This is a genomic window from Acinetobacter sp. CE-15, from assembly GCF_051059255.1.
GTDB lineage: Bacteria > Pseudomonadota > Gammaproteobacteria > Pseudomonadales > Moraxellaceae > Acinetobacter > Acinetobacter guillouiae.
The window spans coordinates 1,498,841-1,556,511 of the sequence record NZ_CP192737.1; the positions used below are offsets into that span (position 1 = coordinate 1,498,841).

Sequence of the window (57,671 nt, forward strand, 5' to 3'; positions counted from 1 at the left end):
TTTAATTAAGATCAGACACGATTATTTAAATGGGTGAATTTCTCTTTTGAGACGGATATTTGATCAGATTTAAACGGATATAATTAGATAAATTGAGTCCTGAGGATTACAAGACTCAAATGCAATTTAATCAAATTTTATAACTTTTACAGCGATTGGTAATCAAGGTTAATTCTATTTATAAACTAATTAGAAGTTAGTTTCATTAATAGGACACCAAATACTATTGAGGCCGCAGCAAGTAGACGCCAAATTCCCATCGGCTCATTGAGAAAAAATATTCCAATAAGAAAAGCACCGATCGCACCTATACCTACCCATATTGTATATGCAGTCCCTAAAGGCAAAGTTTTCATGGCAACTGCCAGTAATCCAAAACTTAAGATCATAAAAAAAATTGTAATAATACTTGGAGTGAGTTTCGTAAAACCGTCAGACATTTTCATTGAATATGCCCAAACAATCTCAAAAATACCAGCTAAAAATAAATAAACCCAAGCCATTGTTTTGACCTCATGATTAAAATTTTTAGGTCGTCCTAAAGCTTATAAAAGTAGAAAACGGGTCGTCCCTCTTTCTTTTACCACATTGTAATATTCAAATAAAAATTAACAAATCTTTATTTAGAAGTCAAGCCACTCATTTTGCAAAATCTATACTAAAATTTGATGATATTATAAAATACAAGTTTTAAATAAATTAGAGCTGTAAGAAAATTTTTGAAAAAATATAATTTTTGTACTTCAGTAAAGAAAGTATATCTTTGATAATTAAATATATAATAAATAGAAATATTGTGCAAAGAAGTTTTTGTGAGTGTTGGATTGATTTATGTCAATACATAGCTAAAAGTCTTGGTTGAAATGTAGTGTAAGATTTTGAAATTCAATGTATAAATTTACATTTAAATTATAATAAAAAGCTAAATAAATATGTGTTGGCATAGTCAAGAGTTTTATCACTTATAAAGCAAGGGAATTTAAATAAATGCATTTGGTGCGCTGTGTAAGCCATACGCACCAAACTGCTAAATTTACATATTGAAGGCTGATAAAATTTTGAATACTTTATACGGCATAAACGCCAAAATATTTAATCGATTGTTTAGCAGTATTTTAAAGTAAAAATTTGAAAAATATAGGTTTTTATTTGGGTTTGCATAACAGGTCCTTTAGATTAATGATTAGAAAAATTGCTTATAAGTGATTAAGTTGGCTTTCTTCCATTTCATTTTTTATCCAATTCAAAAAAATGAGTTTTCTTGGGTCATCTGAAATTTTTGTATGTGATAACAAATAATATGAGGAGTTATCTTTAATTGCTGGTGTTAGTTTTTGAAAAGCTCCTCTATCTAACTCCTTTTCAATCATATAAATAGAAATTATAGTTGCTCCTAATCCTGCTAAACATGCTTCTAAACATAAATAAAAATGCTCTAATTTAACTTGAGGAGTGTTTTTTAAAAAATCTTTAAATTCATTTATTTTTTTTAAGCTATTTAAAAAGTTTGGTCTTGAAGAAGAAACTAATAGTTCTTCTGTTGTTGAATCAGGGTTCTGGACTATTACCATATATTCATCAGCTATTTTTTCACTAAAAACATGTTCTCCCCAGTTGAAATCATTTCTTCGAATAGCTATATCAATATTATTTATTTCAAAATCAACTATACCTCCACCAGTAAGTAAGACAACGTTAAAATCATGCCCCATTTCTTTAAACTTCGATAAACGAGGGATTAACCATTTCATTGAAATAGTAGGTTCACAAGATAATACTAATGGTTTATTTTCAAAATTGTTTATGTTTAATTCAGTCAAACATTCATCTAATTGAGCAAAAACTTTTTGGCAACAATTGAAGAGTATCTCACCCTCATGAGTGATAAGTAAAGATTTATTACGTCTCTCAAATAAGTTAATATTTAAAGACTCTTCAATATTATAAATTTGTTTACTAACAGCACTTTGAGTAACAAATAATTTTTTTGCTGCTAAAGTAACACTACCATATTTAGCAACAAAATAAAAAAATTTTAGTGAATTCAAAGATATTTTTTCAATCATTCCAAAATCTCATATGTTCGCAGTCTTTTTTATTGATTTTTATTTTTTTATCTTCCTTCAAAATAAAGCTACGTTAAGCAAAAGTAATTTTATCTTATGGAAAACACATTAAAAATCAAATCATTTGAAAAAGAATATATAGAAAAACAAGTATACTCAAAAGAAATCACGAGTAAAGATTATTTTTTTAAGGATTTGAATACATTTCAAAAAAGACTTAAGGAAAGTTTATGTAACTATGGTAAAGAGCAAAATGAAGTTGCCAATATACATAATTGGGGTGACTTTGAAATGAGTTTATTCATGTCAAATAAAAAAAGGCTCAGAACAAAAAAATATGTATTCTTTATCAAGATAATTGAAAAAAATTATCGAATGAATAGGTACTTAACTTATGTTCATATGACTGGATATAATCCTTTGAAAAGTAATGGTAATTATAAAAATGCTATAGGTTTAATAAATATATTGGCAGTTAATTTGGAAAAGGCGTAATGATTATGGGAGAGTTTATTGCTGTAATCTTAATAACGCTGTTAGCCGTTGTGAGCCCTGGAGCTGACTTTGCAATAGTTACGAAGAATAGTTACTTATATGGAAGAAAAATCGGTGTTTTAACCTCATTAGGAATATCCCTTGGTGTGCTGATTCATGTAACTTACACCTTAGTTGCTATTACATTTGTAATGACTTATACACCACAAATTTTAAATTTCATTAAATATATTGGGGCGATTTATCTAATGTATATAGGTTATAAAACATTTATGCAAAATCCTATATTAGATACAGGTGCAACTTCAGTGATATCTCCACTTCAAGCTATAAGATATGGGTTTTTTACAAATGCTTTAAATCCCAAAACAACGCTATTTGTTATTAGTACTTATACGCAAATTGTAAGTGCTATTACACCTAAAACTATTCTTTTAGGATATGGATTATTTATGTCATTAGCTCATCTTATATGGTTTTCACTGGTTTCATTACTTTTCTCATCGATTATCTTGAGACAAAAAATGTTAAATAAACAAGTAAAAATTAACAGAGTTATTGGTTCTTTGTTATTTTTACTTGGTACCGCTCTACTTTTTGCTAAGTTTTAATAATAATTTTAAATTATAAAATAGCTTTTGTTGATGTGGGTATGTGTTCTTATTTTATAATAGGGACACATTTTTTTGAAGAATTTAATATCATAATACGGGTAACTGTGAATATAGCTATATAAAACTAATTTTTTATAAAGTATTGATACGTAGTATTTCTTTAATGAGAAAATGAGTATGTAAGTAATATTAATAATTTTTATAGTAATTTAAGTTTGATATGGTAGGTTGTAAATATTTTTTGAGTTTATTAACTGGAATATAAGTTAAATTAATTTTTAGCCAATTATGGGGTATTTAAAATAAAAAAATTCAAATATGCCTTTTTGGATTTGGTTTGAATAGGTAATGAATAGCACTATCAAATACTAAATCTTCATCCAAATTTATTCATAGTTTGTCAAACTTGCTAAAAATTTTCTTAAGAAATGCAATTTGATAAAGCTGATGTAATTTTTTTATAGAAGCGTTTATCTATTTCTTTGGCTTTAATTTAAACAATATACTTTAACATTAAACAAAGTTCGAAATAATGATACATAATTTTACTTTGGATTTTCGTATATCTATCTGTCACAATACCAAAAATCTGTAATTATTGTGATTCATAAAATGGTCATATACGATTTCTTAATAAATTTGTAAAGGTAAATCTCGTTTTTGCTGTTCACAATTTTCAAGAAAACATTCTTTTACCTAAAGTTGTACAGATTATCAATTTTCTTTTGTATTCACATGATCTAACGTAAGTAACCAGTTGCGAAATGTAACAATAGCTGGTAAATGCGCTTTATGCACGGGATAGGCGAAGTAATAGCTACGTCCACTATAATAAGGAAAGCTAAAAGGGATTATTAATTTGCCATTTTGAATTTCATCTTCTACTAAACATCGGGGTACTAGACCTACGCCAATACCAGTTGTAATAGCTTGAATTAAATGAGAGGTCAATTCGAAAGTAGGACCTAAATATGAATTACGTAAATTTACATGACAAGCTTTAAGCCATTTTGCCCAAATGTTTGGTTGAGACGCAACTCTTAATAATAATAAACCATCTAAATCTACTGCCGAATGAATAGGATGTTGTTTTAAAAGAATCGGGCTAATAACAAGTACTAGTTCTTCATCAAGTAAATGATGTGATATTAAATTAGGTAATTCCTTATTACTTACACCAATTACAGCATCAATACCAGATGCTTCTAGGTCGAAACTCCCAATTTTTGAATGCATATGAATTATTACATTGGGGTTTGTAGCGTAAAATAAATGTAGTTTTGGCATTAGCCAATGTGCACTAAAAGTAGGAAGTACCGCGAGGTTAAAATTCCCACCACCTGAGCGATAAATGATCGCTTGTAATGTGGCGTTTTGTATTAATGAAATAGCGTAACTAATCTCACGCATATATATTTTACCAGCATCTGTTAATTCTATTCGACGGCCCGTTCTTAAGAAAAGTTTTACAGCAAGAAGATCTTCAAGTGCTTGTACTTGCCGACTAATTGCACTTTGGGTTAATAAAAGCTCTTCTGCTGCTCTGGTATAGCTCTGATGTCTTGCAGAGGCTTCAAAAGCTAAAAGTAAGGATATGGAAGGGGTTAAAGTACGTGGATTCATTCATAAAACTCATGTTTTTACATCAAATAATATGCTTTTATTTTAAGCCTTACAATATCAAAATAATATACATGGAAATAAAAAGGAGCATCAGAAAGCTTTACATAGATGATTAATTAGCTATGGATAATGGCTATTATTTCACTTTATAAACAATAAGGAATGAGTGAAAAAATGAATGAAAAAATGAGTGAATTATTTCAATCTGATCTGCCTTGCGCATCGGCTCAGGAAGAGTTTGATAGATGTACTTTTGATGTTCCATTTGGCGCTGTTGATACACATGCGCATGTTATTTCTGGTAGTGAGCTTCATCCATTTGCTGTTGATCGTAGTTATACGCCGCCTCCAGCACCAGAAGATAAATATTTAGAAATGCTGGATGCACTCCAAATGACTTATGGTGTTTTAGTACAAGTCAGTGTTTATGGGACTGATAACAGTTGCATGTTAGAGGTACTAAAAAGACATCCAAATAAACTAAGAGGAATCGCAGTAGTTTCTCCTGATATTACGGATAAAGAGCTCGAAGCATTACATCAAATCGGCATTCGTGGATTACGTATCAATGTATTGTTTGGTGGTGGAGTTGGATTTTCGGTTATGGAGAGACTTGCAGATCGTATTAAGGATCTTGGTTGGCATATGCAATTCTTATTAGATGCACGTAATTTACCAGAACTTATGCCAAGAATGATCAAATTACCTGTTAGAGGAGTAATTGATCATATGGGACACCTTCCAGTTGCAACCGGAATTGATGACAAAGGCTTTTTGGCTTTAAGACGCCTGGTAACCGATCATGATTATTGGGTCAAACTTTCTGGTGCTTATCGTATAAGTGAGAAAACTGAAAGCTACGATGATGTTATGCCATTTGCTCAAACATTAATTAATGATGCACCCGAACATATGCTGTGGGGAAGTGATTGGCCGCATGTTGCCCAAAATCAGACTCCAAATACAGGAAAACTGCTTAATTTACTTGCAGATTGGGCCCCAAACTCAGAAATACGTGATCGTATTTTAGTTTCAAATCCTGCTCTGCTTTATGGTTTTCCAAGAAATTAAAAGAGCTTAGCTAAATGAAAAATATTAATTCGGACAAAGTTAAATGGAATTTTTAAGTAGGGAGACTACAAAATGAGTTGGTATCGTCAATTGAGCGTGACAGAGCGTCGTACTTTTTTTGCCGCTTTTGGAGGATGGGCCTTAGATGCTTTTGACTTCATGATTTTTACATTTGTTATTGCTACGATAAGCACACTATTTCATATAGAGAAAGGTGAGGCAGGTTTGTTGGCTACGGTTACATTGTTATTCTCTGCTATTGGTGGATGGATTGCAGGAATTTTAGCTGATCGTTTCGGACGTGTGCGTGTCCTGCAGGGAACTATTTTATGGTTTTCTGTTTGTACCCTATTAATTGGTTTCGCCCAAAATTATGAACAAATCCTTGTTTTACGTGCATTGCAAGGACTTGGATTTGGCGGAGAATGGGCTGTAGGTTCGGTCCTTATGGGAGAAATGGTTCGTACAGAGTACCGTGGTCGAGTTGTCGGGACTGTACAAAGTGGTTGGGCTGTAGGTTGGGGGATTGCTGCGATTGCTTACACTGCTGCGTTTACATTTCTTCCAGAAGAATACGCATGGCGCATTCTTTTTTGGATAGGCATTCTGCCTGCAGCGCTGGTCTTATATATTCGTAAAAATGTTCCTGAACCTGAACTGTATTTACAAACACGTAAACAAGAAAAACTAGAAAAAAATACTACTCCAATATGGGCTATTTTTTCACCTGCTTTAATAAAAACTACAATACTGAGTTCTTTGCTTTGTATTGGTGTTCAGGGTGGATATTATGCTGTTACAACATGGCTCCCTACGTTTTTAAAAACAGAGCGACATCTATCTGTAATCGGAACTGGAGGGTATTTGTTAGTAATTATTTTAGGTTCATTCGTTGGATATATTTTAGGAGCATATTTGACTGATCGTCTTGGGCGAAGAGCAAACCTACTCATTTTTGCTGTGCTCTCGTGTATAGCTGTTTATTCATATACCCAAATTCAACTCACAAATACCCAAATGTTAATTCTCGGGTTTCCCTTGGGTTTAGCAGCATCTGGAATATATAGTGGTGTAGGTGCGTTTTTAACAGAATTATTTCCTTCAGCTATAAGAGCGACAGGTCAAGGATTTGCTTATAATTTTGGACGAGGGGTTGGTGCACTATTTCCTAGTTTCGTTGGTTATTTAGCTGCAGCTAAAGGCCTTGGAGCTGCAATTGGTATTTTTGCTGGTGGCGCTTTTTTCTTAGTTTTGATTACTGCGTTTTTATTACCTGAGACCAAAGGAAAAGAAATTTCTTAATCTTTTGTATTGGTTTAAATGCATAAACTATTGCTAAGGAGCTATCCATGATTCCGCGCCTCAATCGTTCTTCACAAATTAACAGCCTCTACTTAAAGTTTGCAACCGAATTGCGACTACGTGGGTTTGAGGGGGAGATTAGTGAAAGTTATTCTGATAGAACTGTACTGGCTACAGATAATTCGATTTATCAGATATTACCATCGCTAGTCACTTTCCCAAAAAATCAAGATGATTTGATCCGGATCTGTCGGTTAGTATCATTACCAGACTTTTCAACTATAAAACTGTTTCCAAGAGGCGGGGGAACAGGAACAAATGGGCAATCTCTTGGGAGTGGTGTAATCGTTGATATTTCGCGCCATATGAACCAAATTTTAGAGATTAATGTAGATGAACGTTGGGCAAGAGTTCAATGTGGTGTAGTTAAAGATCAGTTGGAAGTTGCGTTAAAACAATATGGTCTTTTTTTTGCACCAGAATTGTCAACTTCAAATCGCGCAACAATAGGAGGCATGATTAATACTGATGCGAGTGGGCAGGGATCTTACGTTTACGGTAAAACGAGCGACCATGTATTAGAGTTGGTTTCTGTATTTTCTGATGGAACGGTTTGGTCTTCTAAAGCTATTGATGATGAAACATTAGAGGAAATTCTAGTACAACCAAATTTAGTTGGCCAAATACATCAAGTAGTTAATAATATCCAAGTAAAAGATGGAGAAATGATTGAACAGCATTTTCCGAAATTAAATCGTAGTTTGACCGGTTATGATTTAGCGCATATCCGAGATAATAGTGGAAAGTTTAATTTAAATAGTATTTTGTGTGGATCTGAGGGGAGTTTGGGTTTTATTACCGAGGCTAAACTTAATTTATTACAAATTCCTAAATTTACAGCTCTGCTGATCGTCAGTTATTCAAATTTTAACGATACTTTACGTGATGCTCTTCGTTTAATTAAGCTCAATGCAACTTCAATTGAAACTATTGATGCAATGGTTTTAAAATTAGCTCGAGAGGATAATGCATGGTTATCTATAAAGAGTTTTTTCCCAGATCCCTTAATTCCATTGGAAGGTGTGAATTTAGTTGAATTCACTTCAGAAACAGAAGAGGAATTGGATAAACTACTAGATAATGCATTAAAGTTCTTTATAGCGAATGATAAATCAATAGGAGTGGTTGGTTATACTGTAGCTAAAGGATATCAGAATGTAGAAATGATTTGGGCAATGCGTAAACGAGCAGTGGGTCTTCTTGGGCGCCTTCGGGGAGAACAACGCCCAATTCCATTTGTCGAAGATACGGCTGTCCCGCCTGAAAATTTGGCAGATTATATTTTAGAGTTTCGTAGCTTATTAGACTCTCATGGGCTAGTTTATGGAATGTTTGGGCATGTTGATGCAGGAGTGCTACATGTAAGACCTGCTATAGATATGAAAGATCCAATACAAGAAAAGCTAATTCGTTCGATTACAGATGAGGTGGTTTTACTAACGTATAAATATGGAGGCGTATTGTGGGGTGAACATGGAAAAGGGCTCCGCTCGGAATATGCACCTAAATTTTTTGGTCCTTTGTATTCAAGACTGCAAAAAATTAAAACTATTTTTGACCCAAATAACCAGTTTAACCCAGGTAAAATTGTGGCACCTGAAGATCAAAAGTTATTACGACTTGATGCAGTTCCTACACGGGGGCAGCGTGATCGACTAATTCCTATCAATGTTCGTGATTCGTTTTCAGATACATTGCACTGCAATGGCAATGGGGCATGTTTTAATTTTGATCCAGATGATGCTATGTGCCCCTCATGGAAAGCATATCGTGATCGTCGATTTTCACCCAAGGGTCGAGCATCATTATTGCGTGAATGGTTATATTTAATGAGTGATTCTGGTTATGAGAAACAATTAAATAAGCCAGAAGTTGGTACAGGGATGCAAATTGTATCTTTACCTTTAAAAATTCGTAATACAATAGCAAAATCGGCAGGAGAATATGATTTTTCTCATGAAGTTAAAGAGGCGATGGATACCTGTTTAGCTTGTAAATCTTGTGCTGGTCAATGTCCTATTAAAGTTGATGTGCCTGATTTTAGAGCAAAGTTTTTAGCTTTTTATTATACTCGTTATCTAAGAGCCTTTAAGGACTGGGTTGTAGCTTTTATTGAAGTTTTATTACCGTGGTTAGCTAAAAAACCAGGATTGATTAACAAATTATTAATTAGTACTCCATCAAAATGGATATTAAGAAAAATTGGGTTGGTTAATATTCCTTCATTAAGTAAAATTAATTTAGTTAAAGAAGCACAACGAGCAGGTTTTGAAATTGCGACTCAAATAAATATTGCAGAAGCTGTATCTCAAGGTAGTAAACCTGTAATTATTGTACAGGATGCATTTACTAGCTATTATGAGACAAGATTAGTTCTTGATACTCTACATTTAATAAAAAAACTAGGTTTTCAACCTTTTTTAGCCCCGTATCTGCCAAATGGTAAACCACTGCATGTTCATGGATTTCTTGGGTGGTTTAGACGTGTAGCTTACAAAAATATCATTATGCTTAAGCAATTTGAAAGCGAGGGGGTTCCTTTTGTAGGAATTGATCCTGCTATGACACTGATATATCGTTCAGAATATAAAGAGGTTTTTGGAAAAATTGAATTACCACGTGTTTATTTACTTCAAGAATGGCTGGTCAATGCTTTAAGTTCTTCTATATTACCTAATATGAAAGATAAGATTAATAAACATATTGAATACATTCTTCTTTCTCATTGCACTGAAAAAACAAATGCAGTAGGAGCGATAGATAATTGGAAATATATCTTTAAGTCATTTAATATAACCTTGAAAGAGCTTTCTACAGGTTGTTGTGGTATGTCTGGTACATATGGTCATGAAGAGCGCAATCGCGTTATTTCTAAATCAATATACGAAATGAGTTGGCATTCTATAATTGAAAAATATCATTTAGACAATAATGTAATTTTAATGGCCACTGGTTATTCATGTCGAAGTCAGGTTCATATTCTTGATCAGGTTATATTATCTCACCCCGTGCAAATTTTACTTAAATTTTATGAAGATGAGATTACGAGAAATTCTAATGCTTAGTTTCGAATTAAAATTTGAAAAGAGTGTTTTTTAGGTATCTAACTGCGCAATAAAAATATGTAAATAAAACTTATCTAAGCATTAGGTTTGTACTGATCATTAATAATGAATGATAGAGATATCAAACATTTGAAATCAAACTGAAAGAGAACGTTAGTTTCAACAATGAACGAATTTTTCTTACAACTTTGATTCACAAAAGATTGATAAGTATTTTCTCTAATGCTTGATAAGTAAATAGGTTAGATTAAATATAGTCAATTAAATAGAAATGTCAGTAGAATTAAAAAAAATGTCGAATAGTTTTTTTAAATTGACTATTATTTGTATTTAGTTTAAAGATGCAATCTAAGTTTTAAATTTAATTTTGAAAAATATTGCAATATAAATTTTATGTTTTAAGAATTTTATATATTGATTTTAATTCATTTATTGTTTATGTTGGTAGGATAGCAAAAGAAGTTAAGTTTATATTCATCTTTTAGTTAAATTTTTTATTGGATTTATTAAAATGTTTTTATAGCTTTAAATATAGTTGAAAGTTACCGAGATAGCTTTTTAAAAATATATTTAAGGTTTTCTAAAGTTTTTTCAACTTCAAGTTTGGAAAGCCCTTCAAGTGATTGCGTTAAAATAATGTTACTTAAATCATTGATTTTATGAATTGCATCTTCTCCTTTATTGGTTAATATTACACGAGTATATCGGCTATCTATTTGACAGCAATATGTGTCAACAAACCCTTCATCTTTTAACCGTTGAACAATTTTTGTTGTTGTTGACATTTTATAAATCATTAATTTCGACAAGTCTGATATGGTGGAGTTATTTTTCGCTTTCAAAGCTAATAATATTTGTCGACGTGAATCATCTAAACCATATATTTTTAATGCATAATCAATGTTTTTTACGTATTGATTGTGCACTTGAGAAATCCAATAAATTGGAGAGTTCTCTAAGCTAAATTTTTTTCCTGGTAATAAAAAGTTTTTATAACTTGTATACATATTTTATATCCCAAACTTTATTGCGTTGCAAAAGTTTTTAAGAAATTTTGATAAAATTGATCATAAAAACTAGATATAGTAGAGCATATATTTTTATTAAGATTAATAAAAATATATCGGAAAATTATCTTATTTCAATTTTTAAAATATTTATCATATGTTTTATAATTTTTTTCTTATGTTTTTGATTTTTTATAATTTAATTAATTTTAATTATGTTTTAAATTTACATGGGGTTAAAATCATATTTAAATTCAAAGGCTGGGTTCTTTATATAAGTTTGGTGAAATAATTTGAATGAAGTTTTTTATGAATTTTGTTGAAAAATAAATATGGAGAGAGGTGCAAATTTATGTATTTTATGTATTAAACAGTGCTGAAAATTATTTTTAAAAATTTTTTTAATTTTCAATTGTTTGTATTTTTTTTTATGTATTTTTTTCTAAAAAAAATCTAAATTGATTGCTTGAGTTAATATGTAATAAATTTTTTCGAAAAACAGTTAGATGCATACTTTAAATCAGCATAAATTAATATTCTTTTATTTTAAATTTAAAGCTATTAAGTTTTTTGTGTTGCTTATAATAGTTATGTGCTCTGCTAACACGAGTGCGGAAATAAAAAATAATGATTCAGATTCAAAATTCAACTTAAATTTTTTTTCGCCTGTTTCTGATGAAAATTACAGATCTGTATCATTTAAACAATTAAGTAATTTCCAGTTTGAACAAAATTTAACACAAGGAATACTCTCAAAAGAACTTAGTTTATCAAATGTAGATTTTGATGTTATTACTCAACCCCAAATTAACCTATTAGATGCAATCAAATTGACAATTCAGCGTGATCCGGAAATTAGCCAAGCTATCTCTGTGCTCTCTTCTCAGAATTCTAATATTGATGTTGCTAAAGCTCAATACTACCCTCAGTTATCTGGAGGTGTTGTTACTGGGGATTTAAGTTCTGGGGAAAGAGGGCGTCAGCTATTAAATTTAAGTGCTACTCAATTGCTTTATGATTTTGGAAAAGTGAAATCTAGTGTGGATACACAACGTGCCAAACTCGTTGTTCAACAAGCAAATGTTCTGAATAGTATTGATGATATTGCTTACCAAACCGCATCAGCCATTATAAATATTGAGCGTTATCGAAGAATTAGTCAAATTGGTGAACAGCAAGTCATAGGAATTAAAAGAATTTTAGAAATAGCGAATTTACGTGCAAAAGCTGGAATAAGCAGTCAAGCAGATCCTGTTCAAGCTCAATCCTATTTGCAATCAGCGGAATCTAATTTGATTGCAGAAAAGTCACTATTACGACAATACCAACAACGTTTGACGACTTTAATTGGATTTGATATTTCCAGTAAAAGTTGGACTATTCCGGATGATTTAGTGAAATTATCTGATCTTTATGAGGATCCTGAGTTTAATACTGTTCCTAAAATGATCGAAGCGCAGGCTGAGGTCGAGGTTGCTAAATTTCAAAAAAAACAAACTGATCTTAGTCGATATCCAACTTTTTCAGTAAAAGGTTCTCTAAATCAAGCTTTGAACGGTATGAATCCAAATAATAATAAAGATAATGGGATGTTTAGTTCAGTAATGGTAGAGGCTACTAGTAACTTTTATCAGGGAGGGGCAGTTTCAGCACAAGTCAAATCAGCAAGCTACGCTGAACAGGCTGCACGTTCAAGAGTGCAGGCTGTTTATTTAGATATTTTAGATCAATTGCGTACAGCGCGTGAAAATATTGAAAGTAAACAGAAACAAATGCAGGTTTTGGCAGAAAGACAATTAAGTAGTATTAAAACTAGAGAGCTTTATCAAGAGCAATATAAATTAGGCACACGCTCTGTATTGGATTTATTGAATGCAGAAATGGCTATTCACTCGGCTAACAATGAAATGGAAACAGCTCGCTATGATATTTATGCCAGCTTACTGCAATATGTGCAAGTTACTGGTCGTACACGTCAGGTATACAAAATTAATAATATTTCAATACAAGGGTTTGAGGTGCAGCCATGAGTCAAATAACGAATTATCAACCATGGTTGCAATCAGTACTTATTATTGCAAAACATTATCGTATTGAACCATCAGAAGAGCGTATCCGACTTCAACTTGATTGGAATAAAAATCAACATATAGATGATATTTTATTTCTAATTTGTCGTCAGATGGGAATGAGCTTTCGCAAAATTACTTTCTCTCAAGATTTACTACATCCATGGCGTTTACCTGTAATTGTTGAATTTAAAGATGGTCAGATTGGTGTTATAGACAAAATGGATAATGCAGGTAATGTAAATATTCAATTTAGTGAGGAGCAAGGTTTATCTCAAAGTTTTAGTATGATGCAACTTCACCCACTTATTCATCATATTTATATAGTTAGGCCCCAAACATCAATTTCAGACGCCCGTGTTGATGAATATATTAAGCCATATAAGCCAAGCTGGTTTTGGTCGATTGTTTTAAAAGATTGGAAGCGTTACATCGATGTTATGTTTGGTTCATTAATCGCAAACATCTTGGCATTAGCTACGATTATCTTTTCAATGCAAGTTTATGACCGCGTAGTCCCTTCACAATCTTACCCAACCTTGTGGGTACTTGCTGGTGGTGTTTTATTGGCTGCAATTTTTGAGTTTGTCCTGCGTGTTTCTCGAGTTTATCTTTCGGATGTTATTGGAAAAAGAGCTGATTTAAAAATATCAGATCGAGTTTTTGGACATGCGCTACGTATAAAAAATAATGAACGTTCGAAGTCAACAGGGACATTTATTTCTCAAATACGAGAGTTAGAAGGTGTTCGTGAGCTAGTTACGTCCACAACTATTAGTGCGATTGCTGATTTGCCATTTTTCTTTTTGTTCCTTGTTATCTTCTGGTTGATTGGCGGGAACCTATTTTGGGTAATGGTATTGGTCGTTCCACTAATAATTGTGCCTGGGATATTAATGCAAAAGACATTAGCAAAGTTGGCACAAGAGGGTATGCGTGAATCTTCAATTCGAAATGCTATTTTAATTGAGACAGTACAAGGGATTGAGGATATTAAGCTATTGCGAGCTGAATCTCGTTTCCAGAATCAGTGGAATCATATGAATGAGGTTTCATCTGATATCAGTATGCGACAGCGTAAAATTATTGGGGTGCTCACGGCTTGGACGCAGAAAATTCAAGGACTCACCTATGCAATTGTGGTCTTGGTTGGTTGTTTTGCTGTAATAAAAGGTGATATGACGACAGGTGCTTTAGTTGCATGTTCAATCCTTTCTTCACGGATGCTTGCACCAATTTCACAAATCACTGGTGTTTTAGGTCGTTTACAGCAAGCGAAGGTTGCAAAGAGAAGTTTAGATGAATTAATGAAAAAGCCAGTTGATCAACCTGATGAAAAACATTTAATTCAAAAGCCTATTATCTATGGCGAATATTCTCTAACAAATGTTGTTTTTCAATATAGTCCAGATGACCCTAAAACTGCTTTAACTATTTCTAATTTAAATATAAAAGCAGGTGAAAAAATTGCCATATTGGGGCGCAATGGAGCAGGTAAATCAACGCTATTGCAGCTACTTTCAGGAATGCAGTTTCCATTACAAGGCAAAATTAATTTAGATGGTTTGGATTTGGGGCTTATCGATCCTGCAGATGTTAGACGTGATATGGGATTGCTGAATCAGAATGCACATTTATTTTATGGCACGATTCGGGAAAACCTGAAGTTGGGGGCACCATTGGCAAGTGATGAAGACATCTTTAGTGTATTAAAGGTAACTGGGGCATTAAATTTTGTTGAAGAGAAAAAAGAAGGCTTAGATCATTTGATTTTGGAAGGCGGGATCGGTTTTTCTGGTGGCCAGAGGCAAGCTTTATTATTGGCTAGGCTTCTAATACGTGATCCTAATATATTGCTATTAGATGAACCTACTGCATCAATTGATGATGTTGCAGAGAAAATATTAATCGAGCATTTAAGATTATGGTTGGGACAAAAAACGTTGGTTGTAGCAACGCATCGTCGTGCAGTATTGGAATTGGTTGATCGAATAATTGTGGTCAGTGAAGGTAAGATTGTAATGGATGGGCCACGAGATCAAATTCTAAATCAATCTTCTACATCAGCTCCTGCACAGGTTCAGACAGGAGTACATTCATGAATAATCAAGTTCAATTACCTGAGCGTTCTACTAAAGTTTCTTATAAAGAACCACCATTACCAAGCGCTAGTTTAGTGATTTGGATTATTGGGATAGGCTTGTTGGTTTTATTCGTTTGGGCATGGTTGTTTAATCTTGAAGAAGTTTCGACAGGTACTGGAAAAGTAATTCCTTCTTCAAAAGAACAGATAATTCAGTCACTTGAAGGTGGTATTTTAACAAAATTAGATGTTCAAGAGGGTGATATTGTCCAAAAGGGACAAGTATTGGCTCAGCTTGATCCTACACGTTTTGCTTCAAATGTTGGAGAGTCTCAATCTCTACTTATTGCTTCTCAAGCAACGGCAGCTAGGTTGAGATCAGAAGTAGGTGGTACACCATTAATTTTTCCAGAAGAGGTGAAAAAAGAAACTGAGTTAGTAAAAGCTGAAACTGCACTTTATAACTCTAGAAGAATAAATCTCGAAAGCTCAATTTCGGGTTTAAAACAAGCCTTACAATTAGTAAGGCAAGAATTAGCAATGACAGAACCATTAGTTTCTAAAGGTGCAGCTAGTGAAGTTGAAGTTTTACGTTTAAAACGAGAGGCAAATGATTTACAAAATAAGATTAATGATGCTCGAAATCAATATTATGTTAAATCACGTGAAGAGCTTTCAAAAGCTAATGCTGATATAGAGCAACAACTGCAAGTTGTAAAAGGGCGTACAGATACTCTAAATAGAACAACATTTAAGGCCCCTATGCGTGGAATAGTAAAAGAAATTGCCGTGACAACTTTAGGGGGCGTTATTCCCCAAAATGGTAAACTCATGACTATAGTACCTTTGGATGAGCGTTTATTAATTGAAGTTCGCATCTCACCGAGAGATATTGCTTTTATTCACCCTGGTCAAAATGCCCTCGTTAAAATTACAGCATATGATTATTCTATTTATGGTGGGCTAAAAGGAAAAGTGACAGTCATTTCTCCTGATACTATCCGTGATGAAGTGAAGCAAGATCAGTTTTATTATCGTGTTTATATTCGGACTGATGTAGATAGGCTTTATAATAAAAATGGTGTTGTATTTGGTATTACACCTGGGATGGTTGCAACTGCTGATATTCAAACAGGTGAAAAAACAATATTGGATTATTTGCTAAAGCCATTTAATAAGGCGAAAGAGGCTTTAAGAGAGAGATAAAAGGGTAAAAAATACTTTTATTTAAGAAATAAAAACAGTGTATTAAATTGTATTTTAATACACTGTTTTTATTTATGTTGTTATTTTTTTTTAATTTAAGGCATAAATAAACATGTGTGGAAAATAATTTATTCTTTTAAGGTGTTGTTTTATTGATAATTTTATAAAAAATAATAATTTAAAAAAAATAATATGATGGATGCCATGTTTTTAATTGTTGGTAATGTTGAAATGAGTGATTTTGGATTTAATATTAATAAATGGTAGAGAGTTTAAAAATGTCACCTTGATTAATTAATGTTTTAAGCCCAGGAGGGTTTCTGTATGTCTAATATAAAGGTAATATCAAAAGAAACGCATGATGTTTTGATGGAAGTGAATGAAAGTAAAATTTCTTTATCAGAAGCATCAGTAGTCATATTAAAAATGAATAAGGATGATGTTTTAAAAATTGAACAAAATGGTAATAATGCAATTATTACTCTTAAGTCAGGCGAACAAGTTATTATAGAGAATTTTTTTAATAACGTTAATTATGAAACTGAAAATAGCTTAGTCTTTGAAGATGATCAACATAAGCTTTTATGGGTACAATTTAGTGATGCAAATGGTGCTTTATTAGATAATATTACTTATAGTTATATCGAAAATATAGAGCCACTTCTTTATCATGATACTGTTGCAGGTCCTTTGCTATGGTCTTTCATTCCTACAACAGCAGCAGGAATATTATGGTGGGCCCATAATGATCATAAAAATAATAAGGAGCCTTTAATTATTGCTAAACCAAGCACACCTGAAAATTTTATTGACAATCAAGGGGACATTCAAGGCACTTTTTCTGGAGGTACTCCGACTGATGACAATACACCGGGGATTATAATTGGACCAGTTGCCCCTGGTGAAACACCGAAATTATTTGTAGATGGTAAAGAAGTTCCCTCCACTTATGATCCTAATACAGGGACATTGACACCAAATAATCCATTATCTGATGGTCAGCATGATATTACCTATACGTTGACTGATCAGGCAGGTAATACCAGTGCACCAAGTGATTCAATAAAAATTAATATTGATACGACACCTCCAGCTAAACCACCTGTACCAGAGGATTTTTTTGATAATCATGGGGATATTCAAGGGACTTTCCCAGGGGGTACTCCGACTGATGACAATACACCGGGGATTATAATTGGACCAGTTGCCCCTGGTGAAACACCGAAATTATTTGTAGATGGTAAAGAAGTTCCCTCCACTTATGATCCTAATACAGGGACATTGACACCAAATAATCCATTATCTGATGGTCAGCATGATATTACCTATACGTTGACTGATCAGGCAGGCAATACCAGTGCACCAAGTGATCCAATAGAAATTATTGTCGACACGACACCTCCTGCTAAGCCAAGTACACCGGAAAACTTTGTTGACAATCAGGGTGATATCCAAGGGACTTTCCCAGGGGGTACTCAGACTGATGACAACACCCCAGGAATTATAATTGGTCCTGTTGCACCCGGTGAAACACCGAAATTATTTGTAGATGGTAAAGAAGTTCCATCCACTTATGATCCTAATACAGGTAGATTGACACCAAATGATCCATTACCAGATGGTGAGCATGATTTTAGCTATTCGCTGACTGATCAGGCAGGTAATACCAGTGTACCAAGTGATTCAATAAAAATTAATATTGATACGACACCTCCAGCTAAACCACCTGTACCAGAGGATTTTTTTGATAATCAAGGGGATATTCAAGGCACTTTCCCTGGGGGTACTCCGACTGATGATAATACTCCGGGAATTATAATTGGTCCTGTTGCACCTGGTGAAACACCGAAATTATTTGTAGATGGTAAAGAAGTTCCATCCACTTATGATCCTAATACAGGTAGATTGACACCAAATGATCCATTACCAGATGGTGAGCATGATTTTAGCTATTCGCTGACTGATCAGGCAGGTAATACCAGTGTACCAAGTGATTCAATAAAAATTAATATTGATACGACACCTCCAGCTAAACCACCTGTACCAGAGGATTTTTTTGATAATCAAGGGGATATTCAAGGCACTTTCCCTGGGGGTACTCCGACTGATGATAATACTCCGGGAATTATAATTGGTCCTGTTGCACCTGGTGAAACACCGAAATTATTTGTAGATGGTAAAGAAGTTCCATCCACTTATGATCCTAATACAGGTAGATTGACGCCAAATGATCCATTACCAGATGGTGAGCATGATTTTAGCTATTCGCTGACTGATCAGGCAGGTAATACCAGTGTACCAAGTGATTCAATAAAAATTAATATTGATACGACACCTCCAGCTAAACCACCTGTACCAGAGGATTTTTTTGATAATCAAGGGGATACTCAAGGCACTTTCCCTGGAGGTACTCTGACTGATGATAATACTCCGGGAATTATAATTGGTCCTGTTGCACCTGGTGAAACACCGAAATTATTTGTAGATGGTAAAGAAGTTCCATCCACTTATGATCCTAATACAGGTAGATTGACGCCAAATGATCCATTACCAGATGGTGAGCATGATTTTAGCTATTCGCTGACTGATCAGGCAGGTAATACCAGTGCACCAAGTGATTCAATAAAAATTAATATTGATACGACACCTCCAGCTAAACCACCTGTACCAGAGGATTTTTTTGATAATCAAGGGGATATTCAAGGCACTTTCCCTGGGGGTACTCCGACTGATGATAATACTCCGGGAATTATAATTGGTCCTGTTGCACCTGGTGAAACACCGAAATTATTTGTAGATGGTAAAGAAGTTCCATCCACTTATGATCCTAATACAGGTAGATTGACGCCAAATGATCCATTACCAGATGGTGAGCATGATTTTAGCTATTCGCTGACTGATCAGGCAGGTAATACCAGTGTACCAAGTGATTCAATAAAAATTAATATTGATACGACACCTCCAGCTAAACCACCTGTACCAGAGGATTTTTTTGATAATCAAGGGGATATTCAAGGCACTTTCCCTGGGGGTACTCCGACTGATGATAATACTCCGGGAATTATAATTGGTCCTGTTGCACCTGGTGAAACACCGAAATTATTTGTAGATGGTAAAGAAGTTCCATCCACTTATGATCCTAATACAGGTAGATTGACGCCAAATGATCCATTACCAGATGGTGAGCATGATTTTAGCTATTCGCTGACTGATCAGGCAGGTAATACCAGTGCACCAAGTGATTCAATAAAAATTAATATTGATACGACACCTCCAGCTAAACCACCTGTACCAGAGGATTTTTTTGATAATCAAGGGGATACTCAAGGCACTTTCCCTGGAGGTACTCTGACTGATGATAATACTCCGGGAATTATAATTGGTCCTGTTGCACCCGGTGAAACACCGAAATTATTTGTAGATGGTAAAGAAGTTCCATCCACTTATGATCCTAATACAGGTAGATTGACGCCAAATGATCCATTACCAGATGGTGAGCATGATTTTAGCTATTCGCTGACTGATCAGGCAGGTAATACCAGTGTACCAAGTGATTCAATAAAAATTAATATTGATACGACACCTCCAGCTAAACCACCTGTACCAGAGGATTTTTTTGATAATCAAGGGGATATTCAAGGCACTTTCCCTGGAGGTACTCCGACTGATGATAATACTCCGGGAATTATAATTGGTCCTGTTGCACCCGGTGAAACACCGAAATTATTTGTAGATGGTAAAGAAGTTCCATCCACTTATGATCCTAATACAGGTAGATTGACGCCAAATGATCCATTACCAGATGGTGAGCATGATTTTAGCTATTCGCTGACTGATCAGGCAGGTAATACCAGTGTACCAAGTGATTCAATAAAAATTAATATTGATACGACACCTCCAGCTAAACCACCTGTACCAGAGGATTTTTTTGATAATCAAGGGGATATTCAAGGCACTTTCCCTGGAGGTACTCCGACTGATGATAATACTCCGGGAATTATAATTGGTCCTGTTGCACCCGGTGAAACACCGAAATTATTTGTAGATGGTAAAGAAGTTCCCTCCACTTATGATCCTAATACAGGTAGATTGACGCCAAATGATCCATTACCAGATGGTGAGCATGATTTTAGCTATTCGCTGACTGATCAGGCAGGTAATACCAGTGTACCAAGTGATTCAATAAAAATTAATATTGATACCAGTGCTCCAACTCAAACAACGGTGATTACGACAGTTGTTGATGATGTCGCACCACAAACTGGAAATGTAGCCAATGGTGGTACAACAAATGATGTGACCCCAGAATTACAGGGTACGATCAGTGCAGTATTGGGTTCAGGTGAAGTTGTTGCGGTGTATCGTGATGGCGTCAAAGTTGGTACAGCAACGGTCACCGGGACCAGTTGGACTTATTCAGATGCGGGCTTGGCGGATGGTGTAAATTATGTCTATACCGCACAAGTGGAAGATGCAGCAGGTAACCAAGGTTCAATATCGAACAACTATGCGATTTCTGTTGACACTACAGCGCCAACTCAAACAACGGTGATTACGACAGTTGTTGATGATGTCGCACCACAAACTGGAAATGTAGCCAATGGTGGTACAACAAATGATGTGACCCCAGAATTACAGGGTACGATCAGTGCAGTATTGGGTTCAGGTGAAGTTGTTGCGGTGTATCGTGATGGTGTCAAAGTTGGTACAGCAACGGTCACCGGGACCAGTTGGACTTATTCAGATGCGGGCTTGGCGGATGGTGTAAATTATGTCTATACCGCACAAGTGGAAGATGCAGCAGGTAACCAAGGTTCAGTATCGAACAACTATGCGATTTCTGTTGACACTACAGCGCCAACTCAAACAACGGTGATTACGACAGTTGTTGATGATGTCGCACCACAAACTGGAAATGTAGCCAATGGTGGTACAACAAATGATGTGACCCCAGAATTACAGGGTACGATCAGTGCAGTATTGGGTTCAGGTGAAGTTGTTGCGGTGTATCGTGATGGTGTCAAAGTTGGTACAGCAACGGTCACCGGGACCAGTTGGACTTATTCAGATGCGGGCTTGGCGGATGGTGTAAATTATGTCTATACCGCACAAGTGGAAGATGCAGCAGGTAACCAAGGTTCAGTATCGAACAACTATGCGATTTCTGTTGACACTACAGCGCCAACTCAAACAACGGTGATTACGACAGTTGTTGATGATGTCGCACCACAAACTGGAAATGTAGCCAATGGTGGTACAACAAATGATGTGACCCCAGAATTACAGGGTACGATCAGTGCAGTATTGGGTTCAGGTGAAGTTGTTGCGGTGTATCGTGATGGCGTCAAAGTTGGTACAGCAACGGTCACCGGGACCAGTTGGACTTATTCAGATGCGGGCTTGGCGGATGGTGTAAATTATGTCTATACCGCACAAGTGGAAGATGCAGCAGGTAACCAAGGTTCAGTATCGAACAACTATGCGATTTCTGTTGACACTACAGCGCCAACTCAAACAACGGTGATTACGACAGTTGTTGATGATGTCGCACCACAAACTGGAAATGTAGCCAATGGTGGTACAACAAATGATGTGACCCCAGAATTACAGGGTACGATCAGTGCAGTATTGGGTTCAGGTGAAGTTGTTGCGGTGTATCGTGATGGTGTCAAAGTTGGTACAGCAACGGTCACCGGGACCAGTTGGACTTATTCAGATGCGGGCTTGGCGGATGGTGTAAATTATGTCTATACCGCACAAGTGGAAGATGCAGCAGGTAACCAAGGTTCAGTATCGAACAACTATGCGATTTCTGTTGACACTACAGCGCCAACTCAAACAACGGTGATTACGACAGTTGTTGATGATGTCGCACCACAAACTGGAAATGTAGGCAATGGTGGTACAACAAATGATGTGACCCCAGAATTACAGGGTACGATCAGTGCAGTATTGGGTTCAGGTGAAGTTGTTGCGGTGTATCGTGATGGTGTCAAAGTTGGTACAGCAACGGTCACCGGGACCAGTTGGACTTATTCAGATGCGGGCTTGGCGGATGGTGTAAATTATGTCTATACCGCACAAGTGGAAGATGCAGCAGGTAACCAAGGTTCAGTATCGAACAACTATGCGATTTCTGTTGACACTACAGCGCCAACTCAAACAACGGTGATTACGACAGTTGTTGATGATGTCGCACCACAAACTGGAAATGTAGCCAATGGTGGTACAACAAATGATGTGACCCCAGAATTACAGGGTACGATCAGTGCAGTATTGGGTTCAGGTGAAGTTGTTGCGGTGTATCGTGATGGCGTCAAAGTTGGTACAGCAACGGTCACCGGGACCAGTTGGACTTATTCAGATGCGGGCTTGGCGGATGGTGTAAATTATGTCTATACCGCACAAGTGGAAGATGCAGCAGGTAACCAAGGTTCAGTATCGAACAACTATGCGATTTCTGTTGACACTACAGCGCCAACTCAAACAACGGTGATTACGACAGTTGTTGATGATGTCGCACCACAAACTGGAAATGTAGCCAATGGTGGTACAACAAATGATGTGACCCCAGAATTACAGGGTACGATCAGTGCAGTATTGGGTTCAGGTGAAGTTGTTGCGGTGTATCGTGATGGTGTCAAAGTTGGTACAGCAACGGTCACCGGGACCAGTTGGACTTATTCAGATGCGGGCTTGGCGGATGGTGTAAATTATGTCTATACCGCACAAGTGGAAGATGCAGCAGGTAACCAAGGTTCAGTATCGAACAACTATGCGATTTCTGTTGACACTACAGCGCCAACTCAAACAACGGTGATTACGACAGTTGTTGATGATGTCGCACCACAAACTGGAAATGTAGCCAATGGTGGTACAACAAATGATGTGACCCCAGAATTACAGGGTACGATCAGTGCAGTATTGGGTTCAGGTGAAGTTGTTGCGGTGTATCGTGATGGTGTCAAAGTTGGTACAGCAACGGTCACCGGGACCAGTTGGACTTATTCAGATGCGGGCTTGGCGGATGGTGTAAATTATGTCTATACCGCACAAGTGGAAGATGCAGCAGGTAACCAAGGTTCAGTATCGAACAACTATGCGATTTCTGTTGACACTACAGCGCCAACTCAAACAACGGTGATTACGACAGTTGTTGATGATGTCGCACCACAAACTGGAAATGTAGCCAATGGTGGTACAACAAATGATGTGACCCCAGAATTACAGGGTACGATCAGTGCAGTATTGGGTTCAGGTGAAGTTGTTGCGGTGTATCGTGATGGTGTCAAAGTTGGTACAGCAACGGTCACCGGGACCAGTTGGACTTATTCAGATGCGGGCTTGGCGGATGGTGTAAATTATGTCTATACCGCACAAGTGGAAGATGCAGCAGGTAACCAAGGTTCAGTATCGAACAACTATGCGATTTCTGTTGACACTACAGCGCCAACTCAAACAACGGTGATTACGACAGTTGTTGATGATGTCGCACCACAAACTGGAAATGTAGGCAATGGTGGTACAACAAATGATGTGACCCCAGAATTACAGGGTACGATCAGTGCAGTATTGGGTTCAGGTGAAGTTGTTGCGGTGTATCGTGATGGTGTCAAAGTTGGTACAGCAACGGTCACCGGGACCAGTTGGACTTATTCAGATGCGGGCTTGGCGGATGGTGTAAATTATGTCTATACCGCACAAGTGGAAGATGCAGCAGGTAACCAAGGTTCAGTATCGAACAACTATGCGATTTCTGTTGACACTACAGCGCCAACTCAAACAACGGTGATTACGACAGTTGTTGATGATGTCGCACCACAAACTGGAAATGTAGCCAATGGTGGTACAACAAATGATGTGACCCCAGAATTACAGGGTACGATCAGTGCAGTATTGGGTTCAGGTGAAGTTGTTGCGGTGTATCGTGATGGTGTCAAAGTTGGTACAGCAACGGTCACCGGGACCAGTTGGACTTATTCAGATGCGGGCTTGGCGGATGGTGTAAATTATGTCTATACCGCACAAGTGGAAGATGCAGCAGGTAACCAAGGTTCAGTATCGAACAACTATGCGATTTCTGTTGACACTACAGCGCCAACTCAAACAACGGTGATTACGACAGTTGTTGATGATGTCGCACCACAAACTGGAAATGTAGCCAATGGTGGTACAACAAATGATGTGACCCCAGAATTACAGGGTACGATCAGTGCAGTATTGGGTTCAGGTGAAGTTGTTGTGGTGTATCGTGATGGTGTCAAAGTTGGTACAGCAACGGTCACCGGGACCAGTTGGACTTATTCAGATGCGGGCTTGGCGGATGGTGTAAATTATGTCTATACCGCACAAGTGGAAGATGCAGCAGGTAACCAAGGTTCAGTATCGAACAACTATGCGATTTCTGTTGACACTACAGCGCCAACTCAAACAACGGTGATTACGACAGTTGTTGATGATGTCGCACCACAAACTGGAAATGTAGCCAATGGTGGTACAACAAATGATGTGACCCCAGAATTACAGGGTACGATCAGTGCAGTATTGGGTTCAGGTGAAGTTGTTGCGGTGTATCGTGATGGCGTCAAAGTTGGTACAGCAACGGTCACCGGGACCAGTTGGACTTATTCAGATGCGGGCTTGGCGGATGGTGTAAATTATGTCTATACCGCACAAGTGGAAGATGCAGCAGGTAACCAAGGTTCAGTATCGAACAACTATGCGATTTCTGTTGACACTACAGCGCCAACTCAAACAACGGTGATTACGACAGTTGTTGATGATGTCGCACCACAAACTGGAAATGTAGGCAATGGTGGTACAACAAATGATGTGACCCCAGAATTACAGGGTACGATCAGTGCAGTATTGGGTTCAGGTGAAGTTGTTGTGGTGTATCGTGATGGTGTCAAAGTTGGTACAGCAACGGTCACCGGGACCAGTTGGACTTATTCAGATGCGGGCTTGGCGGATGGTGTAAATTATGTCTATACCGCACAAGTGGAAGATGCAGCAGGTAACCAAGGTTCAGTATCGAACAACTATGCGATTTCTGTTGACACTACAGCGCCAACTCAAACAACGGTGATTACGACAGTTGTTGATGATGTCGCACCACAAACTGGAAATGTAGGCAATGGTGGTACAACAAATGATGTGACCCCAGAATTACAGGGTACGATCAGTGCAGTATTGGGTTCAGGTGAAGTTGTTGCGGTGTATCGTGATGGCGTCAAAGTTGGTACAGCAACGGTCACCGGGACCAGTTGGACTTATTCAGATGCGGGCTTGGCGGATGGTGTAAATTATGTCTATACCGCACAAGTGGAAGATGCAGCAGGTAACCAAGGTTCAGTATCGAACAACTATGCGATTTCTGTTGACACTACAGCGCCAACTCAAACAACGGTGATTACGACAGTTGTTGATGATGTCGCACCACAAACTGGAAATGTAGCCAATGGTGGTACAACAAATGATGTGACCCCAGAATTACAGGGTACGATCAGTGCAGTATTGGGTTCAGGTGAAGTTGTTGCGGTGTATCGTGATGGCGTCAAAGTTGGTACAGCAACGGTCACCGGGACCAGTTGGACTTATTCAGATGCGGGCTTGGCGGATGGTGTAAATTATGTCTATACCGCACAAGTGGAAGATGCAGCAGGTAACCAAGGTTCAATATCGAACAACTATGCGATTTCTGTTGACACTACAGCGCCAACTCAAACAACGGTGATTACGACAGTTGTTGATGATGTCGCACCACAAACTGGAAATGTAGCCAATGGTGGTACAACAAATGATGTGACCCCAGAATTACAGGGTACGATCAGTGCAGTATTGGGTTCAGGTGAAGTTGTTGCGGTGTATCGTGATGGTGTCAAAGTTGGTACAGCAACGGTCACCGGGACCAGTTGGACTTATTCAGATGCGGGCTTGGCGGATGGTGTAAATTATGTCTATACCGCACAAGTGGAAGATGCAGCAGGTAACCAAGGTTCAGTATCGAACAACTATGCGATTTCTGTTGACACTACAGCGCCAACTCAAACAACGGTGATTACGACAGTTGTTGATGATGTCGCACCACAAACTGGAAATGTAGGCAATGGTGGTACAACAAATGATGTGACCCCAGAATTACAGGGTACGATCAGTGCAGTATTGGGTTCAGGTGAAGTTGTTGCGGTGTATCGTGATGGCGTCAAAGTTGGTACAGCAACGGTCACCGGGACCAGTTGGACTTATTCAGATGCGGGCTTGGCGGATGGTGTAAATTATGTCTATACCGCACAAGTGGAAGATGCAGCAGGTAACCAAGGTTCAGTATCGAACAACTATGCGATTTCTGTTGACACTACAGCGCCAACTCAAACAACGGTGATTACGACAGTTGTTGATGATGTCGCACCACAAACTGGAAATGTAGCCAATGGTGGTACAACAAATGATGTGACCCCAGAATTACAGGGTACGATCAGTGCAGTATTGGGTTCAGGTGAAGTTGTTGCGGTGTATCGTGATGGCGTCAAAGTTGGTACAGCAACGGTCACCGGGACCAGTTGGACTTATTCAGATGCGGGCTTGGCGGATGGTGTAAATTATGTCTATACCGCACAAGTGGAAGATGCAGCAGGTAACCAAGGTTCAATATCGAACAACTATGCGATTTCTGTTGACACTACAGCGCCAACTCAAACAACGGTGATTACGACAGTTGTTGATGATGTCGCACCACAAACTGGAAATGTAGCCAATGGTGGTACAACAAATGATGTGACCCCAGAATTACAGGGTACGATCAGTGCAGTATTGGGTTCAGGTGAAGTTGTTGCGGTGTATCGTGATGGTGTCAAAGTTGGTACAGCAACGGTCACCGGGACCAGTTGGACTTATTCAGATGCGGGCTTGGCGGATGGTGTAAATTATGTCTATACCGCACAAGTGGAAGATGCAGCAGGTAACCAAGGTTCAGTATCGAACAACTATACGATTTCTGTTGTTACCAGTGCACCGACACAAACAGTAACCATTGATAATTATCTCGACAATGTTGGTACACCTGAGGTAAAAGGAAGTGGCACCACTACAGATGACACTACGCCTACATTAACAGGAAGTATCACTTCAGGAGTGTTGTCAGGTTATACGATAAATGTATATCAAAATAATGTTCTAGTGTCTTCCATTGTATTAACTGCTGGTCAAACTGCATGGAGTTATACACCAGCATCTGTATTGAACTTTGGAGCGTATAGCTACTTTGTTAAATTGATGGATCTGGCTGGGAATGAAAGTACACCAACAGCAGACTTTAATTTGACTGTGGATACTACAGCTACATTCACCACGTTAACAACTGATACGAGTGCTGCATTGAATAGTGGTTATACCACCAATAATGATGCGACTAATACCGACTTAGTTACTCGTGACAGTACACCAATTCTAAATGGTAGTATTGAACGTGGTTTACAAGCAAATGAACAAGTAACGATCAGTCTAGATGGGGGAAGTAATTGGATTGTAGTGCAAAACAACTTAGGCGCTACAACATGGAGTTATACAGCACTGGCCTATACTGTATCAGCAACAGTACCATTACAGGTACGTGTTGAAAATACAGCCAATGGTAGTCATGGTACAAGTACTACTACGAATTATACGGTCGATTTGGTTGCACCAGTCATGTCATTGACAGCACCAGATTTAGCAAATGCTGCAAGCATTGATTCTGATGGTGATAAGAACATATTGGCTTCAAATACGTTGAATTTCAGTAGTGCTATTGATGGTACCGCAGAAGTAGGCAGTACGGTGGCATTAATTGTTGATATCAATGGTGATGGAATTTATACAGAAGGTGTCGATCGAGTTATTAGTAGCACGTTAATTGGTGCTGGCGGTAATTGGAACATGGCAGTCAATTTGACTAGTGGGTCATATCATCTAGGTTATGTAGTGTGGGATGCTGCAGGAAACCGTAGCCTTTTAAGTGCAACTACTCAATTTGACATAGTCAATGCATTGGGTAATGCAGCAGCGATCAATACGAGTTTTGGAACCAACCCTACTACAGGTTATGGTAGTAGTATGATCATTAATAGCAGTGGTAACTGGAGCTTTTTGAGTGATCAGGCGGTGTATGTTGGAAGTTCCAACAATACATATACAACAACTGTTTTAACGATTGGAGCTGGTAACGCCAGTTCATATTCCTTTGGTGATTTTAATCTGGATGGTAATATTGACATCGTTGGAGCAGATACTGCTATTACATTTACTGCACCAATCTGGACGGGGACTAGTTCAGGAGGTTTTACAGCAGGAACAACTTCTGCAGGAACTACAGTAGCTCAAGGTGGTACTGTACTGATTGATATGGATGGAGATGGTTATCTGGATGCAGTCATCGGTGATTATGGTTCTGATTCAGCAAGTTTCTTAAAAAATACCAACGGATCATTTACAGTTTATGGTAGAGCAGCTGGCTCAACATCATCAAATATCAGCACTTTGGCGATGGATCGAGAAAACTCCGGAGTAGATTTAAATAATGATGGTAAAGTGGATCTTGCATTACATGTCGGCATAAGCCAATCAGGTAATAGCAATCTCTTTACATTAAGTTTGTTATTAAATAATGGAACAACGAGTAATACAGGTGCTAACTGGACAGAAGCTCAAGTAGTTGATAACGTTTTTAGAGTGTCTAGAGGTACAGGGGATTCAATTTCACCATCATCCATGACTTGGGCAGACTTTAATGGTGATGGTTATCTAGACTTGTATTTGAATGGTACTAATACTGGTACAGCGGCCAATAGTAAAATCTTTTTGAATAATAATGGTACTTTGGCAACAACTGGTATAGCCATTGCAGGTGATACTTTGGATGGCGAAGCGTCCGTCGCAGTAGACTGGAATGGTGACGGAAAAATGGATGCCATCGAGGTTGATTATGCAACTGGTATAGCCAACCTTTATACCAACAGTGGTAATGTTGCAGCGGGATGGACCACCACTCAGTTGGCAGATATGGCAAATAACTCACTCAATGGTGTGTCAGCAGCTGACTATGATTGGGATGGTGATATTGATTTGTTAGCAAGTTTTACTGGCAGTGCCGCTACGCAGCTGATTGCCAATACCAATCAGGTCAAAGATGGTACTGCTTTGCATCTACGTATTGTCAATGCAGAAGGGCATAATATCTACTATGGTAATACCGTACAAATATTTGATTCTAGTGGTCGTTTAGTCTCTACTCAAATCATTAACCCGCAGTCTGGAGTTTGGAGCAATGACGGTTCTGCGATTGTTAATGTGTTTGGTTTAAGCGCATCGGAAACTTATACGGTTAAATTACTAACGAATAATAATGGTACGTCAACAACTTACTCATGGAATGTTTCAACTGGAGCAGCAACTGATGCACAGGTTTTAACCACAGGTGGACTAACTGCTGCCAATCCAACGACGTTAATAGGTACAGGTTATAATGACACTTATGTCGTTTATAACGTCGCTGGCGGCACCACCACTTATAATGGCGGTGGTGGCTGGAGCCTGCCTGTTTTGAAAGGTGAAAACAAAACTTGGGTGGCAACAGGTGGTATGGATATTGTCGATTTTCAGAATGCCACTAATGGGATTAATGTCAATCTTCAAACTGGTAATGTATCGGGATGGGGAACACTGACTACACTCAGCAATGTAGAAGGCGTACGTGGCAGTGCTCAGGCCGATATATTAACAGGTAACAACTTTGATAATATCTTTGAAGGGCGTGGCGGTAACGATACTATTATCTTGGGTAGTAATGGTGGCAATGATCGACTGGTGTATAATCTGTTAAATGCATCTGATACTGCGACTGGAGGTAACGGTAGTGATACTGTCACAGGTTTCAGCGTTGGCAGTTTGGCCAATGCAGCAAATACCGATGCCGACTTAATTGATCTTGGTGGTTTGCTGAGTAAGTATACGGGAACAGCCTATGTATACTATGATGCCACCACAGGAGTCTATACTCTGGACACAGCATCTGCTGGTCTGCGTGGCTATTTACAGGTCAGTAGTAATGGTACTGATACAGTGATTTCCGTTGACAGCACTGGTAGCGGTAATTTTACGACACCATTGCTAACCTTAACAGGGGTAAATACCACACTGGAAACTTTGTTGGCGAATGGGCAATTGTTGATAGGTAGTGTGACTTCGCTGTCGGTGCATATTAATAGTCAAAGTACTACAGATACTACACCGATTATTACAGGCAGCTTACCGATTGGTCTAACCACAGGAGAAGTCTTGCAAGTGACGGTAAACGGTATTACTTACAGTAGTGCTAATAGCGGCACCAATGCTGTGGTAATTGATCCGCTCAACAAGACTTGGTATATACAGGTTCCAACGGCATTGAGTTCGGGTACTTATGAAGTATCAGCTGTAGTAAAAGATGGTACAGGCGGTATATTAATGCAAGACAATTCAGTAAATGAACTGCAAATTGTCACTAATTCTACTCTATTGACACCAGCTTGGGGGAATGCAGCCAGTGGTAATGTGATAGGTGGTGCGACAGTTTCATTAGGACAAAACGGTTTATGGTCATTCTTCCAAACAAGCCCAACCGCAACTGTGGGTACTATTTACAACAGCACTGGGTTGAACAGCTATAGCAGCATTACACTAAGTGGGGCAACTGGTGGAATATCTGGTGCTTCATTTGCTGATTTTAACCGTGATGGTTATATGGATGTGTTTACCAACAGTCGATCTGGCGGTTCACCACAAACTGTTTGGACAACAACAGATGGTGTGAATTATATTAGCCAATCATTGGCTAGCGGAACTTCCATGTGGGAAGGTGCTGTAGTGGCTTATGATAAAACTGGTGATGGCTATTTGGATTTTGCATATGGCGATACTGGTAATGATTCAATGACATTTATTACCAATACTGCAGGTACTTTATCTTTACTAGGTGGAGGGGCTCAGGGTAGACCAACTGGTGTGACTGGGAATACATTCTCTGAAGTTTCGGCAGTGGATCTAACCAATGATGGTGCAGTGGATGTGATTCAACACACCACTAGTGCAACTACACCAACGATAGGTGATGCTTATACCTTGACTTTATTGACTAATTTACAAAATTCTGTCACAGCCTTTACCCAAACCAATATTACTGGTGTCTTTAGAACAGGGGTAGGTGGTGATCCAGCATCTGCGACGGCAATGACTTGGGCCGACTTTAACAATGATGGTAAAATGGATTTATTCCTGGGTGCAGGACGTGACGCGGCAAATACTACTGATACTGCTGCCAGCCGTGTTTATTGGAACAGTGGATCAGGTAATCTATTTGGCACAGCATCAGGTAATAATGGTGGTCAGGCAACTTATTTTTCAGATACGTTGGCTGGCGGGGCTTCAGTGGCCGTAGATTGGAACAATGATGGTAAGATGGACATTGTGGAACTGCCACGTTCAGTCTTTAATGCAGTCCCTAATTTGTATACCAATAACGGCAATGGTAGTTTTACTCAAAGTACTTTGGGTACAACACTCACAGGAATCGATGGTGCTTTAGCAGTGGACTATAACTGGGATGGAGCAGTTGATGTATTGGCTTATAAAGGTGGTGCTAACACCATTTTGCTGCAAAATACTAATACTGTTGCGGACGGTACAAGTATTCACTTACGCATTTTGGATGCCAATGGTCTAAACGTTTATTATGGCAATACTGTACAGTTATACAACAGTGCAGGGATTTTGGTGTCTTCACAAATATTGAATCCACAATCGGGTGTGTTTGGTGCAGACGGTTCAGGCCTCGTTAATTTTTATGGCTTGAATGCCAACGAAAGTTATACAGCAGTTTTGGTTAAAAGTGCGAATGCTATTTCTCAGGATGTTGGTGGTTTAGCGAGTTTGGGCGGAAACACTATTGAAAATGTCAACTTGAGTTGGACAGGATTAACTGCTGGTGCAGCCACACAGGCATATGTACTATCGGCGGAGACAAGTGCAAATGTTGCCAATGGTAAATTTATTGGTACTGGATACAATGACATTTTCTTTGCGACAGCAGGTACAGATACTTATGATGGAAGTGGCGGTACTTTAGTTGACTTATCTGGGAATAGTAAATGGAGCTCGACAGGTGGGCTAGATATTGTTGACTATAAACTAGCAGGCAGTACTGCATTGACTATTGATTTGTCTAATACGGCTGCACAAAACACTGGTTTTGGAATAGCGAGTTTTAAGAATATTGAAGGTCTTGCTGGTAGCAATGGAAATGATACTTTCACTGGCAACACAGCAAATAACCAATTTGAAGGGCGAGGAGGAAATGATACTTTTAATATCGGCAATGGTGGTCAAGACACCATATTGTATAAAGTATTGTTAGCAAGTGATGCTACAGGTGGTAATGGCTCAGACACAGTGAATGGTTTCACCGTTGGTGTTGCAGAAGCCACACCAGATGCAGATCGTATTGATTTGAAAGCGTTATTAACTGGTTACACTGCTGATGCAGATGGTGCTGCTCATTATATTAATGGTACAGCAACCATTGATACAGGAGATACTATTGCTAATTATCTAAATGTAACTCAAATTGGTAATAATACAGTGATTAGTATAGATCGTGATGGTTTGGTTGGTGGAACAAATTACACGCCATTAGTAACTCTAAATAATGTTCATACAGATTTGGAAACATTACTTGCAAATCATCAAATTGTAATTGGTTAAAATATATTTGACTAATAAAAATGGTACTTAGGTACCATTTTTATTGATTATTAAAAAACCAATTAATCATTTTTTGTTCAATATTAGCCCCCAGCAAAATCTATGTATGAAATATCTCGGCTCAAAAGGTTTTCTGATTTTTAGCTAAGCGTCATAAAGGCATATCTCGTTTGGCATTTCTCTAATGATTGAACAAATATTGATGCAGACACCTTCTAAAGGCAGACTATCAGAACTGTGTTTTGAGGATCAAGTTTATCCTGTTTAGGTTAAGCTATTGGAAATGGGTGCTGAATTTTATTCCATGTTCTTGCAAATTACGGTGCATGAGAGCCAAGAGCATCCAGAATTGATCATCAAGTTGAAGATACGTTAATCTAGACATGTTTGTTTAGTTTACCCAAAGATATCCCTGAAGGTAAAGGTAGAGATTGGAATGTTGTGATCATTGTAGATGTAACTGAAATTTCAATTCAAAGGCAGAAAAAAAAGCTTTAGTGACAAGAAAAAGGTTCTCACTTCAAGAATATAAACGATTCCTCACAATGTAACTCAGCAAATCTTGAGTTATACATGGCCAACTGTATCTGGCTGAACTGTCTAAACGAAATCTACATTTAATTCCAATTTATTTGTTTTGGTAGATAAAGCTATCCAGAGGCTTATACTATATCATTCAACAGCCTATTACCCATCTAAAGCTAAAAACGTTATGAAGTGGATCTTTTACTGAAAAAATATAATTTAGAAATAAATAAAAACAGCATAGTCATTGAGCATGTATGCCGTATATTAGACCTAAATAGAGTGTTATCAAAATAGAGAAAAAAATTTTGCTTAAGATTTAATATGATTGTAATTTTTTATAATTTGGAGTTAATGTTAGGGTAATTTATAAAAATAAAATATTGATTAAATTTTACAAAGGGTTTTTTAAATTAATTAATGATGGATTTATTAATTTTTGGTATTTTTTAAATATTATTTTTTTGGAATTATTTTAGCTTTGGGGGTTGATTGTTTTTAAAACGCAATGCTTAATATTGTTTTTGGATTTTTAGATGTTGCTTTTTATTGACTTGAATGGAGTGTTGTGAAATAAGTTTTGGTAATATATTTAAATTAGTTTGTTTTTGTTGATATTTTAAGTAAGTTTTTCCTTAAAAAATTATAATATTTAATTATTCATAGTATTTGAATTTTATTTTTATATTGACAATGGTTTTCTTGTTGTTGTATGTTTTAGTGGTTAGGTTTTTTTGAGTGATTAAATTTTAGTGGGTATTGTGTGGGAATGAAAAATGACTGAGTGTGTTTTTAAAATAATATTTTATAATGGGTGTGAAATTTTGTTTTAAATACGGATGAAGATTTGTTTGTGTGGAAATATATTACGTTAAATTGAATTTATAATTTTGAAAAATATGTGATCGGTGAATTTTTAATATAATTAAATTAATTTGTATTTTTATATTGGATCTTAATAATAAACCAGAAAAAATCGTATTGAGCGGATCATATTGGTATTAAAGGTTCCTTATATATCGGGTAGAAGGTTAGAATAAGTGATGATATGTTGATTTATATTTTTAAAAATTATAAAAGAAGCCTATTATAATGATTGATTTAATTTTTAAAGAGGTGATTTTACAGGAAATCTTATTAAATTATTGAAATTTATTCTTATTTTTATTGCTTGTATTTTTTATTGAAGATGTTTTTATATTTTTTAATAATTTAAAGTGACTATATTTTTAATTTTTATATTTATTTTGGTAGTAAGTTAAAATAAAAAATGGAAATATGGTTTGTTTTAAATAAGAAATTATGCTTAAAAATATTTTGAAAAAATAATGAGTCTAATATTTTGATAAGAAATTTTAAGCACTTTTAAATGGATTTCCATGGATATTGTTACAAAGCGCTTTATTTTGAAGATTTAAAGTAATTCTATGTTTGAAAAATGTTCAATAACGTAAAGCTAATAGTTGAATTTTGTGTATTTTCTCTATGTACTTAACTGGTTTTAAAACATTCTTAGATAAAAGATTTTAATGGAGATTAGGTAAATGTAACTTAAATTTTATTAATGGATTTATCTAATTTGTATGGATTTTTAGATGATGTAAAAGTAATTTAATCATCACACTTTTTTTTGAAAATTTGACATTCAGCAAAAAATTTTTAAGAAAAAATAAACTATATTATAAATTATCAAGAAAAAATTATTTTATAATTGGAAGATTACAATTAAAATTATATAGATGTAATCAATAATATATTGTTTTTTAAATAAAAATATTGTTTTTTTGTAAAAAAAACGTTTAATAATATGTTTAAAATAATGATTAATATTAATTAATTTTATACATATTTAATGAAAATTAAAAGTATGTAAAATGAGAAGTAGTTAACTTTTATGACAGGGTGTCTTTGATGAGAATGTATGGTTATTTCAGGGTTGATCCGGGCCTTAAAGAAGATTTAAATGAATATTATAGTTTTTTTAATAAATATGGATATCATATTCAACAAAATCGATTAATCTGTGAGGAAGTTGCAATAGATACACCAATCTTTTATAGAGATAAAATTTTAAACTTAGTGAACTATAGTTTGGAAGAGGATAATGTACTAATAATAAAAGGTCTTGATAGTTTAGGGGCTAGTTTTTCTGAAATATTTGAATTTATAAATATGATAGAAGCTAGGAAGGTTATATTGATTTGCTTAGATTACTCTAGGAATGAAATAAAAGGTGATATCAAAAGACTTTTTTTCCATTTTATAAAGATGGGAGCTGATTTTGAAATGAACTTTAAAAGAAATAAAAAAAATAATATAAAAAGTGATGCCGTCAAGAAAGTTGGACGTCCAGAAATTTTAAATTATGATCAGAAAAAAGAAGTAGTTGAAAAATTCAAAAAAGGTTTAAGCGTTTATGCTTTAGCAAAAGAATATTCAGTTACTAGGACTGTCATTCAGAGACTATTAAATAAGGAAACAAAAAGAATTATAAATTTTGGTATTAAATGAATTCATAACAAGATAAAAATCTTATTTAATATGAATTTTATATATTTTCTAGAATTCGCACTTTTATTAGGTATATGAGTGCGGTTTAGTTTTTTTTATTTTATTAATTTGAGGTTGATTTTATGAAAAAGTGGAAGTGTGATAGATGCAATGGTTATATTTTAATTGACTTTGATTCTATTAAAGTTAACGATAAAGTGGATTTTAAGATTTTTGAAGATACTAGCGGTATTTATTCAAAATATGCAACTGGTAGAGTGATATTTAGAGACGGAGATATAATATATGTCGCTTGTGAATTTGGCTTTCATGTTTTAAATAAATATAAGGTTTACCCTAGTGGAGCACCCATTGGGTTTATTTACAATATGTTTTGGGTTTGTTTTTGTGATAATTAATTTAAATTGTAAATATTTAAAATAATATAATTTTGAAGAGGCATAATTTCAATCCATTTAAGAATTAAATAATATGATTAATAAAAGGAGTGTTTTTTTTGCTGGGTGATGAGTGGGTGTTGTAGTGCGCTAATGTAATGGCTTGGGATTTATTAGGGAAATTAAGAATAGTTATTAATTATAATGAGGAATCTAGAGAGATAAGTGAAAGTTATTTTTTGACCATAATGGTTCTTGAATTTAAGATTATTGAAATTTTAATTTATTTTAAATCGAAATTTTAAGAAAATAATTCTGACATTTATATTTGGTGGTAGTCAGAATTCTGAATTTTAAAAATATTTCTTATGATTGTTAATGATTTAATCTATTTTTTATAATGCCATATAATATAAAACTAATATGCTCAATGCATATTACTTCTTTATTAAATACGCTGATAGTTGCGATATCGTAACTTTCCTTTCAAAATAATAGAACTTAAAAGTAGAAAAACGAATAATATTATTGAAGGTGATTTTCTATGGAAACATCTAAATATTCGGACAGCTTAATGATGAGTATTGTAAAGTAAGCCGAATCAGGAACACATGTCCCTAACTTATGTCGTGAACATAGCATAAGTTCCGCAAAATCTATAAAACGAAAGCAAAATATATAGAGGTATTGATATTACCAAAATGAGGCAATTAAAAGAATCAGATTCAAAACTGAAAATACCCCCTCTGAAACATATGCTTTAGGAAACATTTTCAAAGAAGTTATAGGGTCCAAGTAGATCTCTTTCTCAACGAGTCGTTGGGCAAGCTAAGGTCTCAGTGAGTTAAGATCTGCCTAATATCCTAAGCCACTCAAAAAACTATTGTTATACAACTGAATTAGACGAGCAAATGAGATCATCACAGAAAGATTATTTAAGCTAACCAATTAAAATAAGACTTAGGAGCTTTTAGCTTTGCTTTTCTTATCTGCATATTGTCAAAGGTTATTCATGAAAATATAAACATGTTTATCGAATTTAAAGGGGGCTTGAGATTTACCTACAAATTAAGCTGAACAAATGTATTAAGCAAATAATGCTTAAATTGATCGCAGTAATATCAAAATCGAATGAATTCTGGTGAGCTTTATGCATGACAAACTCAGTAATGGTCACAGCTATCGAATTCACAATGTTATTACCTAACTTTATCCGTGATTCTCAGGATATATTAGTTGATTTTTCTTTGCTAGATCAGCCAATACTCAAAGGACTGAATCAATTAACTGCATGGCAAGGTAAGGAGCGTACAAGTAGTGATAATGAACCAAAGTACCTTTTTATTAGTTTAATCCAATCAATATGTACTCAGCATGAAATTGAACATGTATTTATTCAGCATGGTAATCCATAACAGAATGCTTAGGTAAAGTGCTTCAACTAGGCGGTCTGATATGAATGTTTGAATTAATTTTTATTTCGAGATTTTGAATCCCTCAAAACTATACAGCTATATGGCATCATTTTATAACCATGGATAACTTCATATGTTAGTTGAAGGTAAACCATATGAATTTTAAAAACTATAATAATTTCATTTATTTATCCATTAAACCATTTGAAAAGGGGTGTTATCGATTTAATAATTTTATCTATAAAATTTGGATATGGTATTAAGTTTTTAATAAAATGTATAAAAAATAGATAGTTAGATTGCTTTAAAAAAAATATTTTAATATAAGTATAAGTTTTTGATTTTTAATAATAAAATATTTATATAAATTTAAATATGTTTTAAACAGTGTGATACTAATCTCATTTTGTTTATTATTTGCTAATTAAATCACTTTTATGGGTTTATTTATAAATAATGAACACTCAAATTTTCGAAATGACTTATCAAAAAGGCACAAATGAGAGTACTAGTGTATTTTTCACTATGAACAATTTAATTTCACGTAATCTTTTTATTCAGATGATGAGAGATGATATTGATATAGAGTTTAATAATTTTAAAATCAATCACTTAAGTGATATCGAAACAGATTTATTTAGCTTGCATGAAAACATACATAAAGAAAGTCATTTTCATCTAAGTTTAATGGAGAGTAAATTCATTGAAAGTGGAAATGCTAACTTTGATAATCATATTTTTTTGTCAATTATTAAAAGAAATGTTTTAAAAATAACTTAGAAAATTATGAATTTCATCTCTTTTTATACATAGGCCTTTCTGTGAATCATCTAATAACTACGAAAAAATTAAAAAATCACTATATCCGTGATGGCGAGCATCCTTTTGTTATTATAACAAGTTTCATTTTTGCAGCAAAAAAAGCTAATTGGAATAAGGAAGAAATTCAGGCAATTTTAACTCAAGCAAAAGCTAATGATTATAGCGGTTTTATAAAAACTATAAAATTATATGTTAATAATTGATAATGAGCATGCTTTCCAAAATACCATCTAGTATCAAATAAACCTATTAGGCATATTTTATATAATTGAATGAGGTTTTAAGTATTCTTCTTTAATGCATGATTTAATTTAAAATAAATGCTGAAAATGTGATTAAATTGGTGATATGAAATTAAAATTCTATATGCTAATTTTTCGAAAAAATGATAAACTATTTATAATACTCATGCCTCAATCCATTTTTTTTAAACTATTGATAAATAACTAAGACTTAGAGTGTTTTAAAATCATACAAGCTATCTTATTATTTCTTAGACATTACTTTTATTTTCTTTAATTGATTCAGCCTTAAATTTAGCTATATGATAAGTAAACTATTGATTAGTGTTATTATTTTATTAACTGGAAGTCTTTATTTTTTAACGATACATATCATTCTTGTCAAAGAAGCATTGCAAGCTACATCAGCAATAGAATATTAAAGAATATAGATTTATTTTATAAGCGAGAAATATTGAAGTAAAGAACAGAGTTTTTGGTATTTATAATGTTTGTAAACTTCATCGGACTAAAGTATAAATACTCAATGAAATTCATTGAGTATTTATATAAAGAAAAGTTAACATATTTTGAACCAGATATTCTTAAAATAGCATTTTATTTAGAATTTTTGTTCAATTGGTGTGTTTTTATTTAAGAAACCATTTTTCTTCGCCGTTTCACATGTTACTGTTCCATATGCAACCACTTTATCATCGCTATTTCTAAAGCCAACATAAAGAGGCGTCTCAGTGCCATTAGGTAGTGTATGCTTATAATTATAACATACCCCACTACCATTCAAAGTTGGAATTGTTGAAAGTGGTTTTCCAAATTGTTTCAAAATAGTTGATTTGTTAGAGCCAACGATAAATGAATCAGCTATTGTCGAATCTCTTAAAAGACTTAAAGTATTACAAGCAGTTAGTAAATAAATAACAAAAAATCCAAAAACAATGCGAAGCATGATGTATTAACTCCTAAGTTTACATTCTACCAAAAATATATCATAGAATTTTAAAGGCTACATTGAATATGTGTTAAAAAAAGTTAACTTTAACTAATCAAGATTATGGATTTTTTACCACCAGTTTTTGCCTGAATCGTTTGTTTTTCTTTTGCATCAAAATCAAAGACAGTAAATAAATACTAAATTTGTTGCGAGTTTAAACATATTTATGTGGAATATTGCTCAGAAGCTTTAATTGTTTAAATATATATTTGGTTTTAATTGGCGTATTACGCAAGTTTACTATAGGAATTCAATTTTACTATTTTTTAAATATTGAAGCCTTAGTTTTATCTCAACAATTAGTATATCTAATTCTCTAACTATGTTAGAAGAATCTTAAAACACATCAATGGATTTACCATTGAGTTTACATCAAACGGGGTCAAAATAGCGTTTTCTGCTTTTATAAAATGAAATAATTATGCAGTAAAAAAAATATATACATGTATATAGTATTCAAATAGTACTTGAATGAAGCTCCAGAGTAAAAAGTGAATTAATAGCTGATCCATTTTATCAATATGCTTCTTCACGTCTGTAAATTGCTGAAAAATCGATGTATGAAATGTATGCTGAAATTCTCATTCTATTCCGACATTAGTCATTTTTAACTTTTGTGAAAAAATGTAAATTAAGTCACATGTATTTAATTATTTGTGCTTTTAAGTACATAATTATCTCAAATACAATTAACGTAATGCTATCAGTATTCAAGATTTCTAAAACAAAAATTGATTTTTTAGCGAAGTAATTAGGATTAAAAGATCAAATTGTACGGATGCACATCATAACTAAAGCTAGGAGTATTTCATGAGTCTATTCACAAATCGCAAGCCATTGATCGTCAAAAGTTTAGCATTAACAGTAACAGCTTTGATGGTAAATGCAGCTCAAGCTGCTACTGACAGTCAAGAGATTCAACAATTACGCAATGAAGTTCAAGAATTAAAAGCACTTCTTCAACAGCAACAGCAGCAAGTAAGATTAGTTGAATCTAAAGTTCAAGCAGCGCCATCTTCTTCAGTTGGCTTAAAGTCTAAGTCTGGTGCAGATATCAATATTTATGGTTTTGTTCGTGGTGATGCGAACTATATCATTGAAGGCGGTGATGACGACTTCAACAAAATCAGTTCAACCAATGGCGAAGCGAAAGATAAACTCCGCGCTACAGCAAAAACAACACGTATCGGTTTAGATTTTAATACACCAGTAGGCGATGCTAAGGTTGGTGGTAAAGTTGAAGTTGACTTTGCAGGTAATGGTGTAAATGAAAACCTTCGTATTCGTCATGCTTATTTAACCTATAACAACTGGTTATTCGGTCAAACAATATCTAACTTCCTATCTAGCCATAACCCAGAAATGATTGACTTTGCAACCAATGCCGGAGGAGGCTACGCACGTATTCCACAAGTACGTTATGCATACAATTTGGCACCGACTACCAAATTATTAGTTGCTGCTGAAGAGGGTAATAGTACTGGAGTTACAGGTACAGCAGTTAAATATAGTCTTCCTGTGTTAACAGGTAAAATTACACAATCATATGCTGATGGCAACGGTAATGCATCTGCACGTGTTTTAGTGGAAAACTATAAAGATAACAATGTTGGCAAAGACAAGACTGGTTGGGGTGTTGCAGTTGGTACAGACTTTAAAGTTACTGATCCTTTAAAACTTTTTGCTGATGCATCTTATGTGGTTGGTAATAGCAACTACTTATACGGAAGTAACAATGCATATTCTGTGGTAAATGGTGATATTGAACAGAATGAATTCACTGCGCTTCAAGTGGGTGGGACATATAAAATCTTACCTAACTTACGATCAACTTTAGCGTATGGTGCATTGTTTGCTGACAACGGTACAGATTTTGCCAAAGCAAACCAAACTGCAAATGAAAAAATTCAACAAGCTTGGTTAAACGTGATCTATTCTCCAGCGAAACCGATTGATTTAGGTATCGAGTATATCAACGGTAAGCATGAAACTTTTGCGGGTCAATCTTATAAAGATAACCGTGTAGGTTTAATGGCGAAATACAATTTCTAATTCTAATTTAGAAATTTATTGGCCAAAAAAGGCCGAAGTAAATCGTATATGTTACTTTTAAAAAATGTGTTTTAAGGATAGTTCACATGAAAAAAAAATTATTATCAATTTTAATTCTAAGTTCAGGATTGGTTTTATCTGCATGTAATAACGGTGGTAGTGGAGGGGATTCATATGAATCAGCTTCCAATACTGATGTAAATAATATCGCAAATCCAGTTGTTGGCACGCCTACAGCATATACCAAGACAGATTTTTCTGCTGTTGCTGCGGATAGTGTGGTGATGACCTATAAGATGAAAGGAGTTAAAGGGACTGAAGTACAAGCAACATCACTGGTTTTTACGCCTAAAACTGCACCGCCAGCTTCAGGTTGGCCTGTCGTTGTTTGGGCACATGGAACAACAGGTGTTGCAGATATGTGTGCGCCGAGCCGTAATGAGACCAATGTTTATATTAAAGCAATGATTTCCAAATTCCTTGCTGAAGGTTATGTTGTTGTCGCACCTGATTATGAAGGCTTAGGGGAACCGAGTGGCACCGAATTACATCCGTATTTAAATCTAAAAAGTGAAGGCTATTCGATTACAGATGCTGTAGTTGCAACACGTAATTGGTTAGGTAATAAAGTGTCGCGAAAATGGGTGACTGTAGGGCATTCTCAAGGTGGGCAAGCAGCTTTAGGTGCTGCGCAATATGCTGATCGTGCGAATTTAGATTATAAAGGTACGATTGCTGTTGCACCTTCTTCACAATTGAATTTGATCCTAAATAATCCAGGAGAACCTGGAGATGCAAATGCGACCATTGATCAACATATTCTTTATGCATACTTAGATACTTTTACTGCACTAGTCGTGGCAGGCTTACGTAATTCAAACCCAACTTTAGACTATAGCCAAGTATTTAAAGTACCGACCGATACAATTGCGAAGAATGCAGAATCCGTTTGCTTAAATACACTTGCTATTCAATTTTATGATGCAATGACAGAATATTCTAGATTGAATTTGTCATTGAAAAATTATCCAAGAAAAACAGATACATTTATGACTTCGCCTGTCATTCAAACTTTCTTGAATAAAGATTCTCAACCTTTACAAGTCCAAGTCAAGACGCCTGTAATTATCTATCAAGGTGGAGCAGATGTCATTATACCGCAAGTGGCAACAGATACTTTATATGGTACGGCTAAAGCACTAGGGACGTCTGTGAATTACATTACCGATCCTGCTTGGGATCATAATACGGCTTATGCCTTGAATATTGATAATATTGTTGCTGATGTGAAAGGGATGTTTGCAGCGCAATAAATATTTTGAATTGTAGATTTTACCAAATGGTTTATGTTGAAACATGAGCCATTTTTTATTTAAATTGGAACAAACTTCATTCTGCTTATTAGAAATCTCTTTGTGAGGATTTTTTAATTATATAGTTACATTCTTATTTTAAACACTTTGGGTATCGGAACCCAAAGTTTCAGCGAGCATAGCCACAAGTCTCTCAACTTTACCTTTAGGCTTGAGTGAAAGTTGTCCATCTATCACAGGATATTGTTCACCCAATTGCATTGTAAAATTGGTCTACTAATATAGATGATTTTTTAAGTTATGTTCGAGGTGAAAAATGGAAAGTTTGAAGTGGTTTATTACTGTGTATTAGATCTAACAGCTCCCCATTTTGAGTTGATTGAATGAGTAGAACACCAAAGTCCTTATACTGTGATCATATGCTGTAGATCGCTTTATAAATGCTCATATAATTATGGCTGACTAAAATATCATTTTCACGTCACTTTAAAGTTTGGCAAATTATTTTATTGTAAAAGTGAACAAACTTAATCTGAGAGAAACTCATGAAAAATGTACTTAGTCGAAGTGTAACAGCTTTAATCTGTATGGGTGCTTTAATGACCACAGTTCAAACATGGGCACATGAGGATGAAGATAAAGTATTGACTAGAACAGTCGATGAACAGCCAAAAGACAAAAAACAAAAGAAATGTGAAAAAAATTGTAAACCAAACAATGATCCTAAAACTCAAACAAATAACTCAACGCAACATCAGCATGGAAACGCTTCAGAAATGTCACAAATGGATCATTCAAAAATGACCAATATGCCTTCTTCGATGAAGGATATGGATCATTCAAATATGGAGATGCCAAACAAAACAAATAAGTAATTCTTTGAGAAAAATCATGAGTCTTTTTGACTCAACACATTTCAGTGTGATCTCAAAAAGCTCATCAAAAGATGAGCTTTTTTAAAACATAAAATTTGTTATGAACTATGCTTATTTTAAAAATGTCATCGCTTAGACATGATATTTGAGTATATTAGAAGAAATTTTCACAAAATAAATGTGTATGCCTGTTCAAGAAACGACTTCTCCACGTATTCCCAAATATATTGCCATTCGAGATGCTATTGCCCATGAGATTGAGTCAGGGCAATGGAGTGCCAATACCAAACTGGCTTCAGAGCGTGTGTTGATGGAACAATTTGCTACCACACGTGTCGCTGTTCGAGAAGCATTATTGGCTTTGGAAATGGATGGTCTTATTTATCGTTTAGATCGCCGTGGTTGGTTTGTTCGTGCGCCACGAATTATTTACCGTCCGCAATCGACCAAAAGTTTTAACCAATATGTGACTGAGCAAGGGGGTGTACCAAGTACGGAATTGATTTCTGCGGAATTGCTGCAAGCGACCTCTTGGGATGCAGCACATTTAAAAATTTCGGTGGGTGATAATATTTATTCGATGTGGCGACGTCGTAGTATCAATGGTCGTCTTGCGGTAGTTGAACATTTACGTATCAATGCAAGTTTATTTCCTCAATTCTTAGAACAACAATTAGAAGGTTCTATTACGACTTTGATGGCAGAGCACTATCAACGGCAATTGACCCGAGCGCATATTAATCTCTATCCAACAGTTTTGTCAGAACAACAAGCCAAAGCTTTGCATGTCAATGTTGGTAGTATGGGGTTATATATTTGCCGTACCAACTGCGATCAAAATGGAGTAATTACCGATGTTGACCAAGAATATTGGTTACATGATGTACTCGATTTGCATTTTGAAGCGTCATGATAAAGAATTAAAATAATTAATCTGGTTTAAACCAGATTAATTAAATTGTCATAAACTTTTGTTGAAATACAGGCTATCAAGAAGCAGCATTCGTTAGGAATGTCATAATGAGCCCGTATCTGAAACAGCAGCAAAAAAAGCTCCTCGCCATGGGCACAAGTATTCTCTTTGCTTGTGTCAGCACAGCATGCACCACGTCTTCAACCTCGAATGATGTTGAGCAAATCACAGTCTATACTGCGGTTGAAGCGGATCAATTAAAGCGTTATCAATGGGAATTACGCAAAGCTCATCCTGAATTAAAAGTAAAATGGGTGCGTGATTCGACAGGTGTGATCACCGCAAAATTATTAGCAGAACAAAAGAATCCACAAGCAGATGTGGTGATGGGACTTGCTTTGACCAGTTTATTGGTCATGGAAAAAAAAGACTTATTGCAACCGTATCGCCCGAAACATGTCGAACAACTTAAAATCGATTTTTATAGCCAAAAAGACATTCCAACATGGACAGGCATGACCGCTTGGGAGTCGGCTGTTTGTGTCAATACTGTTGAATTGGAAAAGAAAAAACTACCGATTCCGCAAACCTGGCAAGACCTGACTAAACCAATTTATAAAGGGTTAATCGTGATGCCAAATCCGGCATCGAGTGGCACAGGCTATTTGGATGTGACTGCATGGATGCAAATTTTTGGTGAAAAGCAAGCTTGGCAATATATGCAGGCACTCGATAAAAACATTTCTCAATATGTGCATTCAGGCTCGAAGCCTTGCAAGATGGCGGCTCAAGGTGAAACGGTCATCGGAATTTCGTTTGGTTATCCGGGCTTTAAGCTGAAATCACGTGGTGCACCTTTAGAAATTGTCTATCCGAAAGAGGGGCTAGGTTGGGAAATGGAAGCCTCAGCCATTGTCAAAGGTACGAAAAAACTCAGCAGTGCAGAGAAATTTATTGATTGGAGTGTTAGCCAAGCTGCCAATGAAGCTTATGCACAAAACTTTTCAATGGTGGCACATCAAAATGTTCACAGCAAAAACCAAGACTTCCCAAAAAATCTTGCGCAGCAATTGGTGAAGAATGATTTTTATTGGGCAGCTGAACAGCGTGAATCAATTCTAAAACAATGGTCAGCAAAATTTGAAAAGTAATTGAATCATATACACACAAAAAGCTATTCAGAATCAGTTATTCAAAATTAACGATTAAAAACTAGGTGCAGTATGCAAATTCCATCGCATTTACAAAATAGTAGGACAGGGCAAGCCATGCCAAACTCGGCAGGGCATCTACTCTCAACTTTAAGAACATTTAAAATGGCAGAATCAAAAACAGTGCTTGAAGTGATGGATATTCAAAAATCTTTTGGTTCAAGCCGTGTCTTGGAACACATTAATCTTGACCTGAAAGCAGGTGAATTTGTTAGCTTTTTAGGTCCATCAGGTTGTGGTAAAACAACATTGCTACGCATCATTGCTGGGCTTGAACAGCCTGATTATGGCAAAGTGATTAAACAACAAATTGATATTACCCATTTTAATACTGCAAAACGTAAATGTGGCATTGTTTTCCAAAACTATGCACTCTTTCCAAACTTAACTGTGGCGGAAAATATTGCATTTGGTTTGCATAAAAAACACTGGTCAGCGCAAGAGATTCAATTTCGTATCAATGAATTATTAAACTTAATTGAATTGCCCAATATTGCGGAAAAATATCCCAATCAATTGTCAGGTGGTCAGCAACAGCGTGTGGCTTTAGCCCGTGCGATTGCGCCCAATCCTGATGTTTTATTGTTGGATGAACCTTTGTCCGCTTTGGATGCGTTGGTACGTTTAAACCTCCGCCAAAAAATTCGTACCATTCAATGTCAATTAAATTTGCCTGCGATCATGGTTACGCATGATCAGGAAGAGGCGTTAAGTATTTCTGACCGTGTGGCGGTGATGAATAAAGGTGTGATTGAACAACTTGATACGCCACATAATATTTATTACAAACCGCAAACTCGTTTTGTAGCACAGTTTATTGGTTCGATGAATTTTATACAGACAGTAGCGGTCGATACGCATCGTTTAAAAATGAATGAGCAATCTTTTATTGAATTTCCACATTTAAACTTTGCCCAAGATGAACATTATGAAATTGCTTTTCGACCTGAAAATGTCAATTTAGTTGCTGGAAATGAATCTTCTACTGAATATTTAAATTTAGCTGTACGTATTGTTAATACTGAGTTTTTAGGCGCAAAACGTCGTTTATTCTGCGTGGTGAAAAACCAAAATCAGGCAGATGACAATATGTTGCAAGTTGATGTGGATCATCAACATATGGCGGTGGTGCAAGATGGAATGTATCTGCAAGTGCCGATTCGTGACTTACATGTGTTTGATTCACGAGGGCATGCGAGATGTTAAATCAGTCTGCTGCAGATGCTTTATTAAGTAGTCAAACAGCACATCGTTTTCGTTATTCATTGCGTTCAAGTGCGGTGTTGTTTGTCGCAGCAATTCTATTCACCATGAGTTTGATTGCACCCTTAATCGTATTGATGCAAAGCGCATTTTTAAATGAACAGCATCAATTTGTCGGGTTGGATAACTTTACAGCTTATTTTTCCAATCCGGCCTTAATCTCATCGATTTTTAGTTCGATGTGGATCGCCATTACAGCCATGTTGATTACGGTGAGCTTGGCAAGTGTTTATGCTTTTGCATTGATCAATTGCAATATTCGAGGCAAAGCTTTCTTTAAAACCGTGGCATTTTTACCGATTCTTGCGCCTTCACTTTTGCCTTCATTGGCTTTGGTGTATTTGTTTGGTCAGCAAGGTGTTTTTAAGGGCATGCTGGGCGAGGTGGAAATTTATGGTCCACTAGGCATTTTGATCAGTTATTGCTTTTGGCTATTTCCTGCCATGGTCATGTTGATGATGGGTGCATTTCGCCATATTGATCAACATTTGATTGAGGCTTCTCATGCTTTAGGAAAAAATACACTACAAACCCATTGGGCAGTGACTTTTCCTGCGATTCGCTATGGTTTAGTCAGTGCCTGTCTGGTGGCATTTACTTATGTCATTACCGATTTCGGGATTCCCAAAGTGATTGGCGGCTCATTCAATATGATGGCGTTGGATGTGTATAAGCAGATCATTGGTCAACAAAATATGAACATGGGTGCCGTCATTTCGATTTTATTGCTCTGTCCTGCGGTGTTGGCATTCATTTTTGATCGATACCAAAGTCGTCATCAGGAACGCTATCAAAATTTCCAAATTCAGCCTTATCGTTTGCGTGCCAATCCTCGAATTGAAAAAGCATTAACTGTATTTTGTGGGGTGATTTCAGGCGGCATTTTACTGATTATTGTGACTGCGATTCTCGCATCATTTATTCGCTATTGGCCCTATGATTTGTCAATGACCTTAAATCATTATTGTTTTGACTATGTTGATGGTGGTGGTTGGTCAAGTTATTTTAACTCAATCAAATTGGCATTGTTTAGTACAGTTTTTGGTACGATGATAATTTTCATCGTTGCCTTATTTAGTACCCGTTTTAAAGCACATCCTTTACTTAAAAACTATGTAAAAGTCTTGGTGTTATTACCTTTGGCTGTGCCGGGCTTAGTGTTGGGTATTGCTTATATCTTGTTCTTTAATGCACCGCAAAATCCTGTGTCTTTCGTTTACGGTACGATGACGCTGTTGGTGATTTCAACCATTATTCATTATTACACTGTGCCACATTTGACCTTAACGCATGCGATTCAACAGATCCCAAATCAACTTGATCATGCTGCACAAAGTTTAGGATCTTCACATTGGACAATGTTCCGCAAAGTATATTTGCCTTTAACCTTTCCTGCGCTGTGTGATGTGTTGGTGTATTTATTTGTCAATGCCATGACTACTGTTTCAGCTGCGATTTTCCTTTATTCACCTGATACCAATTTGGCATCGGTGGCGGTGCTGAATATGGATGATGCAGGTGATACCGTGGCAGCTGTGGCGATGAGTATTTTGATTTTACTCACCTCATGTGCAGTCAAGTTGCTGCATTGGTTATTCACTCGGAAAATGATGACGTCAACACAACGTTGGCGTGAGCAAACACATTCATAACAAATTGATCTTTCAGTCAATCTTTTAATTAACTAAACCATTTGAATTGAACGCTTTCTTTTAGGCGCTGGGGATTTTGCGTGCTAAAAAAAGTAGATAAGGTGGAAAAGACAATGAATACAGCACAATTTGACTTAATTATTGTCGGTGCAGGCATTTTAGGATTATCGGCTGCGATCCAAGCGGCAGAGCAAGGTTTAAAGGTACAAGTCTTTGAAAAATATGCACAACCTATAGGTGCGACTCGCCGTAACTTTGGCATGGTTGGGACTTCGACGCTAAGTCGTCCTGATGCGAAATGGCGTGAATATGCTTTGGCAACCCGTGAATTTTATCAACGGATTCAGGCACAAACCAATATTTCATTTCAACAGCGGAACGGTTTGTATCTCGCGAATACCGAACTTGAATGGCAAGTATTAAACGAGTTTGCTCAAGCTGCAGCTGATTATCAGATTCCTGTAAGTCTATTGTCTAAGCAGCAACTGTTTGATCAATATACTTATTTAAACCCAGAAACTACGCTACGTGGCGGTATGGTGTTTCATGAAGATTATTCAGTTGAGCCACATTTGGTTGGACTGCGTTTGTTGCAATATGCCGAAAAACTTGGTGTACACATTCATTGCAATGCTTCTGTGGTACTGACGCAATTTAACCAAGGCATGGCGCATATTCGCTTGGCATCAGGTCAAACATTTACCGCAAATAAAGTCATGATTTGTCATGGTGAAGAGACACAATTGTTGTATCCCGAGCTCTTACAACAAAAAGGTCTATTGCGTTGTACTTTACAAATGGCATTAACCAAACCGCTAAAAGTCAATCTCAAAGCTTCGATTTATTCAGGATTGTCGATCTCTCGTTATCCCGCTTTTGAGATTTGCCCAAGTCATCAAGATTTACGCAATGAATCACAAATCGGTTTAGTTGAAAAATACGGTATTCATATCCTGATTAAACAAAATGAATTCGGACAAATTATTTTGGGCGATAGCCATGAATATTATCCGATTGAAGACATACCACAATTTAATCAACGTGAAGAAATTAACCAATTCATTTTGCAATATTGCAAAGAAAATATTGGCTTAGAACTACCTGAAATTGAATCTCGTTGGAATGGTTACTATCTGACTCATCCTACGGAATTGGCATGTGTGATGGAAGCTGAAACCAATATTTTCCTTGTCAGTGCGATTGCAGGCAAAGGCATGACCACAGGCGCAGGATTTATGAAAGAAATTTTAGAAAATTATATTTTGTAATCTGGTTTAAACCAGATTTGTTTATACTGTATGAAATTGAACAAAGGTTAGGCGAAATGAACGCAAAAATTGAACTTGCAAACACAATTGAAAACGATGTTGAAAATAAATACTTATTGTTGACACCGGGACCATTGTCTACCTCGAAAAGTGTGCGTCGTGTGATGCAACGTGATTGGTGTACTTGGGACAAAGAATATAACGCATTGGTTCAGGAGATCCGCAGTCGTTTGGTGGCGTTGGCAACTGCAAAACCTGAACAATATAGTGCTGTGTTGATGCAAGGCAGTGGGAGTTTCTCTGTAGAAGCAGTGTTAGGTTCAGCGATTCCAAAGGATGGTAAAATTTTAATTATCAATAACGGGGCATATGGTGCACGCATGGTGCAAATGGCTCGATGTTTAAAAATTGACGTGGTGGAATTACGCTACCCTGAAATGCAAATCCCTCAACTGGCTGATATCGAAAAAGCACTTGAAGATGACAATATCACTCATGTGTCATGTGTGCATTGCGAAACCACCACAGGTTTATTAAATCCAATTCAAGCGATTGGACGCATTGTCAAAGCCAAAAACAAAGTGTGGATTGTCGATGCGATGAGTTCTTTTGGTGGTGTGCCAATGGACATTGCAGAGCTTGAAATAGATTTCTTGATTTCAAGTGCCAATAAATGCATCCAAGGTGTACCAGGCTTTGGTTTTATTTTGGCAAACCGTGAGCAATTACAAGCGTGCAAAGGTTTGGCTTGTTCAGTCAGTTTAGACCTATATGACCAATGGAACACCATGGAACAGCATAATGGTAAATGGCGTTTTACTTCACCCACTCATGTGGTGCGTGCTTTTTATCAAGCACTTTTAGAATTAGAACAAGAAGGTGGAGTAACCGCTCGTTATCAGCGTTATTTCAATAATCAACAACGTTTAGCCGCAGGTATGCAAGCGCTTGGTTTTGAAATGGTCTTAGATCAAGACGCACCACAATCTCCAATTATCACTACATTTTTATATCCAAATGAAGCCGATTTTAGCTTCCAAGCCTTGTATGAAAATTTGAAACAAGCAGGGTTTGTAATCTATCCCGGCAAAGTCACCGACTTAAATTGCTTCCGTATCGGCAATATCGGAGAGATTTATTTAGATGATATTGAACGGCTTTTAACAGCGATTGAGCACTATCGTATTTGATTGGAATTCACAGCTCCTTTTCTTGTGCCATTTATGGCTCAGGGCGGAGGTTAGGATGGGGAGATTATAAATCCACTTCCTAGCTCTTCTTTTAAAAGGAGCGGGCGCTGCCATTAGAAATTAAATATTACGCAAAACTTAACTTACGCAAGACAGCTATTTTTAACTTTGAGAAATGAATAGGATAACCTTATGAACACTTCAAATTCAGCATTACAAGCCGTGGTTTTTGATTGGGCAGGTACAACAGTAGATTTTGGTTCACGCGCACCCATTTTGGCATTTATGGCTTTATTTGCAGATAATAAAGTTGAAATTTCAATTGAAGAAGCACGTGCACCAATGGGTTTGGAAAAACGCGATCACATTGCGGCAGTTTTGAAAATGCCTCGTGTTGCAGATGCGTGGAAGCAGGCACATGGTGCTGAAGTGACTGTGGCGGATATTGACCGTTTATATCAGGACTTTATTCCATACCAATTGAAAAGCATCCCGAGCTGCTCAAAATTGATTCCGGGGGCATTAGACGCATTTGCTGATATTCGTGCCCGTGGTGCAAAAATTGGCAGTAATACTGGTTATGCTTCGATGATGATTGGTCAATTGGTGCAAGATGCAGCTGATCAAGGTTATGTGCCTGACTGTACTATTACAGCCAGTGATGTGAAACATGGCCGTCCTTATCCTGAAATGTTGTGGAAAAACCTAATTGAACTTGATGTGTTAGATATTAAAACTGTGGTGAAAGTGGATGACACAGTGGTCGGCATCGAAGAAGGTTTAAACGCTGGTTGTTGGACTGTGGGCTTGGCCGTCAGTGGGAATGAAGTGGGGCTAAGCTTCGAAGAGTGGTCTGCACTTTCAGCGTCTGAACAACTAAGTTTAAAAGAAAAAGCATACGCAAAAATGAATGCTTCAGGTGCACATTATGTAATTGATAGTATTGCTGACTTACCTGCGGTATTGGATGCGATTGAACAGCGTTTAGCAAATGGTGAAAAGCCTTAACAGATGATCAATACCAGTCTTTATGACTGGTATTCTTTTAGAGCTGAAATATAAAATCTTTTTTGTTAACTCCCTCATACTACTTGAAAATGATGAATTCCTGAGAAATAGTTTAATCAGCCTGAGTGTATACTGGGTTGTTTGTAGTGAACAAAACTAAGATTCAAATCGATTTAATTAGAAGATGAGTGCGGTTTTCCAAAATTATTTTTATACAACCTATGTTGCCTAATAGCTTCCATTCAATGTTTTGCAATGTAAGCTGCCCTACAAATAATGATGACTATTCACATGTATCTGTTTAGGTGGTATTTAGCAACGGGACGATTTTCTTGGCTTCACACAGCATCTCTAAAGTTGTATCTCAGCATTTTCAGTAAATTGAACTGATGAGTTACTTTTCGTTCTTTTCATATCCAAAACAACAAAGTCATCAACGCCCCGTAATATGATTGAGGAATATTTTAAATATTATCAATGAGCTTCTTTTAATTTAAGACCACTACAAAACCTATTCCTTCTGAGTGAAGAGGCTAGCGATCTAATTAGACAAGTAAGCGACTTACAAAATTTACACAGTTAAGTGAATAAACGTGATAGATCATGAAAGTCTTTCAGCTATTGAACAAGCTAAAAACTGGAAAAATAATTTAATGTGCTTTTAGAAAGGCTGAAAAGAAGAAATTCAACAACTGCCAAAACTACAAGATATAAGGACGCTGCGTGATTTAACCAAACAAATGCAGTCACTTCATTTATGCAATCAACCAGAATAAATGTGCTTGTAGAACTTTGAATATATCCATGACCAAGGAGGGTAAATAGGATTGAGTAAATAAGGCTTTTAGATGACAGCTTTATTTATGAGGAGCGCTATGCAAAAAAACAAAAAATGCATGGTTATAGAGGATTTATAACGTGAATGATGCTGATTTCTAAAGAAAAGAAATCAAGATAGCAGGGAAATATATGAAACAGACTTTACTCACCGCTAGTATTGTGGTTTTGGCCACATTGGCTATGCCAGTTTTTGCTTCTGGTTTACAGAGTGTTAGCAGCAACTATGTGGCTTCTGATTATGCAAAAACTAAATACCCAGTCGTATTTAATCATGGGATGTTTGGTTTTACTCGACTCGGTCCTACAGCTTTTGGGATGGATTATTTTTATCAGGTTCTTCCCGATTTGGCACGTAATGGTGCGACGGTTTATGCGACACAGGTTTCTCCACTAGAATCCACCGAAGTTCGTGGCGAGCAGTTGCTACAACAAGTAGATGAAGTTTTGGCACTCTCAGGAAAGTCAAAAGTTAATTTGATAGGTCATAGTCATGGTGGACCAACCATTCGTTATATAGAAGCCATTGCACCTGAAAAAGTCGCCTCTCTCACTGCTGTTGCTGGAACGTTTAAAGGATCCAAAGTTGGGGATGATATGTTGGATAATCCTAGTGAGAAATTTTTATTTACCGTTCTAGGACAGTATATCGTTGCGCCAGTGGAACTACTCCTACAAGGCAATCCTGATTTGCCAATTAGTCTGGATCGCTCATTGAAATCATTAAGTGAAAAGGGTTCTGCAGAATTCAATGCAAGATTCCCAACTGCGGCAATCCCATCTGATTGTGGCAATGGTCAGAAGATTACCAGTAATGGGGTTTATCATTACTCGTGGACAGGTAAAGCTCAAGCAACCAATCTACTTGATGTCATTGACGTTGCCATTTCCACCATGGCACCGAGATCTTATAAAAATAATGACAATGATGGTTTGGTTAACCGTTGCAATGCACATTTCGGACAGGTGATTCGAGATGACTATAATCAAACACACCTAGATGAAATTAATCAGATTTTAGGGTTAAAAGCATGGTTTGGACCAGATCCTGTGTCACTTTATCGTCAACAGGTCAATCGTCTAAAACTTGAAGGGTTATAAGGGAATATCATAAGCAATAGACTCTAATATTTTGAAAATTAATATTAAGCGCATCATAAGGGAGTCTGAATATTCAGGCTTCTTTTGTTTAGAACACAATGATTGGCTTTGAATTTAACGTTTTGTAAAAATCAAATTTTTACATCTATGCATTCAAAGTTAGTAAAGATCTATTAGAGATTTTTATTTGAGGGGAAGATGACATCCATGTCGATCATTACACTTGTCTTTAAGACTAGCTTTATGCTGATATCCTTATACAGATCATAACGAGATCATACTGGTATCGACTTTATAAAAAATCCACTTTTCCAGTTTTTACATCATAAATACCACCCGCAATGCCAATTTCACCTTCTTCGACCATCTTTTTCAGTACTGGGCTATTTCTTAAGATATAGGCAATATTATTTTGCACATTTGCAATGGTCACCGCCTGAATGAAATTACTGGTGAGTTGGTAATCAGTCATTTCTTTATGTACGTTTTCTGCCGCCTGCATAATCGGTTTAAGAAAATATTGTACATGTGGGGTTTCGTTGAGTTGAGTGATATCCATTTTTTGTTCATACATCTGACATGCTGCTGTCACTGCACCACAATCTGTATGGCCCAATACTAAAATTAATTTGGAACCCTTGCTCTTACAGGCGAACTCTAGAGAACCCAATACTTTTTCGCCCGCAATATTTCCAGCAATGCGTAGACTAAATAAGTCACCAATACCAACATCAAAAATCCGTTCTGTTGGTGCACGTGAATCCATACAGCCTAGAACGGCTGCAAATGGATGCTGTCCAGATTGTGCAGTGACTTGAATTTGACGAGCAATATTATGATAAATCCGTTCATGGTTAACGAACCGCTGATTGCCCTCTTTGAGTAGCTGAAATACTTGTGCAGGCGTAAGTTGTCGCTGAATTTCCTGAGTACTGACATCAATATCCAGTTCTTCTTCTTTAATTTCAGGATAATGTATTTTAAAGCCTATTAGTTTTACATCGATGCCATTTTCTGCAGCTGTTTCATCCCTAAAATCTTTAATCACTTGATATACATCAGGATCAATATAATAGGTATTTGATGCATCGATCACTACAGTATCGCCACTGACTATTTTCTCTAAAGCAGAAACTAACGCTGAACGATTTAAAAAACTAATATTGGGTGCCAGTTCAATACGGGTAATATTTCCATGTAAATGTGCTTCATGGATGATACGAACACCACGGAATAAATTATTTTTTAATACAATGATAAAGCTAATCAACAGCCCTAACAAAATTCCGATAAGTAGATCTGTCGCGATAATTGCAACAACCGTTACAATGAAGGGTAGAAATTGCTTCCATCCTTGAGCATAGATCCGTTTAAAAAGTGACGGGCTGGCTAATTTTACGCCAGTTAAAATTAAAATAGCGGCAAGGGAAGATAATGGAACAACATTGATTAATGGTGTCAGAAATAAAACCGCAATAATCAATAAAATACCGTGAAAAATTGCAGAGAATTTAGTCTTTGCACCACTTGCTGCATTGACTGAACTTCGAACAATTACTGAGGTAATCGGCATACCTCCAATTAAACCAGACATGGTATTTCCGATACCCTGAGCAACCAATTCTTTGTTTGGCGGAGAGGCGCGCTTTTGCGGATCCATTTTGTCCGCGGCTTCTAGATTTAATAGCGTTTCAAGCGAGGCGACGATCGCCAGTGTGATAGCGCCTGTATAAATAATAGGATTATTCCATTGAGTGAAGTCAGGGAAACTGATAATTGATTCAACACCTGAAAAGATATTGGGAAGATTAACTAGATGTTCAGTGCTGACCGCGAGGCTGGAATTGGTACTGATAAAAAAATAGTTTAAGAGTCCCGCAAAAATAACCGCAATAAGTGCAGAGGGTACAACCATTTTTTTTAAAGGTGTTTTATCCCACAATAAAATAATGAATACACTTGAGATACCAATGATTGCCGCACCATAATCAAGATGCTGTAATAGGCCTGTCCCTTCGAACCAACGTTGTTGAAGAATTTCGGTTTTAATCCCAAAGAGCAGAGGAAGCTGATTGATGATCAAGATTAACCCGATGGCAACAAGAAGTCCCATAATCACATTGGTTGGGATAAAATTTGAATAGGTTCCCAACCGAAATAACCCGAAAAATAATTGGATGAGACCCGCTAAAACCAAACAAAATAAAAAAGCTTGATAGTTGCCTTCAAGCTTATCTAGCTGTGTTAAAACAATAGCGGTAAGTCCAGCAGCGGGACCTGACACACTGATATGAGAACCACTCAAATAACCGATAACGATTCCACCAATGACACCTGCAATAATACCGGAAATCAAGGGTGCACCTGAGGCACTGGCTATACCTAAACAGAGCGGTAGAGCGACTAAAAAAACAACTAAACCTGAGAGCAAATCATTTGTATAAAACTTTCTTCTGGGAACCAATTCCTGTTGCATAAATATTCTCGGCAAATTTATAAGTTTGATATGCATCTGGATACAGCCTGTTTCATGCTGTACACCAAACTTGCCTAAGTTAGATGAGAATGTGTCCGTAAACTTTAATATAGACCAAATGACAACAGATTATGAAAGAAACTCTATATCAGCTTTACAAATGATAAATTTTTCTGAATACTAAAGAAATTCTTA

Annotated in this window: 32 protein-coding genes; 25 read left to right on the forward strand and 7 right to left on the reverse strand. The window is 36.3% G+C overall.

The features are described 5' to 3' along the window. Positions 1 to 185 precede the first annotated feature (185 nt). Both ACQ7EO_RS06980 and ACQ7EO_RS06985 read right to left on the reverse strand, forming a co-directional pair. A complete protein-coding gene (locus ACQ7EO_RS06980; RefSeq protein WP_434279214.1) occupies positions 186 to 503 on the reverse strand; it encodes a DMT family transporter in 318 nt (105 codons plus the stop codon). A 693-nt stretch (positions 504 to 1,196) separates the two neighbouring features. Next, entirely contained in the window at positions 1,197 to 2,066 is an 870-nt protein-coding gene (locus tag ACQ7EO_RS06985) for a LysR family transcriptional regulator (RefSeq protein WP_434279215.1), read from the reverse strand. A 96-nt stretch (positions 2,067 to 2,162) separates the two neighbouring features. Between ACQ7EO_RS06985 and ACQ7EO_RS06990 the strand changes: the two genes are divergently transcribed. Both ACQ7EO_RS06990 and ACQ7EO_RS06995 read left to right on the forward strand, forming a co-directional pair. Beyond that, the gene (locus ACQ7EO_RS06990; protein ID WP_434279216.1) at positions 2,163 to 2,561 is read left to right on the forward strand and encodes a hypothetical protein; all 399 of its coding nucleotides are present in this window, start codon (positions 2,163 to 2,165) and stop codon (positions 2,559 to 2,561) included. A 5-nt stretch (positions 2,562 to 2,566) separates the two neighbouring features. Further along, positions 2,567 to 3,172: a LysE family translocator gene (locus ACQ7EO_RS06995; protein ID WP_434279217.1), complete on the forward strand. Its 606-nt coding sequence runs from the start codon at positions 2,567 to 2,569 to the stop codon at positions 3,170 to 3,172. A gap of 717 nt (positions 3,173 to 3,889) precedes the next feature. Here ACQ7EO_RS06995 and ACQ7EO_RS07000 read toward each other — a convergent pair. Beyond that, complete coding sequence (locus tag ACQ7EO_RS07000) at positions 3,890 to 4,798, reverse strand: LysR substrate-binding domain-containing protein (RefSeq protein WP_434279218.1); 909 nt, start codon at positions 4,796 to 4,798, stop codon at positions 3,890 to 3,892. A gap of 174 nt (positions 4,799 to 4,972) precedes the next feature. Between ACQ7EO_RS07000 and ACQ7EO_RS07005 the strand changes: the two genes are divergently transcribed. The 3 genes from ACQ7EO_RS07005 to ydiJ all read left to right on the forward strand — a co-directional run bounded on the left by ACQ7EO_RS07005 (position 4,973) and on the right by ydiJ (position 10,296). Further along, on the forward strand, positions 4,973 to 5,869 hold the full coding sequence (locus ACQ7EO_RS07005; RefSeq protein WP_434279219.1) for an amidohydrolase family protein: 897 nt from the start codon (positions 4,973 to 4,975) through the stop codon (positions 5,867 to 5,869). A 72-nt stretch (positions 5,870 to 5,941) separates the two neighbouring features. Next, positions 5,942 to 7,171 (forward strand): MFS transporter, encoded by a 1,230-nt coding sequence (locus ACQ7EO_RS07010; protein ID WP_434279220.1) that lies wholly within the window; start codon positions 5,942 to 5,944, stop codon positions 7,169 to 7,171. Positions 7,172 to 7,218: 47 nt separating this feature from the next. Further along, entirely contained in the window at positions 7,219 to 10,296 is a 3,078-nt protein-coding gene (ydiJ, locus tag ACQ7EO_RS07015) for a D-2-hydroxyglutarate dehydrogenase YdiJ (RefSeq protein WP_434279221.1), read from the forward strand. A 542-nt stretch (positions 10,297 to 10,838) separates the two neighbouring features. Here ydiJ and ACQ7EO_RS07020 read toward each other — a convergent pair. Next, entirely contained in the window at positions 10,839 to 11,303 is a 465-nt protein-coding gene (locus ACQ7EO_RS07020) for a MarR family winged helix-turn-helix transcriptional regulator (RefSeq protein WP_434279222.1), read from the reverse strand. Positions 11,304 to 11,893: 590 nt separating this feature from the next. On the opposite strand from ACQ7EO_RS07020, the gene ACQ7EO_RS07025 reads away from it, so the two are divergent. The 9 genes from ACQ7EO_RS07025 (at position 11,894) to ACQ7EO_RS07065 (ending at position 39,287) form a co-directional block, all read left to right on the forward strand. After that, complete coding sequence (locus tag ACQ7EO_RS07025) at positions 11,894 to 13,333, forward strand: TolC family outer membrane protein (protein ID WP_434279601.1); 1,440 nt, start codon at positions 11,894 to 11,896, stop codon at positions 13,331 to 13,333. Next, positions 13,330 to 15,474 (forward strand): type I secretion system permease/ATPase, encoded by a 2,145-nt coding sequence (locus ACQ7EO_RS07030; RefSeq protein WP_434279223.1) that lies wholly within the window; start codon positions 13,330 to 13,332, stop codon positions 15,472 to 15,474. Before ACQ7EO_RS07025 ends, ACQ7EO_RS07030 begins: the two co-directional genes overlap by 4 nt. Further along, positions 15,471 to 16,661 (forward strand): HlyD family efflux transporter periplasmic adaptor subunit, encoded by a 1,191-nt coding sequence (locus ACQ7EO_RS07035; protein WP_434279224.1) that lies wholly within the window; start codon positions 15,471 to 15,473, stop codon positions 16,659 to 16,661. The genes ACQ7EO_RS07030 and ACQ7EO_RS07035 overlap by 4 nt, the downstream gene beginning before the upstream one ends. 324 nt (positions 16,662 to 16,985) lie before the next feature. Then, on the forward strand, positions 16,986 to 33,434 hold the full coding sequence (locus tag ACQ7EO_RS07040; RefSeq protein ID WP_434279225.1) for an Ig-like domain-containing protein: 16,449 nt from the start codon (positions 16,986 to 16,988) through the stop codon (positions 33,432 to 33,434). Positions 33,435 to 35,870: 2,436 nt separating this feature from the next. Continuing rightward, positions 35,871 to 36,470, forward strand: a complete 600-nt coding sequence (locus tag ACQ7EO_RS07045; protein WP_434279226.1) for a recombinase family protein — start codon at positions 35,871 to 35,873, stop codon at positions 36,468 to 36,470. Positions 36,471 to 36,592: 122 nt separating this feature from the next. Continuing rightward, the gene (locus ACQ7EO_RS07050; RefSeq protein WP_434279227.1) at positions 36,593 to 36,868 is read left to right on the forward strand and encodes a hypothetical protein; all 276 of its coding nucleotides are present in this window, start codon (positions 36,593 to 36,595) and stop codon (positions 36,866 to 36,868) included. A gap of 1,133 nt (positions 36,869 to 38,001) precedes the next feature. After that, entirely contained in the window at positions 38,002 to 38,262 is a 261-nt protein-coding gene (locus ACQ7EO_RS07055; protein ID WP_434279228.1) for a hypothetical protein, read from the forward strand. A gap of 456 nt (positions 38,263 to 38,718) precedes the next feature. After that, positions 38,719 to 39,042, forward strand: a complete 324-nt coding sequence (locus ACQ7EO_RS07060; RefSeq protein ID WP_434279229.1) for a hypothetical protein — start codon at positions 38,719 to 38,721, stop codon at positions 39,040 to 39,042. A 41-nt stretch (positions 39,043 to 39,083) separates the two neighbouring features. Then, positions 39,084 to 39,287, forward strand: coding sequence for a hypothetical protein (locus ACQ7EO_RS07065; RefSeq protein WP_434279230.1), 204 nt, complete (start codon positions 39,084 to 39,086; stop codon positions 39,285 to 39,287). A gap of 640 nt (positions 39,288 to 39,927) precedes the next feature. Here the strand turns inward: ACQ7EO_RS07065 and ACQ7EO_RS07070 are convergent. Beyond that, the gene (locus ACQ7EO_RS07070; RefSeq protein ID WP_434279231.1) at positions 39,928 to 40,272 is read right to left on the reverse strand and encodes a hypothetical protein; all 345 of its coding nucleotides are present in this window, start codon (positions 40,270 to 40,272) and stop codon (positions 39,928 to 39,930) included. An 855-nt stretch (positions 40,273 to 41,127) separates the two neighbouring features. On the opposite strand from ACQ7EO_RS07070, the gene ACQ7EO_RS07075 reads away from it, so the two are divergent. Together ACQ7EO_RS07075 and ACQ7EO_RS07080 are read left to right on the forward strand one after the other, a co-directional pair. Continuing rightward, positions 41,128 to 42,369, forward strand: coding sequence for a DcaP family trimeric outer membrane transporter (locus ACQ7EO_RS07075; protein ID WP_434279232.1), 1,242 nt, complete (start codon positions 41,128 to 41,130; stop codon positions 42,367 to 42,369). A gap of 86 nt (positions 42,370 to 42,455) precedes the next feature. Beyond that, a complete protein-coding gene (locus ACQ7EO_RS07080; protein ID WP_434279233.1) occupies positions 42,456 to 43,682 on the forward strand; it encodes an alpha/beta hydrolase family protein in 1,227 nt (408 codons plus the stop codon). Between the two features lie 138 nt (positions 43,683 to 43,820). Here the strand turns inward: ACQ7EO_RS07080 and ACQ7EO_RS07085 are convergent, their stop codons facing one another. Continuing rightward, entirely contained in the window at positions 43,821 to 43,943 is a 123-nt protein-coding gene (locus ACQ7EO_RS07085) for a hypothetical protein (protein ID WP_434279234.1), read from the reverse strand. A gap of 284 nt (positions 43,944 to 44,227) precedes the next feature. On the opposite strand from ACQ7EO_RS07085, the gene ACQ7EO_RS07090 reads away from it, so the two are divergent. The 9 genes from ACQ7EO_RS07090 to ACQ7EO_RS07130 all read left to right on the forward strand — a co-directional run bounded on the left by ACQ7EO_RS07090 (position 44,228) and on the right by ACQ7EO_RS07130 (position 55,000). Beyond that, positions 44,228 to 44,557, forward strand: coding sequence for a hypothetical protein (locus tag ACQ7EO_RS07090; protein WP_004724819.1), 330 nt, complete (start codon positions 44,228 to 44,230; stop codon positions 44,555 to 44,557). A 178-nt stretch (positions 44,558 to 44,735) separates the two neighbouring features. Next, positions 44,736 to 45,470: a UTRA domain-containing protein gene (locus ACQ7EO_RS07095; RefSeq protein WP_434279235.1), complete on the forward strand. Its 735-nt coding sequence runs from the start codon at positions 44,736 to 44,738 to the stop codon at positions 45,468 to 45,470. A 149-nt stretch (positions 45,471 to 45,619) separates the two neighbouring features. Beyond that, positions 45,620 to 46,621 carry a putative 2-aminoethylphosphonate ABC transporter substrate-binding protein gene (locus ACQ7EO_RS07100; protein ID WP_434279602.1) on the forward strand — a complete coding sequence of 334 codons (1,002 nt, stop codon included), beginning with the start codon at positions 45,620 to 45,622 and terminating at the stop codon, positions 46,619 to 46,621. Between the two features lie 72 nt (positions 46,622 to 46,693). Continuing rightward, complete coding sequence (locus ACQ7EO_RS07105; RefSeq protein ID WP_434279236.1) at positions 46,694 to 47,887, forward strand: ABC transporter ATP-binding protein; 1,194 nt, start codon at positions 46,694 to 46,696, stop codon at positions 47,885 to 47,887. Next, on the forward strand, positions 47,881 to 49,596 hold the full coding sequence (locus ACQ7EO_RS07110) for a putative 2-aminoethylphosphonate ABC transporter permease subunit (protein ID WP_434279237.1): 1,716 nt from the start codon (positions 47,881 to 47,883) through the stop codon (positions 49,594 to 49,596). Before ACQ7EO_RS07105 ends, ACQ7EO_RS07110 begins: the two co-directional genes overlap by 7 nt. A gap of 113 nt (positions 49,597 to 49,709) precedes the next feature. Further along, positions 49,710 to 50,864 carry a TIGR03364 family FAD-dependent oxidoreductase gene (locus ACQ7EO_RS07115; protein ID WP_434279238.1) on the forward strand — a complete coding sequence of 385 codons (1,155 nt, stop codon included), beginning with the start codon at positions 49,710 to 49,712 and terminating at the stop codon, positions 50,862 to 50,864. A 56-nt stretch (positions 50,865 to 50,920) separates the two neighbouring features. After that, positions 50,921 to 52,054 carry a 2-aminoethylphosphonate--pyruvate transaminase gene (gene phnW / locus ACQ7EO_RS07120; RefSeq protein WP_434279239.1) on the forward strand — a complete coding sequence of 378 codons (1,134 nt, stop codon included), beginning with the start codon at positions 50,921 to 50,923 and terminating at the stop codon, positions 52,052 to 52,054. A 192-nt stretch (positions 52,055 to 52,246) separates the two neighbouring features. Then, the gene (phnX, locus tag ACQ7EO_RS07125) at positions 52,247 to 53,062 is read left to right on the forward strand and encodes a phosphonoacetaldehyde hydrolase (RefSeq protein ID WP_434279240.1); all 816 of its coding nucleotides are present in this window, start codon (positions 52,247 to 52,249) and stop codon (positions 53,060 to 53,062) included. Positions 53,063 to 54,031: 969 nt separating this feature from the next. Continuing rightward, on the forward strand, positions 54,032 to 55,000 hold the full coding sequence (locus tag ACQ7EO_RS07130; protein ID WP_434279241.1) for an esterase/lipase family protein: 969 nt from the start codon (positions 54,032 to 54,034) through the stop codon (positions 54,998 to 55,000). 292 nt (positions 55,001 to 55,292) lie between these two features. Here ACQ7EO_RS07130 and ACQ7EO_RS07135 read toward each other — a convergent pair whose 3' ends face one another. Further along, a complete protein-coding gene (locus ACQ7EO_RS07135; protein ID WP_434279242.1) occupies positions 55,293 to 57,476 on the reverse strand; it encodes a solute carrier family 23 protein in 2,184 nt (727 codons plus the stop codon). Positions 57,477 to 57,671: the final 195 nt, after the last annotated feature.

What these genes read in the sequence shown, in the direction of transcription:
- ACQ7EO_RS07060 (WP_434279229.1), top strand. Translation starts at nt 38,719, where the DNA reads ATGAACACTCAAATTTTCGAAATGACTTATCAAAAAGGCACAAATGAG.
- ACQ7EO_RS06990 (WP_434279216.1), top strand. Translation starts at nt 2,163, where the DNA reads ATGGAAAACACATTAAAAATCAAATCATTTGAAAAAGAATATATAGAA.
- ACQ7EO_RS07090 (WP_004724819.1), top strand. Translation starts at nt 44,228, where the DNA reads ATGAAAAATGTACTTAGTCGAAGTGTAACAGCTTTAATCTGTATGGGT.
- ACQ7EO_RS07095 (WP_434279235.1), top strand. Translation starts at nt 44,736, where the DNA reads ATGTGTATGCCTGTTCAAGAAACGACTTCTCCACGTATTCCCAAATAT.
- ACQ7EO_RS07010 (WP_434279220.1), top strand. Translation starts at nt 5,942, where the DNA reads ATGAGTTGGTATCGTCAATTGAGCGTGACAGAGCGTCGTACTTTTTTT.
- ACQ7EO_RS07130 (WP_434279241.1), top strand. Translation starts at nt 54,032, where the DNA reads ATGAAACAGACTTTACTCACCGCTAGTATTGTGGTTTTGGCCACATTG.
- ACQ7EO_RS07085 (WP_434279234.1), bottom strand. Translation starts at nt 43,943, where the DNA reads ATGCAATTGGGTGAACAATATCCTGTGATAGATGGACAACTTTCACTC.
- ACQ7EO_RS07080 (WP_434279233.1), top strand. Translation starts at nt 42,456, where the DNA reads ATGAAAAAAAAATTATTATCAATTTTAATTCTAAGTTCAGGATTGGTT.
- ACQ7EO_RS06985 (WP_434279215.1), bottom strand. Translation starts at nt 2,066, where the DNA reads ATGATTGAAAAAATATCTTTGAATTCACTAAAATTTTTTTATTTTGTT.
- ACQ7EO_RS07020 (WP_434279222.1), bottom strand. Translation starts at nt 11,303, where the DNA reads ATGTATACAAGTTATAAAAACTTTTTATTACCAGGAAAAAAATTTAGC.
- ACQ7EO_RS07050 (WP_434279227.1), top strand. Translation starts at nt 36,593, where the DNA reads ATGAAAAAGTGGAAGTGTGATAGATGCAATGGTTATATTTTAATTGAC.
- ACQ7EO_RS07045 (WP_434279226.1), top strand. Translation starts at nt 35,871, where the DNA reads ATGAGAATGTATGGTTATTTCAGGGTTGATCCGGGCCTTAAAGAAGAT.
- ydiJ (WP_434279221.1), top strand. Translation starts at nt 7,219, where the DNA reads ATGATTCCGCGCCTCAATCGTTCTTCACAAATTAACAGCCTCTACTTA.
- ACQ7EO_RS07035 (WP_434279224.1), top strand. Translation starts at nt 15,471, where the DNA reads ATGAATAATCAAGTTCAATTACCTGAGCGTTCTACTAAAGTTTCTTAT.
- ACQ7EO_RS07005 (WP_434279219.1), top strand. Translation starts at nt 4,973, where the DNA reads ATGAATGAAAAAATGAGTGAATTATTTCAATCTGATCTGCCTTGCGCA.
- ACQ7EO_RS07000 (WP_434279218.1), bottom strand. Translation starts at nt 4,798, where the DNA reads ATGAATCCACGTACTTTAACCCCTTCCATATCCTTACTTTTAGCTTTT.
- ACQ7EO_RS07100 (WP_434279602.1), top strand. Translation starts at nt 45,620, where the DNA reads ATGGGCACAAGTATTCTCTTTGCTTGTGTCAGCACAGCATGCACCACG.
- ACQ7EO_RS07055 (WP_434279228.1), top strand. Translation starts at nt 38,002, where the DNA reads ATGACAAACTCAGTAATGGTCACAGCTATCGAATTCACAATGTTATTA.
- ACQ7EO_RS07070 (WP_434279231.1), bottom strand. Translation starts at nt 40,272, where the DNA reads ATGCTTCGCATTGTTTTTGGATTTTTTGTTATTTATTTACTAACTGCT.
- phnW (WP_434279239.1), top strand. Translation starts at nt 50,921, where the DNA reads ATGAACGCAAAAATTGAACTTGCAAACACAATTGAAAACGATGTTGAA.
- ACQ7EO_RS07075 (WP_434279232.1), top strand. Translation starts at nt 41,128, where the DNA reads ATGAGTCTATTCACAAATCGCAAGCCATTGATCGTCAAAAGTTTAGCA.
- ACQ7EO_RS07025 (WP_434279601.1), top strand. Translation starts at nt 11,894, where the DNA reads ATGTGCTCTGCTAACACGAGTGCGGAAATAAAAAATAATGATTCAGAT.
- ACQ7EO_RS07030 (WP_434279223.1), top strand. Translation starts at nt 13,330, where the DNA reads ATGAGTCAAATAACGAATTATCAACCATGGTTGCAATCAGTACTTATT.
- ACQ7EO_RS07040 (WP_434279225.1), top strand. Translation starts at nt 16,986, where the DNA reads ATGTCTAATATAAAGGTAATATCAAAAGAAACGCATGATGTTTTGATG.
- ACQ7EO_RS07105 (WP_434279236.1), top strand. Translation starts at nt 46,694, where the DNA reads ATGCAAATTCCATCGCATTTACAAAATAGTAGGACAGGGCAAGCCATG.
- ACQ7EO_RS07110 (WP_434279237.1), top strand. Translation starts at nt 47,881, where the DNA reads ATGTTAAATCAGTCTGCTGCAGATGCTTTATTAAGTAGTCAAACAGCA.
- phnX (WP_434279240.1), top strand. Translation starts at nt 52,247, where the DNA reads ATGAACACTTCAAATTCAGCATTACAAGCCGTGGTTTTTGATTGGGCA.
- ACQ7EO_RS07115 (WP_434279238.1), top strand. Translation starts at nt 49,710, where the DNA reads ATGAATACAGCACAATTTGACTTAATTATTGTCGGTGCAGGCATTTTA.
- ACQ7EO_RS06980 (WP_434279214.1), bottom strand. Translation starts at nt 503, where the DNA reads ATGGCTTGGGTTTATTTATTTTTAGCTGGTATTTTTGAGATTGTTTGG.
- ACQ7EO_RS07135 (WP_434279242.1), bottom strand. Translation starts at nt 57,476, where the DNA reads ATGCAACAGGAATTGGTTCCCAGAAGAAAGTTTTATACAAATGATTTG.
- ACQ7EO_RS06995 (WP_434279217.1), top strand. Translation starts at nt 2,567, where the DNA reads ATGGGAGAGTTTATTGCTGTAATCTTAATAACGCTGTTAGCCGTTGTG.